This window comes from Agromyces protaetiae, assembly GCF_004135405.1.
Lineage (GTDB): Bacteria > Actinomycetota > Actinomycetes > Actinomycetales > Microbacteriaceae > Agromyces > Agromyces protaetiae.
The window spans coordinates 170,217-227,887 of sequence record NZ_CP035491.1 but is presented as its reverse complement, the minus strand read 5'-3'; the positions used below and the strand labels follow the sequence as shown (position 1 = coordinate 227,887).

Here is a 57,671-nt window from a genome sequence, read left to right as displayed (position 1 = left end):
CGCCCGAACCGGGCGAGTACGCGGTCACCTACACCGTCGTCGACACACTCTCGCAGGCCGAGAAATCGGCGACGATCCGCCTCACGGTCGTCGACCGGGCCGCTCCGCTCGCGGTCGCTCCGCTCACGGCCTTCGTCCGCCCCGGCGAGGACACGACTCTCGACGTGCTGCACGCGGTGCAGAACCCCACCGGGCGCGTGCTCCTGCTCAGCGAGGCGACGAGCTCCAGCGGCGATCTCAACGTCGGCATCGTCGGCGCCTCACAACTCCGCATCGCGATCGCGGGCGGGCGCGCACCCGGCGACGCCCGTGCGCTCATCGGCCGGGTGAGGGTCGCCATCACCGACGGCAACGGAGCTTCGGTCGTCGGCGCCGTCGACGTCTTCCTGTCCGGCGATGCGGGCGACGAATCGCCGATCGCGCTCCCCGACACGGCCACGGCACGCGCCGGTTCGCTCACCGACATTCCGGTCCTCGCCAACGACGTGAGCCCGCGCGGCGCGCGGCTCGTCGTCGGTCAGGAGATCGTCGGATCCGGCACCGACGGGGAGCTCGTCTTCGCGACCGGCGACACCGTGCGCTACCTCGCACCGAAGACTCCCGGCGTCTACCGGGTCACCTACGGAGTCGCACTCGAGAGCGACCCGTCGCGCACCGACCATGCGATCGTCACGGTGACGGTGCTTCCGGCGGGTGCGAACCGCCCGCCCAAGCCGTCCGCGTTGTCCGCCCGAGTGCTGAGCGGACAGACGATCGAGATCCCCGTCCCGGTGCACGGCGTCGATCCCGACGGCGACCGTGTGGTCCTCACCGCCGTCGCCCAGCCGCAGGTCGGCTCCGGGACGGCATCGATCGGCGCCGAGGGCGACACCGTGCTCTACCGCGCTCCGGCACAGGGCGTGCCCGGCGGACAGGTCGCATTCGAGTACTCGGTGCGCGACGCCGAAGGCGAGAGCGCGAGCGCACTCGTCCGCATAGGCGTGCTGAACGCGGAACTCTCCGACGCGGCCCCGGTCACGTTCAGCGACTACGTGCGCGTGACTCGCGGCGCGGCGACCCCCCTCACCATCGCTCCGCTCGCGAACGACCGCGACCCGGCGCTCGCCGCCCTCGAACTCGTCTCCGTCGTGCCCAACGCACCCGTCGGCACACCCGAGTTCGAGCGGCTGGACGCGCTCATCGATCCCGACACCTCTCTCGCCGACGGCAGGGTGCTGCTCCGAGCCGGCGACGTGACCGGCACGAACTCCTACGTGTACACCGCTCGCTCCCTTGCGACGTCGTCGACGGCGCAAGGCCTCATCGTGGTGAGCGTCGCCGAAGAGGTCGGCGTGGACCATCCCACCGTCTCCGACACCGTCGTCACCGCTCGCAATCGCAGCGACTTCCAGTCGACCGGGCTCGACGTCGTCACGGGCCGCGTCGAGTGGGTGACCGGCGATCTCGGGTCGCTCAAGCTCGAATTGTGGGGCGCCGCTGCGTCCCGCTACCGCGTCGACGGATGGCGCGTCTCGGGCAAGCTCCCGTCGCAGGGAGAGGTCGTCCCGTTCCGGGTCCACACCGCGGACGACTCCGTCTCGGCGTACGGCATCCTGCGCATCCCCGCCTTCGACGACCTTCCCATCCAGCTCAGCGGCGATGCCGAGCCGGTCTCGGTCGGCGAAGAGAAGTCGAAGACGTTCGACGTGCGCGAACTCCTCGACCTTTCGCCTGACGACCGCATCCAGGTCGGCGACGGCCCCTACACGGTCCAGCGCCAGAACTCGTCGTGCAAGACCGCAGGCGCTGGCAAGGGCGAGTACCAGGCCGGCCGCGAAGCGCCCTGGACCGACACGTGCCTCGTGCCCGTGCGTCTCCAGGGCCAGGACCGCTGGTCGTCGATCGCGGTGCCGATCGCCGTCGAGCCGAAGGATCCGCAGGCGCAGTTCACCGCGATCTCCCGCACGATCGCACCCGGTACGGCCGAGCAGGTCGCGCTCTACGACGACATGACGACGTGGGAGGGCGGCCGGGTCGGCGACCGGTCCAAGCTCGACTATCGCGTCTCCTACGGCGGCTCGTCGTTCCTCATGACCCAGAACGGCGATCACGTGTCGTTCGAGGCGCGCGCCGACGCCGTCCCGGGCACGCGTGAGACCGCTGCGGTCTCGGTCTCCTCGTTCGGCGGGATCACCGCGACGATCACGCTCGTCGTCGGCGTCGCCGCACCCGACGCGCCGCGCGGCGCCGTGTTCACGAGCGAGTGCAAGGTGACGGCGGGCGACTGCACGATCTCCGTCGTCGGGCTGTCGGGTGAGTACGACCCCTTCGCGGGCAAGACGGGCTCCGGGCTCAAGCTCGTGTCGGTCGGCGCGGGCGGCGGCGGAGTGCGCTGCGACGTGGCATCCGTGTCGGCCGCCGGAGAGCGCGCGATCACCGCGCGCTTCGCCGGCGGGCAAGAGGCCTTCGGCGGCACGTGCGTCGTGCCGTACACCGTCAAGGACGCTCAAGGACGCACGGGCGGCGGCACGGTCACGATCGACGTGCAGGGCTACCCGCAGCGCCCCGCGAGCATCTCCACCTTCGGGTACACCGGCGACAGCGTGACGCTCGAGGTTTCGCTCGGTGAAGCCTCGAAGGCGCATCCTGCCGTCACGGGCGTCGTGATCGCGCGAGACGGGCGCCCCGCCGACGCCGCCTGCTCCCTCGCGCTGAGCGGCGTGTACCGCTGCGTCGTGGGCGGTCTCGAGAACGGCGCCAAGTCGCAGTTCACCGCCCGTGCGGTGAACTCGATCGGCGAGTCCCTCGAGACGAGCGCGGTGACGTCGTGGGCGTATCGGGCACCCGAGGTCGTCTCCGCCGCCGCGAAGCCGATCTACCTCCCCGGTCGCACGACCGACCGCAATGCCGTCGTCGAGCTGACGGTCAAGACCTCGGGCGACACGCAGAGCGTCAGAGTGCTCGAGCTCGGTCGCTCCGAGAGCAGCGGCGGCGGCGAGACGACCTTCACGGTCGATCTGAGCCCCGGCTCGCAGAACCTGACGATCGTGCCCGAGAGCAAGTTCAAGCCGCCGCTGGCAGGTTCGATCGACGGCTCGTCGAAGATCGTGCCGGTGCAAGCGGCCGGCGCGCCGCGGGTGGGAGCGATCACCGTCACCGCGTCGTCGGATTCGACGGTCGTCGTGAGCGGGGGCGTCGTCGACGTGAACAGCAGCGCGGCCGCCACCGAGGTGAAGTACGTCGCCTGGAAGAAGGGCACCTCCGAACCGCGGTGCAGCGTCGGGTCGTCGGGCGGCGGGATGACCGTCGACGGCGGCAAGGTGAGCGACACGACGACGATCACGGGCCTCGAGCGCAAGCGGTTCGACGTCAAGGTCTGCGCGAGCAACGGCTACGGCGTCGCGACGTCGAACACCGTCCGGCTGCTCGTCGCGGGCGGTCAGCTCGTGCTCAAGGAACCTTCGACGTACAGCGTCAACGTCGCACCCGTCAAGCGCGGCGCCGTCTACACGTACGACCAGCAGGGCGGCATCACGGTCCCCACCGATCTCCCGGCGGACTTCGAGACGCGTGAGTTCAGCACCGACGGCTGGAACTGGCGGCCGCTCGAGCAGTTCACCCTCGGCTACGACAACGCGCCAGGAGCCCTGTACTTCCGTGGGTGCGACAGTGAAGCCGAGGACTGCACGGCGACGGTGACGGTGACCGCCGCGACCGCTCCGACCATCGTCTCGGTCGCGTTCCCCGAAGGCTGCGTGCTCACGCCGACGAAGGACTCGGTCACGGTGTCGAGGGCCGCGCGTCAGTCTGCGGTCATCGAGGTGACGAGCGATCTCGCGACGCTGAAGGCGCACTTCACCGTCTCGTGGAGCGCGTCGAGCGCGTACGCCTCACTGCAGCCGATCACGCACGACGTCGACATCTGCTTCGTCGAGCCGCCCGACGAGCCCGATCCCGAGGACCCGGATCCGGAGGATCCGGGCACCGTCGTGCCACCGCCCACCACCCCCTGATCCGCTCCTCGCCCCGAGACATCCGCCCGAGAGGACCCCCTATGCCGATCGCACAAGTCCAGACCAACTGGTTCGCCGAGACGTTCGGCCTCCTCGCCGACAACATCGAGCAGGCCATCCTCGGCAAGCGCCACATCGTCGAACTCGTGCTCGCGACCGCGATCTCGGGTGGCCATGTGCTGCTCGAGGACTACCCCGGCACGGGAAAGACGGCGCTCGCGCGATCGATCGCACAGACCTTCGCGGGCACGAACTCGCGTATCCAGTTCACGCCCGACCTGCTCCCGGGCGATGTCACCGGCGTCACGGTGTTCGACCAGAAGCGCGGCGAGTTCGAGTTCCACGCGGGTCCCGTGTTCTCGAACATCGTGCTCGCCGACGAGATCAACCGTGCGAGCCCGAAGACGCAGTCCGCTCTCCTCGAGGTCATGGAGGAGGGTCAGGTGACCGTCGACGGCGTCACCCGCGCGGTCGGCGACCCGTTCCTCGTCATCGCGACGCAGAACCCCATCGAGCAGGGCGGCACCTACCGCCTGCCCGAGGCCCAGCTCGACCGCTTCATGATCAAAACCTCGGTCGGCTACCCCGACGACGCCTCGACGCTCCGCATCCTCCAGGGCGTCTCCCAGCCTCGCCGCGACCTCGCCGCGGTCGCGGACACCGACACGATCATCGCCCTCACCGACCTGTCGCGCGCCGTGTACGTGAACCCGCTCATCTCCGACTACATCATGCGGATCGTCGACGCGACGCGCCGTGCGACCGAGGTGCGCCTCGGCGTCAGCGTCCGCGGCGCGATCGCCCTGTCGCGCCTCGTCATGACGTGGGCCGCCGCCCACGGACGCAGCTTCGCGACGCCCGACGACGTGCGCGTGCTCGCGGTGCCCGCGCTCAGCCACCGCCTCGTCCTCGAGCCCGAGGCCGAGTTCGACGGCGTCACGGCCGTCGCCGTGATCAACCAGATCCTGCTCGACGTCGCAGCGCCGCGGGAGAACGGCACCCAGTGACCTTCCACACCGAATCGCGGCTCACGCGCACCGCCGCCGGCACCGGGACCCGTACCCGCGGCGGCACCGTCACGCGTGTCTCCGGCATGCGCCGCGGTCCGGTCGCGGGGTTCGTTCGAGGCATCCGGATGTCTCTGCTGCGCACCCGCCTCGCGCTTCGCGCCGCTGTCCGCTGGTACCGGGAGACGGTCTCGTCGGCGGGCACCCTGCTCGTGTGCGTGGCCGTCGTCGGCGTCGTCGCGGGCCTCTCGTTCGGGTGGATGGAGGCGTGGGCGGCCGCCGCGGTCGCCGTCGCGCTGCTCGTCGTGTGCGTGCCCTTCCTGCTCGGGACCCACGACTACGCGCTCGGGCTCGCGATCGACCGCGACCGGGTCGTCGCGGGCACCGAGGTCGGCGCACGGCTCGATCTCGCGAACTCGGGTCGACGCACCGCGCTCCCGGGCGTCGTCGACATCCCCGTGGGCGCCGGACTCGTCGAAGTGCATGTGCCCCTCCTCAGGCCAGGCGCGCAGCACGGGCAGCAGCTCGCGATCGGAGCTGAGCGCCGCGGGGTCATCGACATCGGCCCCATGACGATCTCGCGCGGCGACCCCATCGGCATCCTGCGTCGAGAGCAGCGCTGGCCCGAGGTGCGCCGCATCCACGTGCACCCGGTGACGGTCGCGATCCCGCCGACGAGCGCCGGGCTCGTGCGCGACCTCGAAGGCGCCCCGACGGGCACGCTCGTCGTCGACGACCTGTCGTTCCACGGTGTGCGCGAGTATCTCCGCGGCGACTCGCAGCGCCACGTCCACTGGAAGGCCACGGCTCGGACCGGGAAGATGATGGTCCGCCAGTACGAGGAGTCGCGCCACGCGCGCATCGCCGTCCTCCTCGACGTCGATCGCGCCGAGTTCGAGCACGACGACGAGTTCGAGACGGCCGTGAGCGCTGCGGCGTCGCTCGGCGTGCAGGGCGTGCGCGAAGGGCGCGACGTCTACGTCGGCGTCGGCGGTACTCTACCCGAGTTCAGCGGCAGCGAGCGGGTCGAGTCGTTGCGGACGCTTCCGTCGCTCACGCCGCGCGTGCTCCTCGATTCCATGTCGGGCGTCGAGTCCGACGAGCGGGTCACGCGGCTCGAGACGGCCGCATCGCTCGCCGCGCAGACTTTCGATCAGCTCTCCGTGGTGTTCCTCGTGACCGGCTCGAAGCTTCCGTTGCAGCGGCTTCGGCAGGCCGCGGTCGCGCTGCCGCCGGGCGTCGCCGCGGTGGCGGTGCGCTGCGAACTCGGCGCCGAGCCGTCGCTGCGCTCGACGCGCGAACTCACCGTGCTCACGATCGGCGTGCTCGGCGACCTGACTCGGATGCTCGCGAGAGGGGTGCTCTCGTGACACGCATCGACCCGGCCCGCCGTGGGCGTGCCGTTCGAACCGGCTCCGAAGAGGCGGGGCTCGTCTGGTGGGGCCTCGCCTACCTCGCGGCGGCGGCGGCCCTCGCGGCGTTCGCGGCGTGGCCCATCCACGAGAGTTGGCGGGTCTGGCTCGTCGCCGCGGTCGGGGCGGCCGTCGGCATCGGCTCCGCCGCGCTCGCCCGTCGCATCGCGCCCGGTGCGCTCGGCGGCGCGCTCGTCACCGCCGCGTTCACCGCGCTCGGCTACCTGCTCGTCGTCGTCCCGGTCGCGGTACCGTCCGCGCTCCTGCCGCTGAGCGGAGTCGCCCGCGGTCTGCGCGACGGCATCACCGGGGTCGTGCTCGGGTGGAAGCAGGTGCTCACCCTCGAACCGCCGCTCGGCGAGTACCAGGCCGTGCTCGTGCCTTGGCTCGTCGTCGTGACGGTGTGCTCCGCGGTCGCAGCCTCGCTCATCGTGCGCGGCGGACGCGTCGCGCCGGTCGCCGCAGCGCCCGCGATCGCGATGTCGGTCTACGGCATCGCGTTCGGCGTGGGCCGGGTGAGCGCGCCCATCCGTTTCGGAGAACTCGAGCTGCCCGCCGCACGCGAGGTCGTGATCGGCGTGGCGAGTCTCGCGCTCGCCGCCGGGTGGCTCATCGGCCGCAGTCGCATGCTGCGCGCTCGCGCGCTCGCGCGGGCCCGCGCCGGCACGGTCACGCGGAGCGGCGAGTCGGTGTGGATGACGCTTCGGCGCAACGCGCTCGCCGTCGTGCTGCTCGTGGTGGCACTCGTCGCGGGCGTCGCGGCGTCGCCCGCGGTCGCCTCGTTCGGAGACCGGAGCACGCTGCGCGACGAGATCGAGCCGTCGATCGTCGTGCAGCGGCAGCAGAGCCCGCTCGCGAAGTACCGGTCGTGGTTCGCGGGTGACGCGTACGACACCACGGTCGTGAAGGTGTCGGGAGACGTGGGGTCGTTCGATCGGCTCCCGTTCGCGACGCTCGACACGTTCGACGGCGAGGTCTTCGGCGTCGACCCCGCGACGCGGTACTCGCGACTTCCCGGGTCGGCCGATCGCGGTGCCGGGACGGCCGAGATCTCGGTCGAGATCGGCGAGGGGTACTCGGGCGTCTGGGTGCCCGCACCGTCGGGGCTCGCTGCGTCGCCGGTGTTCGTGGGCGCCCGCGCCGAACGGCTCGCCGACGGGTTCCACGCGGCATCGACCGGCGGGGCGATCGAGGTCGCCGAGGGATCGGCGACCGATTCGGCGGCGGGTTCCGCGGGGGCCGTCGGCCTCATGCCCGGTGACCGGTACTCCGTCGTCGCGAGGATTCCGGATGCCTCGGCCGACGCCGCACGCGAGGCGTTCGCCTCGGCGGCCGGGGCCGACGGCGGTCTCGACCCCGAGGAGTTCCCGTCGCTCGCGGCGTGGGTGGAGCTGCAGGAGGTTCCGCGCACCGGGGCCGGCTACCTCGATCTCGTCGACCGGCTCCGCGATCGCGGCTACCTCAGCCATGCGCTGCTCGACGACGAGCCCGCGGTCCGATGGATCACAGCCCTCGCGAGCGATGGGGGCTACTCGTTCCTCCCGAGCTACGCGGGTCATTCCCGGGCTCGCATCGAGTCGCTCTTCGCCGAACTCGGCGACCAGCAGCGACGCGCCGGCGCGAATGCCGACGAGTCGATGCTCATCGCGGGCGAGGGCGACGACGAGCAGTTCGCCGTCGCGGCGGCGCTCGTCGCTCGCGACCTCGGATTCGAGTCCCGCGTCGTGCTCGGCATGCGTCTTCCGGGCGCGGAGCCGGTTCCCGGCATCGCGGTGTGCGAGTCCGATTGCACCGGTGCCGCGATGACCGCATGGGTCGAGGTGCGCGCGGGCGGCGGCGGGTGGGTCGCGGTCGATACGACGCCGCAGTCCAAGCTCCTGCCGACCCGGATCACCGAAGGAGAGCAGCCGCCGAAGCATCCGACCGTTCCCGACGACGCGCGCACGGAGCCGATCGAGCCGCCGAGGGGCGAGAGCGCCTCGACGGATTCCGCGCCGCCGCCCGTGATCGATCCCGTCGGCCCGACGCCCGTCACCGGGACGATCGTCCGATCGATCGTGCTCGGCGTCGGGGCGCTCGCGCTCCTCGCCCTGCCGATCCTCGCGATGCTCGCGGCGAAGTCGACCCGTCGTCGCAGCCGACGGCATCCGGGGGATCCCGAGCTCGGGATCGTCGGCGCCTGGGAGGAACTGCTCGATCTGTATGCCGACGCCGGCATCGAGGTCGACCTCGACCCTGGTGTCAGCAGGGCGACCGCGGCGCTCTCGACCGGACGTGCGGCAGCCGTCGCGCTCGCCGTCTCCGTCGACCACGCCGTCTTCGCCCCGTATCCGCCCGAGCCGGAAGCGGCCGTGCATGCGTGGGAGCTCGTCGACGCGGAGCGTGAGGCGCTCCGTGGCGAGGAGCGCGCGTTCGAGCGGCTTCGCGCCGCGCTCACCCCGCGGTCGTTCCTCGCCCGGTTGCGCCGCCGACCCCGACTTCCCCTCGTCCGTTCGAAGGAGATCACCCAGTGACCGACCCCACCGCCGTGTCCGTCGTGCCCGCATGGCTCTATATCGTCCTCGTGCTCGTCTACCTGCTGATCATCGCCGGGGCGTACGTCTGGATGGGCTTCGCGTTCTCGAGGCTGTTCCGCAGGCTCTCCGTCGAGCCGTGGCGCGGCTGGGTGCCCCTGCTGAACCTCTCCGAGGTCTTCGGCCTGGCGGGGATGTCGCGCTGGTTCGCCGTCCTCTTCCTCGTGCCGCTCGCGAACGTCGCGGCGGTCGTGCTCTTCGCGCTCGCCGCGCACCGCGTCGGGGCGCTCTTCCGCGCGAAGTCGTGGTGGACCGTGTTCGCCGTCGTGTGCCAGCCGCTCTGGGCCACGCTGCTCGCCTTCTCGAAGACGGCGCCCGATCTGGAGTTCGATCGTCTCGGCGCGGTGCAGGGCTTCCAGCCGCGCGCCGCGACGCCGACCGGTCCGCTCGGTGCCGGTCCGCTCGGTGCCGCGCCGTACGGGGCCGCGCCGTACGGGGCCGGGGCGTTCGCGCCTGGGGCCGTCGCCTTCGGCGACCCGGCGATCGCGCAGGCCCAGGGAGCGCAGCCTCAGGTGGCGCAGCCCCAGTTCGCACAGACTCCGAGGGCGGAGGTTCCGGGCGCACAGGTTCCCGCGCCGGCCGCGCCCGCCGCCTTCGAGGCCGGTGCGCCCGCTCCGCTGGACTGGCCGTTCGGCGCTGCGCCTGCGTTCGACGCGCTCGTCCCCGAAGCGCCCGCGCCCGCCATGCAGGTTCCCGTCGCGCCTGCGGTTCCTGCGGCATTCGAACCGTTCGCGCCCGCCCCTGCGGTGCCCGTGGCGGCACCCCAGGCCGCCCCGCCGGCGCCTGCGCCGATCCCGGTCCTCGATGCGGCGGTCCCGCCGGCCGCCCCGAACCCGTGGGAAGGTCCGCGAACCGAGCCCGAGCCCTTCCGGCAGGCAGCGCAGGCACCCGTCCCCGCGCCCGCACCCGTCCCGGCACCCGCCCCGATCGTGGCCGAGGTCCCGACGGCCGAGGACTTCGCGGTCGCAGCGACGCTCATCTCCGAGACCGGGTTCGGTCTCGGAGAGCCCGAGCCCGAGCTCGAGGACGAGGGCGACTACGAACGCACGATCGTCGTCGACCGTCGTCCGCGGATCGACTGGCAACTGGTGCTCGACGACGGCACGGCGCTCGAGCTCTCGGCGCCACGCGTGGTGCTGGGCCGCAACCCCGCTTCGGCCGATCCATCCGAGCAGGCGCTTCCGGTACCCGACACGACCCGCACGCTCTCGAAGACCCACGCGCGTCTCGTGCTCGACGACGGTCGCTGGCAGATCACCGACCTCGGCTCGACGAACGGCGTGCTCATCGATGTCGCGGGAGAAGAGGTCCTCGTGGACTCGGGCGCCCCCGTCGCGGCCGACGGGCGGTTCGTGCTCGGACGGGTCGGTATGCACGTCGAAGTGCGGAACCGGTCGTGAACGGGGTCTACGGTCCGCTCGTGCTCCGGGTGGGCGCGGTGAGCGATACGGGCCGCAAGCGCGAGGTGAACGAGGACTCCTACCTCGCGGAGTCCCCGGTGTTCGTCGTCGCCGACGGGATGGGCGGGCATGAGGCCGGCGATCGAGCGAGCCGTGCCGTCGTCGATGCGTTCCGCGATCACGCCCTCGTCGGCGACATCGCGACGATCGAGGGGGTCCGGGACTCCCTCATCGCCGCTGACGAGGCGGTCGCCGTGATCGCCTCGAAGACCTCGCGCGGCGCCGGCAGCACCGTGACGGGCGTCGCGCTCGTCGACGACGGCGGCGTGCCGAGTTGGCTCGTGTTCAACGTGGGCGATTCGCGCGTGTATCGGCATCTCGGCACCGACCTGCAGCAGATCACGATCGACCACTCGCTCGCGCAGGAACTCATCGACGGCGGTGCGCTGAGCCGTGACGACGTCGCGGGGTTCGCGCAGCGAAACGTCATCACGCGTGCGATCGGCGCACCTGACAGCGCTGCCGACAGCTGGCTGCTTCCGGTCACGAACGGAGAGCGCCTCCTGCTGTGCTCCGACGGACTGACGGGCGAGGTCTCCGACGAGGCGATCCGCGCGACGCTCACGATGGCGGGCGGCCCCGAGTCGGCGGCGGAAGCGCTCGTGGGCCGTGCGAACTCGGTCGGCGGACGCGACAACATCACGGTCGTCGTGGTCGATGTCGTCTCGGGTGGCGGTTCGATCAACTTCGACGATCTCACGAGCGGTTCCGAGTCGGTCGGCGCGTCCGAGTCGGAACTCGACGGGACGACGATCCCGGTGCGGGCCGCGGCGACCTCATGACCGAGCATCAGACGTTCACGGGCTACGACTCGGCTGAACTCGATGCGATCGACCGCGAGCGCGCCGACGCCGTCGAGCGCACCGTCGTCGTCGTGCGGAACGACGCGACGGCGGCGGATGACCCGGAGTCCGACGTCGACCGCACGGTGATCGTGGGCCGTCCCGCGGCCCTCGGGCTCGAGGACGACGTCGACCGCACGGTCGTCGTCGGCCGTCCGCAAGACGCGACGTTCGCAGACGCGGTCGGCGAGGACGAGGTGGATCGCACCGTCGTCGTGGGCCGTCCGACGCAGGCGGCGCAGGGCGCGCCCGCAACGGACGAGGACGAGGCCGACCGGACGGTCGTCGTCGGTCGTGCCGGGGCCGTCTCGGCCCACTCCGACGCCGACGAGGTGGATCGCACGGTCGTCACGGGCCGAGGCCGACCGAGCGGGGGCGCGGCGGAGTCCGATGCGGCGACGCCATCCGCGGCTGCGGCCGCAGGGGCCGCGCCCCGGGCGCTCGTCCCGACCGCGCTGCGTCGTCGTGGCGGGCGCCGCGAGCTCAGCCCGGCGCCGCTCGACCCGGCGACGCTGCGCGCGGCGGTACCGGGTCGTGGTGCCGGAGCGACCGAGCGGTACGCTCCTCGCGCCGAGCCGAAGCGCGTGACGCCGCCGCCCGCCATCGCGGTCGACGACCGGCCGACGCGCGACCTTCGGGGCGCGCTGCCGAACCTCGCGCGACGGTCGCGGCAGGGCGCGCTCGCACGCCTCGTCATCGTCGGAGGAACGACGGTCGTGTCGGCCGCCGGCCTCGTCACGCTCGTCCTGCTGGCCCTCGCGGGGCTCTGAGACATCCGTTCGCTCACGCGAGGACGGGCGCCGGGACGTCCGCCGTCGATTCCGCCGTGCGCGATGCCGCACGGCGCGCGATCCACCACGTGCCGAGCCCTGATGCGAGGAAGATCGCGCCGAGCGCAACCCACCCGGCGAAGCCGTGCGAGAGCGCGGTGGCGTTGATGACGAGCGGTGCGCTGAGGGCGCCGACCGAGTAGCCCATGCCGTAGACGCCCTGGTAGGCGCCGGCGCGTGCGGGGTCGGCGAGTTCGAAGCTCAGCCCCCACCCGCCGGCCTGCGAGAGCACTTCGGCGAACGCATGGGCGAGGGCTGCGACGACGAGGACGGCGACGGCGAAGCCGACGGGCAGGCCGGCTGCGGCGGCGTACACGACGCAGGCGGCGGCCATGAGCCAAGCGGCGACGGCCGCGGCGCGCGCGGCGACGCGGAGGTCGTGCGTGCCGCGTGAGAGCGGCACCTGGAAGAGCACGACGACGAGGGTGTTGATGACGAGGAGGACTGCGACGAGCACATTCGGCGCGTCGGTCTCGTGGGTGATCCAGAGCGGGACCGCGAGTTCGCCGACGCCGAACTGCATGCCGAACACGGCGCTGCAGAGGGTGAGCAGCAGGTAGCGGGGGTCGCGCCAGGGAGAGCGGCGGCGCCAGTCGCGTCGTTCGGCGGCCAGGGCGTCGGCGGTCGCTTGCGCGTCGAGCGATCCGGTCTCGGTGACGACGGGCTCGCGCACGCGGCGTGCGCCGAACGAGGGGGCGTCGACGCGCGCCGGCAGGCGAACGAGCAGGACGAGTCCGAGGAGGTCGAGGATGCCTGCGCCCACGATGAGGGTGCGGTAGGCGTCGGCGGTGCCGATCGCGAGGGCGAGGGCGCCGAGGCCCGATCCGGCGGCGATCGACACGTTGGTGACGGTGCGGAGCACTGCGCGGGCCTGCACTCGGCTCTCGCCGTCGAACCCGCGGGCGATGATGGCCGAACGGGTCGAGTTCGCGGCCTGGTCGAAGAAGCCGAAGAGCGTCGCGAGGACGAGCGCCGACCAGAAGTCGTGCGCGAAGACGTAGGCGACGAGGTTCGTGCCGCCGATCGCGGTGAACGTCACGATGAGCTTCTTGGCGCTCCAGCGGTCGGCGAGCCAGCCGCCGACGAATGCGGCGACGACGCCTGCGCCGCTCGCGGCGGCGAGGATGACGGCGAGGTCGGCCGGGGAGAGCCCCACGATGAGCGAGAAGTAGAGCACCGTGACGGTGAGGAAGATGCCGCGGCCGACGCGCGAGATGAGGGTCGCGCCGACGAGGATGCGGAGCACGGGGTCTGCGACCGAGTTCGCGAGGCGCGCGCGCCAGGTCGGCTTCGGGTCGGATGTCTCGAGGGCGGTGCTCACCCGTACAGTTCTGCCAGAGGCATCCGGTCTTCTGTAATGATGTAGCGTTTTCCTACATGTTGCGGTACGTGCTCAATGAGGCGGATGTCGCGGCCGTCCGGTTCGGCATCTCCCCGTTGTGCGAGCTCGGCCTCTCGCTCCGAGGCATCCGCGACCCTTCCCGCTACCCGCTCCAACTCGGGTGGCTGCGGCGCACCGAGGAGGCGCGCTCGCACCTCGACCTCGCGGCGCTCACGGCGCTCATCGACGATCGCCTCTGGACGCCCGACTTCCTGAACCCGCGCCCCGAGTCGCCGCTCACGCGCCTGGGAGACGAACTCGCCGCCCTCGCCGACATCACGCCCGCCGAGTTCGAACGCGACCTCGTCGCCGTGCACGGGAACGTGCCCGAGCCGTTCCGGGGGCCGCATCGCGCCGCGGTGCGCCGACTCGTCGCCGCGCTCGACGAGCTGTGGGAGGCGACCTTCGAGCCGCACTGGCCGCGCATGCGCGCCGTGCTCGAGGCCGACATCGTGCACCGCGGGCGGCTCATCGCTCAGAGCGGCCTGTCGACGATGCTCAACGGGCTCGCGTCGACCGTCGACTACGCCGACGGCGTCGTCTCGATCCGGCTCCGCGACCCGTCGGATCGCACGAAGGCGATCGGCGGGTCGGGGCTCACACTCGTGCCGACGATGTTCACGACGCGCGGCTCGGCGCCCGTCGGCGACGGCCCGCCCATGCTCATGTACGCCGCTCGCGGGCAGGGGGCGCTGTGGGAGACCGAGCGCGTCGCGAACCCCGCCGCCGTCGCGGCGATCCTCGGCGAAACGCGCGCGAGGCTCCTCGCAGCCCTCGGCGACCCCGCGTCGTCGACCGAACTCGGCGTGCGGTTCGACGTCACCGCGTCGGCCGTCAACCAGCACTTGCGGGCACTGCACGACGCCGGGCTCCTCACGCGCACACGGTACGGACGAAGCGTGCTCTACCTGCGGAGCGAACTCGGGTCGGCGCTCCTCGCGGGCGCCGCCTGAGCGAGCGGACGCCTCGACTACGCCGGGTCGTCGGCGACGCGCAGCACGAGCTTGCCGCGCACGTGCCCCGCCTCGAGCACGCGGTGCGCCTCGGCGCCGTCTTCGAGCGCGAACTCGCGGTCGACGTGCACGCGCACGGCGCCGTCGTCGATGAGCCGCGTGATCACGGCGAGCGTGCGGGCGTCGGCCGACACGACGTACCCCGTCGCACGCATGCCGGACGCCGCAGCATCCTCGCGCATCGTCGGCCATGCGCCCGTCGGCACCGACACGACGAGCCCGCCCGGGCGGAGGGCCGCGAGCGAACGCGTGCCCGTGTCATCCGCGACATTGCCGATGAGGTCGATGACGACGTCCTGCCCGCCCGCGACCTCTTCGAACCGCTCGGCGCGGTAGTCGACGACGTGCCGGGCACCGAGCGACCGCAGCAGCTCGGCGTTCGCGGCCGAGCCCGTCGCCGTCACGACCGCGCCGAAGTACGCCGCGAACTGCACGGCGAACTGGCCGACACCGCCCGCGCCGGCGTGCACGAGCACGCGCTGGCCGTCGTGCACGCGCGCCGTCTCGACGACCGCGCCCCACGCCGTGAGCGCCGCGAGCGGCACCGCCGCCGCGTGCGCGAAGTCGAGCGACGCGGGCATCTTCGCGACGCTCATCGACGTCACGGCCGCGTACTCGGCGTACGTGCCGCCCACTCGCGGCGTTCGCCCCATGCCGTACACGCGGTCGCCGGGCTGCAGCGGATGCGCCGCGTACGGCGTCTGCTCGACGACGCCCGCGAAGTCGTAGCCGAGGATCGTCGGGAACGAGGGGATCGCCGCCGACGTTCCCCGGCCCGCGCGCGTCTTCGCGTCGACGGGGTTCACGCCCGCCGCGATCACGCGCACGAGCACCTCGTCGAGGATGCGGACGGGTCTCGGCACCGACGCGACGTGCAGTTCGTCGGGACCGCCGAGCCGGTCGATCACGAGGGCGCGCATGAGGTCGGGCGTGGAGCCGGGCGTGGGGTCGGGCATCGGGGCACCTCCGCCGTCCATTCTGCGTCACGCGGCGGCTGTGGACCATCGCGGGCTCCGGATGCCTCCCGCCGAGAGTGTTCGCTCGTGCCGCCGTCGCGCGGCCGGAGAGGAACCCCCGTGCGCAAAGCCGCCGGAGTCGCCCGCGTCGTCGTCGCAGCCTCGTCATCGGCCTCGCCGCGACGGCAGCCTGACGGGCTACGCCGTCGCGTCGAGCCAGCGACCGACGGCGTCGCGCACGACCGCGGTCTGTGCGGCGAGCCCGTCGTCGCGCGCGGGTGCGGTCTCGAGGGTCGCGCCGAGCCCGCCCGCCCAGCGCTCGGCGAGCGCGAACGGGTGCACGGGGTCGCGTCGCGCGCCGACGACGAGCGAGCGGGTGCCTCGGGCGGACACCCCGGCGAGCTCCGCGTCGTCGCGGAACGCGCGGTTGCGCGGGATCTCGACGAGACGCATCGCACGCTCCTCGGCGAACGGCGCGGCGAACTGGGCGAGCAGCCCCCGCCCGCCCGCCGGCGACTCGTGCTCGATGAGCCGGTAGAGCGAGGTCTCGACGAACTCGGCGACGCCCTCGGGGCCGGACTCGAGAAGGCGCTGACCGATGACGGGGAACGCGCGGAGGTTGTCGGGCAGCGATCGGTCGCCGAACGCCGGGCGGACGAACACGGCGCGCTCGACGGGCAGCAGCCCGTCGAGGGCGATGCGGAGGCCGATCGCGGCACCCATCGAGATGCCGATGACGGTGAACGGGGCGAGTTCGGCGGCTTCGGCGAACCCGGAGGCCTCGGTCACTTCGTCGCGAGCGGCGGCGGCGACCTCGGCGGCGAGCCGGGCGAGTGCGAAGTCGCCGGGCTCGCCGACGATCGGGGACGAGCCGTGGGCGCGCACGTCGATCGCGACGATGGGGCCGGCGCCGCCGCCGGCGCCCGCGCGCTCGCCGAGGGCCGCGAGCACGGGGCTGAACAGTTCGAGCGGCTGGTTGCGGTCGTTGCCGAGCCCGTGCAGGAGGAGGACCGTCATGCGAGCGGGCCGGGCCGGTAGAAGGCGCGGTCGCCGCGGCCGGGCGGCGGTGCGACGGGGGCGCGGTCGGCGCGATGAGCGCGAGGAGCTCGTCGGCGAAGCCGACGAGGATGGCGATCTGGTCGTCGTCGCGGTCGACCCACCGGCACTGCGGCTCGCCGCGCGGCACGAAGTCGTCGTGCTCCTCCCAGACGACGAGGGTGCGCTCGGCGCCGAGCACGTACTGCTGCCACCACACCTGGCGGAGGTAGCCGCGGGGGATGCCGCGCCACGGCTTCACGGTCGTCTTGATCTCGCACAGCTCGAGCGCGCCGCCGTCGGCGACGCGGAGGCCGTCGGGGGTGGCGAGGTGCCGACGCTCGGTCTCGGCGTGGAAGAGGAGCGTCGATGGCGTGATGCCGTGCTCGCGCTTCGCCCAGGTCGCGATCACGGGCTCGCGTTCGCGGCCGTGGTCGGTGAAGCGACTGCCGCCGAACGAGCGGCCGCCCGAGCCGTTGACCTTCTCCCAGGCCGTCGACCGCACGGCGTTGTGCGACGAGAGCTTGGCGGCGTCGGTCGCGGTGACGCCCTGTGCTCGGGCGCGCAACCAGGCGACGCGGTCGCCCGAGTCGGCGACGATGCGCTCCTCGTGCGGAAGCTTCGCCGGTGCGAGGAGCGCCGCGACGCGAGGGGCGGCCTCTTCGAGGTCGAAGAGGGCGTACGGATCGGTCACCCTCCGAGCGTACCGTCGGGCGCTGACGGCGGATGTCTCGTGGCGGTTCGGCGCGCGGTGACGAAATGTCTCGGCGTCGAGACATCCGGTCTTGTCAGTGAGCTTAGGCTTACCTAAGCTCGTGATGTGCTCTGCTTCCCGCCGACCCGACGCCCTGCCGCCGACGACGACCTCCCGCCCCGCCGTCACCTCGTGATCGCGGCCGACCTCGGCGACCTGCATGAGATCCGGCGCATCCTCGCGGCCGCGCCCGACGACGTCTCCGGACTCGTCGCGATCGAAACCGACCGGTGGATGCCGGCGCCCTCGATCGCCGCGCCCGAGGGCGTCGCGATCCGCTGGTTCTTCCACGGACGCGCGGCGGGACCGCACGGGTCGTCGGTCGTGCGCGCCGCCGACGCCTGGCTCGACGAGTGGATGCGCGCCGATTGCGACGAGCACGCCGAGTACGCCATCTGGATCGGGTGCGAGGGCAGTGCGCTCGCCGCGGGGTTCGCGCGCACGATCGGCCTCGAGCTCGCCGCGAGCGCCGCGGGCGCCGCGGGCACGACCGGCGTGCTCGGCGAAGGGTAGGGCGGGGCGATGGCGAGCCGGATGCGCAAGCCCGACCCCGAAGGGCCGCGCGTGCTCCTCGCGGGCGATGCGGCCGACCTCCCCGCGATGCGGCAGCGCCTCGGCGAGTGCGACCCGCGTACGGCGGGCATCGTGTTCGTCGAGGTGCTGAGCCCGCTGCAGATCGTGCGTCTCGACGGGCCGGCGGGCGTCGCCGTGCACTGGCTGTTCCGCGAGCGGAGGCGGGGGCCGATCGCGCTCCGCGGCGAAGTGCTCGTGGGCGCCGTCGACGCCTGGCTCGACGAGTGGATGCGCGCCGACGGCGGCACCCGCATCGAGATCTGGCTCGGCGCCCGCACGTCGAGCATCGTCAACGCCTACGCGCGCGACCTCGAACACGAGCTCGCCGCGACATCCTGAGCCGACGCGACGGGATGCGCTCGCCGCTCAGCCCTGGATGCTCCAGTAGTACGCGACGCCGCCGGGGTGGACCTCGGTGATCGCGTAGTCGACCGAGCGGTCCCACGTGGCGTCGGTGTGTCCCGCGTAGGAGACGCGCACGGTGCCGTCGGGGTCGCGGTCGACGGCCGTCACGATGCCCGTGTGGTCGCGGTCGCCCGAGTCGTCCCAGTCGAACTGGACGATGTCGCCGGGCTTCACCTGGTCTCGCTGGGCGTCGGTGAGGGCGGTCGCGCGCTCGGGGTGCGCCTCGAGGTAGTCGCGGAACGCCGTCGAGCTCACCCACGCGTCGGACGATGCGTAGGGGTCGCCGTCGGCGTCGAACCACCAGTCGTCGTCTTCGGTCCAGCCCCGCGCCAGCAGCGTCTGGCTCGCGAAGTTCACGCAGTCGTTGTCGTCGAGGTATCCGAACCGGTCGTTCGACGTCGACCGCCAGTTCGCTCGCGCGTACTCGAGCTGGGCGACGACGTCGGCGGGCAGCGACTCGTCGATCGCGAGCTGCGCTTTCGACGGCGAGGTGCCGTCGGCCGAGCGGGAGGCGCCTGACGTCGAGTCGGCCGGTTCGTCGGCGCCGGATACCTCGCGCGACTCGCTGCTGCGGCGGTCGTCGTGGCCGGCGCCGACCGCGAGCGCGGCCCACGTCGCGCCGCCTCCGACGACGATCGCGCCCGCGACGCCCGCGGCGAGGAGCCGCCGGCGACGGCGGACGGCGGGGGAGAGCGAAGGGAGGCGGTGCTCGGGAGACATCCGCTCCACCGTAAGGATGGAGTCTGGACGTCCCCCGAGCACGCGCATTCCAGCTTCGCGACTGCCGCGTCAGCGCTCGGTGACGACGCCGTTCTTGATGTGCAGGCGCCGCTCGGCGCGGCGCGCGACCGCGCTGTCGTGGGTCACGATGACGAGCGTGATCCCGCGGTCGCGGCGGATGCCCTCGAGCAGGTCGAGGATCTCGTCGCGGGTCTCCTCGTCGAGGGCGCCCGTCGGCTCGTCGGCGAGGAGCACGTGCGGCTCCTTGACGAGCGCGCGGGCGATCGCGACGCGCTGCTGCTGGCCGCCCGAGAGCTCGCCCGGCACGTGGCCGGCGCGGTCGGCGAGTCCGACCGACGCGAGGGCGTCGGCCGCGCGCCGCTTGCGCTCGGCGCCCGGGATGCCGAGCGGCTCGAGGGCCGTCTCGACGTTCTCCTGCGCTGTGAGCGTCGGGATGAGGTTGAACCCCTGGAAGACGAATCCGATCTCCTTCGCACGGATGCCCGCGAGCTTCCCGTCGGCGAGGTGCGACAGCTCGTGGTCGCCGAGCGTGATCCTCCCCGTCGTCGGCCGGTCGAGCGCACCGAGCATCTGCAGGAGCGTCGACTTGCCGCCGCCCGTCGGGCCCTGGATCGCGACGAGTTGGCCCGCCGGGATCTCGAGGGTCACGTTCTTCAGTGCGGTCACGGTGCGCTTGCCCGTGTACTGCTTGCCCACGTTCTCGAGTCGGTACATGGCGGCGCCCCTTTCAGGTCGGGCGTTTCGAGGTTCGGATGTCTCGGCGGCGACGTGCTCCGTCGCTGCCGCGTCGACGGCTGGGCCCACGCTCCAGGAGGCTCCGGACAGCGCGTTAGCGCTGTTCGGAGAGGGAGTGGGGATCATGCGACGCTCCGCAGCGCTTCGGCCGGGCGGAGCCGGGAGGCCCGCCAGCCGCCGATCGAGCCGGCGATCAGTCCGCCGAGCACGGCGAGGCCGATGGCGATCAGGATGACGCTCACGGTCACGGGCGCGTTGAGCACGACCTCGGTCGTGGAGCTCGCGGCCTCGCGGAGGGCGCCGAACGGGCCGCCGCCTCCGCCGGGTCCGCCGCCGGTGAACGCGCCGCCGCCGTCGCCCGCGCCGCCGGGACCGCCCGCGAACCCGCCGCGGCCGCCGAAGCCGCCGCTCGTCGCGCTGCCGCCGAGGGTCGGGCCGATGAGGTTGATGGCCCAGATCCCTGCGAGGCCCACGACGAGACCGATCGCGCCGCCGATGAGACCCTGCACGAGCGACTCGCCCGCGACCTGACCGACGATGCGGCCGTTCGACCAGCCGATCGCCTTCAGGGTGCCGAACTCGCGCGTGCGGCGCGTGACGCCCTGGATCGTGAAGAGGATCGCGATGAGGAACGCTGCGGCGAGCACGGCGATCGAGAGCCACAGGCCGAGGTTCGCGACGAGGCTCGACGCGCTCGCGAGGGAGCCCGAGACGTTGGCGGCGAGATCCGACTGCGAAGAGACCGTCGCGTCGGGCAGTGCCGCTTCGAGGTCGGCCTGCACGGCGGCGATCCGGTCGCTCGACGTGGCCTGCACGTACACGCTCGAGATCATGCCCGCCTGGTCGCTGAGCTCTTGCGCGAGGTCGAGGGGGATGTAGGCGTTCGACGCGGTCGCGGCGTCGGCCGAGGTCGAGGTCACGGTGCCGACGATCTCGAAGTCGGTGCCGCCGATGTTCAGGGTGTCGCCGACGGCGAGTTCGGCGCTCGTCGCGTAGGAGGCGTCGAGCACCGCCACGGCCTGACCGGCGTCGGATGCCTCGAGCCCGCGCCCGTCGGCGAGTTCGACCGCCGAGAGGGGGCCGACGGCGTCGCCGGCCGGGTCGATGCCGAGCACGCTGAAGCTGTCGACGTCGAACGCGCTGCCGCCCTGTCCGTCGAAGCCGCCCTGGGGCTGGTCGCCGCCGTCGCCGGGTGCGGGCTGCAGCGCGTCGCCGCCTTCGCCGCCGCCGCGCGTCGCGAAGTCGGGCAGTTCGCCCGAGAACGAGATGTTGTTGAGCGAGAGGGTCGCAGCGGCCGCGGCGACGCCGTCGACGCCTTGCACGGTCGCGAGGGCCGATTCGTCGAAGGTCGGCGAGCCGAAGCCCGACACGAGCCGGGACTGCGCGATCGAGGTCGACCCGTCGGTGGTCTGGCCGTCGCCCGAGCCGAACTCGAAGCGTTGCGGGCGGGCGCCGCCGGTGCCGCCTTCGCCCGGGACGGTCGGAGCCTGACTGACGGTGAGGTCGGTGCCGACGCCGTACACGGACTCGAGCACGGAGGCCTGCGCGTCGCGCACCCCCGCCGAGACGGAGTTGACGATCATGACGAGCGCGATCGCGAGCGCCATCCCGATCGCGATGATCGCGGTCTGTCTGCGTCTGCCGGCGAGTTCGCGGCGGAGATAGGTGATGAACATGGCCCCGACGGTAGGGACGCGGGCTATGCATCCTCGTTCCCGTTCCTATGGATGGCCCATGAAAGCGGAGAGTGATGCACGCCCTCGCCGAACGTCCAGCCGCCCCATAGGAAACGCATAGCGGCGTGAGGATACTGGTGCCATGAGCACCGAGGAGACCGCCCGCCGCGTCCAGCCCCTGTTCAAGCCCGACGGCTCGATGGTGCGCGTGCTCGTGGTCGACGACGAGGCATCCCTCGCCGACCTTCTGCGCATGGCGTTCCGCTACGAAGGCTGGGACGTCCGCACTGCGGGCGACGGCCTCGCGGCCGTCAAGGCCGCACGCGAGTTCCGCCCCGACGCGATCGTGCTCGACATCATGCTGCCCGACATCGACGGGCTCGACGTGCTCGCGCGCGTGCGCGCCGACGGCTCCGAGGTGCCCGTCCTCTTCCTCACCGCGAAGGACTCCCTCGACGACCGCATCGCGGGCCTCACCGCGGGCGGCGACGACTACGTCACGAAGCCGTTCAGCCTCGAGGAGGTCGTCGCGCGCGTGCGCGGACTCATCCGCCGCTCGACGCTCACGCTCGCGCAGGAGCGCGACCCCGTGCTGCGCGTCGGCGACCTCACCCTCGACGAGGACTCCTACGAGGTGACGCGCGGCGGCGTGCCCATCGAGCTCACGGCGACCGAGTTCGAGCTGCTGCGATTCCTCATGCGGAACCCGCGGCGCGTGCTCTCGAAGGCCCAGATCCTCGACCGCGTGTGGTCGTACGACTTCGGCGGCAAGGAGTCGGTCGTCGAGCTCTACATCTCCTACCTGCGCAAGAAGATCGACCAGGGCCGGGCGCCCATGATCCACACGGTGCGCGGCGCCGGGTACGTGCTCAAAGCGGTGAGCGGATGACCCGGCCGGGCGATCCCGGGCACGCGGCGGCCGCGCGCGCGAGCGCGACGGCGGCCACGGAACATCCGGATGTCTCGAGCGACACCCCTTCGACCGGTTCTGCGCGTCGACGCCCGCCCTGGTCGCTCCGGCGACGGATCATCCTGCTCGTCGCGGGACTCCTCGTCGCGACCAGCGCCGTCGTCGGCATCGCGACCGTCGTCCTCTTCCACGCGTCGTCGGTCGCACGGCTCGACGCGAGCCTGCGTGCCACGGCGTCGCGCGCCGACATCGCGACCGGCCCGGGCATCCCGAGCGATCCGCGGGCGACCGTGCGCGGGTTCCTCGGCGTGCCCGGTCAGCCCGACGGCACGCTCGGCGGCATCTTCATCGCCGACCAGTCCGACGCGGCCTACATCGCGGGCGGCGAGCTCGTCGCGGCCGACGCCGACGCACGCCTCGCGCTCGGGCAGGTGCCCGCCGACCGGCTCGTGCACACCATCACCGCCGGCACGCTCGGCGAGTACCGCTCGCTCGCGTTCGAGACCGTGCCCGGGGTGCGCGTCGCGCTCGCGCTGCCGCTCGCCGACGTCGCCGCCCAGACCCGCCAGCTCGCGCTCACCGTCGCAGGCGTCGCCGCCGGAGGCATCCTCATCGCCCTCGGCGCCGGCTCGCTGCTCGCCCGACGCGCCCTCGAACCGCTCGAACGGGTCACCGCGACCGCACAGGCCGTGTCGGAGCTCCCGCTCGACCGCGGCGACGTCGACCTCGACGAACGCGTGCCCGTCGACGACCCGCGCACCGAAGTCGGGCAGCTCGGCACCGCGTTCAACCGCATGCTCGGCCACGTGGCATCCGCCCTGTCGGCGCGCGAGCAGTCCGAGCGCAAGGTTCGCCGCTTCGTCGCCGACGCCTCGCACGAGCTCCGCACGCCGCTCGCGTCGATCCGCGGCTACGCCGAGCTCACGCGACTCCATGGCGGCAAGCTGCCCGCCGACGTCGTCCACGCGATCTCGCGCATCGAGTCGGAGTCGGTGCGCATGACCGAGCTCGTCGAAGACCTCCTCCTCCTCGCCCGCCTCGACGAAGGGCGCGAGATCGTCCACGCGCCCGTCGACCTCGGCGCGCTCGCCGCGGACGCCGTCGCCGATGCCCAGGCCGCAGGCCCCGATCACGACTGGTCGGTCGTGCTGCCCGCCGACCCCGTGATCGTCGACGGCGACGAGCCGCGCCTGCGGCAGGTGCTCGCGAACCTCCTCGCGAACGCGCGCGTGCACACGCCCGAGGGCACGCGAGTCGTCCTCGGCCTCACGGTCGAAACCGGCTCGACCGGTGACGTCGCCCGCCTCACCGTGAGCGACGACGGCCCCGGCATCGACCCGGCGGTCCGCGACCGGCTCTTCGAGCGCTTCGCGCGCGGGGATGCCTCGCGCTCGCGCCGAGCGGGGAGCACGGGCCTCGGCCTCGCGATCGTGCGCGCCGTCGTCGAAGCCCACGACGGCACGGTCGACATCGAGAGCGAACCGGGCGAGACGGTCTTCACCGTGACGCTGCGGCTCGCGTAGGCGCCTTGCCCCTACAAGCGAGAGTCGTGGTCGATCACCGGCGCGGCACCGCTGCGACCGCTTCGACCTCGATGAGTGCGTCGGGCCGCGCGAGACCGGCGACGAACGCCCCGACGATCGCCGTCGGGTGCGCACCCCACACGGGCACGACACCCGCATAGGCGGTCTCGAGCGACTCGCCCGCGACGATCGCGATCGAGAGCCGCACGACGGCGGACTGGTCGACGCCGGCTTCGGCGAGCACCGCGAGCACATTGCGCACCGCTTGGGCGGATTGCGCGGCGACCCCGCCCGGCACCATGGCGCCCGTCGAGTCGGTGCCGTTCTGGCCTCCGACGTACAAGATGTCGTGGTCGCCCTTCACGAGCACGCCCTGGCTGAACGCCGGGTTCGTGTGGAGCGACGGCGGATTGACGTGAACGATCTCCATGCGATGGAGCCTCTCGCCGACCACCGACATCGACACCGACGACGGCGGGCCGGGCCTTCCGAAGAAGACCCGGCCCGAAGCATCCGGCCGCCCGAGCGTCACACGCTCGTCGTACGCCTCACGCGGTGCCGATCGCCCGCAGGATCTCGGCGAAGCTCGCGAGCTCGGCGACCGAGCGGTCGCGGAGCGCCCCGCGGAGCCGCTCCTGGTTGCGGTCGCGCACCGCGTTGATGCGCTCGATCGCGACCGCCGTCGGCACGAGCACCCGCACTCGCCGGTCGTGCTCGTCGGCCAGGCTCTCGACGAGCCCCGCGTCTTCGAGCAGGCGCACCTGTCGGCTCACCGCGCTCTTGTCCATCATGAGCTGGTCGGCGAGCACGTGTGCGTTCGCCCGGCCCGCCCGCACGATCATGCCGAGCAGCTTGTAGCCCGCGGGCTGCAGCTCGGGGTGGATCTGCTTCGCCGACTCCGACCACAGCGCACGCGCGCGGTTGAAGACGATGCTGAACTGCTCCTCGACGGCGGCGATGCCTTCGTCGACGGTCGTCGGCGCGGCGACGGCTGCAGGGGCGGACTCGGTCACGGCGGTCATGTTAGCGGCCCTGCTCCGAGGAGGGTACGGCGTCGCCGCGGCGGCCCGTCGAGGCATCCGGCCGGTCGCCCTCGATGACGGCGACCGACGACGTGGACGTCGTGACCCCGAGCTCGGCCTCGGCGTACTCGATGACCGACTCCTCGGCCTCCGCGGCGAGCGTCTCGGCCGCGGTCTTCGTGGAGAGGCTCTTGTTGGGCAGGAAGATGATCGCGATGAGGCCGATCACCGCGAGCGGGACGGCGATCCAGAACACGTCGGCGATGCCGTGCCCGTACGCGCCCTCGACGACCACGCGGATCGCGTGCGGGAGCGCCGACGGCTGCGGGACGTTGCCGCTGCCGAGCGCCTGCAGCGCCTCGAGCTCGGCGGGCGAGCCCGGCTGGAAGTTCGCGAGGCCGCCCTTCATGTAGTCGCCGACCTGCGTCGCGAGCAGCGAACCCATGATCGTCACGCCGATCGTGCCGGCGATGGTGCGGAAGAAGTTGACGTTCGAGGACGCGGCGCCGAGCTGCGCGGCGGGCGAGTCGTTCTGCACGACGAGCGTCAGGTTCTGCATGACCATGCCGAGGCCCGCGCCGAGCACGATCATGTAGACCGAGACGAGGCCGAACGGGGTGTCGTAGCGCAGCTGCGTCATGAGGGAGACGCCCGCGATGATGAGCACCGCGCCCGTGAGCATCCAGACCTTCCACTTGCCGAAGCGGCTCACGAGCTGGCCGATGATGATCGACGCGCCCATCTGGCCGACGATCATGGGGATCGTCATGAGGCCCGACTCGGTCGGCGTGGCGCCGCGCGCGAGCTGGAAGTACTGGGCGAGGAACACCGACGTCGCGAACATCGAGACGCCCACGGCGATCGAGGCGATGACCGCGAGGGTGAAGGTGCGGTTCTTGAAGAGCGTCATCGGGATGATGGGCTCTTTCACGAAGAACTCGGTGACGACGAACGCGACGAGCGCGACCGCGGCGACGCCGACGAGCAGGTAGCTCGTCGTGGAGTCCCACTCGAACTGCGAGCCGCCCATCGAGACCCAGATGAGGAGGAGCGAGACGCCGACCGCCATGAGCACGATGCCGAAGTAGTCGATCGACACCTTGCGGGCGCTGTCGGGCTTGGGCAGGTGCAGCGTGAACTGCAGGAGGATGAGCGCGACGATCGCGAACGGCACGCCGACGAAGAAGTTGGACTGCCAACCCCAGTGGTCGGTCATGAAGCCGCCGAGCAGCGGGCCGCCGATCGTGCCGAGGGCCATGATGCCGCCGACGACGCCCATGTACTTGCCGCGTTCGCGCGGCGAGATGATGAGCGCGACCGCGATCATGACGAGCGACATGAGGCCGCCCGTGCCGATGCCCTGGATGACGCGGGTCACGATGAGCATGTTCGTGTCGGTCGAGAAGCCGGCGATGACGCTGCCCACGGTGAAGAGCGTGAGCGAGAGCTGGATGAGGACCTTGCGGTCGACGAGGTCGGCGAGCTTGCCCCAGATGGGCGTGGAGACGGCCGTCGCGAGCAGGCTGCCCGTGATGACCCACGTGTACTGGGACTGGGTGCCCCCGAGGTCGTGGATGATCACGGGCATCGAGGTGGAGACGACCGTGCCTGAGAGCACGGCGACGAACATGCCGACGATGAGGCCGGACATGGCGGTGAAGACTTCGCGCGCGGACCGGGACGTACCGGGTTCGGCGGCGGCGGTGACTGCAGACAAGTTGGGATGCTCCTACGAAAAAGTTGATCTGTGTCAACGATATGCCTTTCGTTGCAGAAAGTCAACTATCGATAGATGTCAACCATTGAGGATGCCTCGTGGCGGGCGCCTGCACTGTGGAATCGGCCTGATCCGACCGGATTTGGCGGGCGGCGAGGCATCCATTAGTCTGTACGGAGCCGAAGACCGCTGGTCGTCGTGCGTGCCGCAAGGCGCGAACGACCGAAGCTCTGCGAATGCAGGGGCCCGCGCAGGTGTGTCGAAGACGTTCTGGGTTTCCCGAATCAGGCTCCGCGCGCTTGCGCCGGAGCCTTTCTTGTTTCCGCACGACCACAGACCATCGCCAGCGCTCCGAAGCCGTGCATCGCTCCCGCGATGCACGTTGAGTACACAAGGAGTGGCCATGGCGAACAAGGAAGCCGCGGTTGCCGAACTCACGAACCTGTTCGAGAGCTCGTCCGCCGTTCTGCTGACCGAATACCGCGGCCTGACCGTTGCCCAGCTGAAGACGCTGCGCAACACCATCCGTCAGGACGCGAACTACGCCGTCGTGAAGAACACGCTCACCAAGATCGCGGCGAACGCCGCCGGGATCACGGCGCTGGACGAAGACCTCACCGGTCCGTCCGCCGTCGCCTTCGTGCACGGCGACTTCGTCGCCACCGCAAAGGCAGTGCGTGACTTCGCCAAGGCGAACCCGAACCTGGTGATCAAGGCCGGCATCTTCGAGGGCAAGACCCTCGACGCCGCCGAGGTCGACAAGTACGCCTCGCTCGAGAGCCGCGAGGTTCTGCTTGCGAAGGCTGCGGGCATGATGAAGGCGACGATGGGCAAGGCTGCCGCCACCATCGACGCGCTTCGCGAAAAGCTGGAGACCGCCGCGGCCGCGTAAGCGCCCGACGATCTCGTGATCTACAACCCCATCAAATAGGAGAAACATCATGGCGAAGCTCACCACCGAAGAGCTGCTCGAGCAGTTCGCGGGCCTGACGCTTGTCGAGCTCAGCGAGTTCGTGAAGGCGTTCGAGGAGAAGTTCGAAGTCACCGCTGCTGCCCCCGTCGCCGTTGCCGGCGCCGGCGGTGCCGGTGCGGCCGAAGAGGTCGAGGAGAAGGACTCGTTCGACGTCGTCCTCGAGGCTGCCGGCGACAAGAAGATCCAGGTCATCAAGGTCGTCCGCGAGCTCACCTCGCTCGGCCTCGGCGAGGCCAAGGCCGTCGTCGACGGTGCTCCCAAGGCCGTCCTCGAGGGCGTCAACAAGGAGACCGCCGAGAAGGCCCAGGCCGCGCTCGTCGAGGCCGGCGCGACCGTCACCCTCAAGTAATCCGGCGCGCTCGCTCGAGCGCGCCCTCGCTTGAGGTGACTCGCGTCACTTGAACACACGGATGCCCCGTGCCGATTCGTTTCGGCACGGGGCATCCGTCGTCTCCGCCCGCGCCCCCTCACGCCCGCCCCCGCCCCGCTTCGTCGTTTCGCGAGTGGGCGGTTCGGCATGGTCCGCGCCGCTTCGCACCGTGCCGAAGTGCCCCTTCGTGGGCACCTCCTCGTGGGCCGGGCAAGATGCATAGCCAGGCTATGTATAATCGAAGGATGCTCCGCTCGACAGACCCGTCCGACGAGCTCGCCGCCCTGATCGGCGAACTCGTCTCCGTCAACCACCGCCTCACCCGGCTCGCCGCGACCGCGCTCGAGCAGACCGAGTCGCCCGCCATCTGGCGCACGCTCAGCGTGCTGCGCGACCTCGGCCCCATGCGCCTCGGCGCGCTCGCCAAGGCGAGCCGCGTCGCCCAGCCGACCATGACCAAGCTCGTCAACACGCTCGACGAGCGCGGCTGGATCCGGCGCATCGCCGACGCCGGCGACGCCCGCGCCTGGCTCATCTCGGCCGACCCGCACGGCCTCGCGGCCCTCGAGGCGTGGCGCATCGAGCTCTCGCGCGAGCTCGCGCCGCGCTTCGCCGACCTCGATTCCGACGAGCTCGTGACGCTCGAGCATGCGCTCGGCATCCTCCGCTCGCGCCTCGACCGCGCCGACGCCGACGTGCGCGCCGGAGCCGTCGCATGAGCGGCGCGAAGACCGCGCACGGCGCCGGCCACGAGGCATCCGCCGGTTCGATCCTGAAGCAGCCGAAGGCCGTCTGGGCCGTCGCGTTCGCGAGCGTCGTCGCCTTCATGGGGATCGGCCTCGTCGACCCCATCCTCCCCGCGATCGCGAGCGACCTGAAGGCGACGCCGACCGAGACCGAGCTGCTCTTCACGAGCTACCTCGTCATCACGGGCGTCGCGATGTTCTTCACGAGTTGGGTGTCTGGCCGGATCGGCGCGAAGAAGACCCTGCTCATCGGTCTCGCCGTCATCGTCGTGTTCGCGACGGCGGCGGGCCTGTCGGGCAGCGTCGAGGAGATCATCGGCTTCCGCGCGGGCTGGGGCCTCGGCAACGCGCTCTTCATCTCGACGGCGCTCGCGACCATCGTGGGAGCCGCCTCCGGCGGCACCGCGTCGGCGATCATCCTCTACGAGGCGGCCCTCGGCCTCGGCCTCGCGGTCGGCCCGCTCCTCGGCGGCGCGCTCGGCAGCTGGAGCTGGCAGGGCCCGTTCTTCGGCACGGCCGTGCTCATGGCGATCGGCTTCATTGCGATCATCACGCTCCTGAAGACGCCCGCGCAGAAGCCCGTGCCGACGAAGCTCTCGGCGCCGTTCCGCGCGCTCGGGCGCCCGGCGCTCGCGATCCTCGCCGTCACGGCCGTGTTCTACAACTTCGGCTTCTTCGTGCTGCTCGCCTACACGCCGTTCGCCCTCGTGCCGCTCGGCGTCTCGAGCGCGATCTCGCTCGGGTTCGTGTTCTTCGGCTGGGGCGTCGCGGTCGCGCTGTCGTCGGTGTGGATCGCGCCGATCCTCACGGCGCGCATGCGTCGCACGAGCGTCATCACGACGATCCTGCCGCTCCTCGCGATCGACCTCGTGCTCATCGCGGTGTTCATCCACTCGGTCGTCGCGGTCATCGCGGGCGTGGTCGTCGGCGGACTCCTCCTCGGCATCATGAACACCGTGCTCACCGAGGCCGTCATGGAGGCCACCGACCTGCCCCGCTCGGTCGCGTCGAGTGCGTACTCGGGCGTGCGCTTCCTCGGCGGCGCGGTCGCTCCGCCGGTCGCGTCGCTCCTCGCGGCGAACATCGCAGAGCCCGCGCCGTTCATCGCGGGCGCCATCGCTTTCGTCGTCGCGACGGTGATCGTCGTCGTCGGGCGCGCGCGCCTCGCGGCAGTGGACGGCGTCGTCGAGACCGAGCTCGGCGAGGCCGAGGCGATCGCGGTGGGCGACGCCGCGTAAGCGCTTCGCGCGATTCCGGATGCCCCGGGCCGCGTGCCGTTCGTTCGGCTCGCCGCCCGGGGCATCCGTGCCACCGGGACGGTCGCATGATGCGGCGGCGCCGCTCAGCGGGCCGCGCTCGTCGTGCTCGACCGCACGACGAGGCGCGTCGCGAGCGGGGCGCCCGAGTCGGGGAGCGGATCGGCGACGTCGCCTTCGCCGAGGAGTCGGAGCACGACCTCGACGGCGAGCCGTCCCTGCTCCTCGGGCTGCTGCTCGATCGTCGTGAGGCCCATCATCTCGGCGTACTCGTGCCCGTCGATGCCGACGATCGAGAGGTCCCCGGGCACGGCGATGCCGAGCCGGTCGGCGGCGCGCATGAGTCCGAACGCGACCTCGTCGGTCGCCGCGAACACGGCCGACGGGCGCTGCCCCGGGTGTCCGAGGAGTTGGCGCCCGGCGTCGTAGCCGCCCGGGAAGGTCATCTCGCACTCGACGATCCAGTCGTCGTCGACGGGCGCGAGACCGGCGGCCGACATCGCCTCGAGGTAGCCGAGGCGGCGCTGACCCTGCACGCTGTTCGGCAGTGCGCCCGCGTTCGGTCCCGCGAGGTGCGCGATGCGCGTGTGACCGAGGTGCAGGAGGTGCTCGGTCGCGAGTTGCCCGACCGCGAGGTCGTCGAGGGCGATGCGGGCGGCACCGACGGCCGTGCCGCCGAGGCACACGACGGGCTTGTCGCGGCGGTCGAGGGAGGAGATCTCGTGCGGCGCGAGGTCGACGCCGACGGCGATGACGGCATCGACGCGCTTCCGCGCGAGGAAGAAGTCGAACACGCGGTCGCGCGCGGGGCCGTGAGGGGAGAGGTTGTAGAGGGTGAGGTCGTAGCCCGCGGTGAGGAGCGCGCGCTCGATGCCCTCGAGGACTTCGCCGAAGAACCAGCGGTTGACGAAGGGGATGACGACGCCGATGTTCTTCGTGCGGCCCGTCACGAGGCTCGCGGCGTCGGGCGAGGCGATGTAGCCGATCTCGGCGGCGGCCGCTTCGACTCGTCGGCGGGTCTCGGCGGCGACGTGGCCGCGGCCCGTCAGCGCGCGCGACGCCGTCGCCTTCGAGACACCCGCGAGCCGGGCGACATCGCTGATCGCCGGGGTCGCCTTCGGGGCGCCCCCACGACCTGCGTCGTCGCCGATCGCCGCCATGCGGCGCTCCCTTCCTCGGGTCGTTCCGGTGCCGAGCATAGCGGGGGAGGTCGCAGTCTGGAACCGATTGCAGACCGTCCGCTTCGCGGCCCCGTGGCATCCGCTCGACCGTTGTGCGCGCTCTCAGCCCGCCGTTGCCGCGGGTGCCCACGGTATCCCGATCGTGACCCTGAGTGTCTTGTGCGTCATCTGCCGTCTGTCCTAGCGTTGGGCCTGGAACCGATTCCGGTGGCCTGCACCACATCTCGACGAGGAGAGAAGACATGAGAATCACACGGCATCGCCGTTGGATGCTCCCGATCGTCGCGGCGGCCGCGACCGGGTTGGCGCTCACCGCGTGCACGGGCGACATCGCCGATCAAGAGGCGGGCGACGTCGACTGCACCGACTACGAGCAGTACGGCACGTTCGACGGAGCGCGCGTCACGATCGGCGGCACGATCCTCGACCTCGAGGCCGACCGGCTCGTCGAGTCGTGGAGCGACTTCTCGACCTGCACGGGCATCACGATCAGCTACCAGGGCACGAGCGAGTTCGAGGCCCAGATCGCGGTGCTCGCCGAAGGACGCAACGCTCCCGACATCGGCATCGTCCCGCAGCCCGGCCTCCTGCAGCGCCTCGCGGCCGGCGGATGGCTCATCCCCGCGTCGCAGGCGGTCGAAGACAACGTCGACGAGTTCTGGAGCCCCGACTGGAAGCAGTACGGCACGGTCGACGGCACCTTCTACGCGGCGCCGCTCATGGCGAGCATCAAGGGGTACATCTGGTACTCGCCGGCCGAGTTCGAAGAGAACGGCTACGAGATCCCGAAGTCCCTCGACGAGCTCAAGACGCTGTCCGAGACCATCGCCGCGACCGGCGCCAAGCCGTGGTGCGCGGGCTTCGAATCAGGCGACGCGACCGGTTGGCCGGGCACGGACTGGATCGAGGACTACATGCTGCGCCTGCACGGCCCCGAGGTCTACGACGAGTGGGTCACGCACGGCATCCCGTTCAACGACCCGCAGGTGGCCGAGGCGTTCGACGCCGTCGGCGAGTACCTGAAGAACGAGGACATGGTCAACGGCGGCATCGGCTCGGTCTCGACGATCGTGACCGAGGCGTTCCAGACGGCCGGTCTCCCGATCCTCGACGGCGAGTGCTCGCTGCACCACCAGGCCTCGTTCTACGAGACGTTCTGGAACCCCGACGGCGGCGACGCCAACACCGTGGCTCCCGACGGCACCGTGTGGGCCTTCCTCCTTCCGCCCGCGGAAGAGGGCGGACCGCAGGCGGTCACGGGCGGCGGCGAGTTCCCCGTGGCCTTCCGCGACGCGGAAGAGGTCGAGGCGGTGCGCGCGTACCTCTCGAGCGACACGTGGGCGAACAACCGCGTCGGCCTCGGCGGCGTCATCAGCGCCAACAAGGGCCTCGACCCGAACGTCGCGTCGAGCGAGCTGCTGAAGCAGTCGATCGAGATCCTGCAGGATCCCAACACGACCTTCCGCTTCGACGGCTCCGACCTCATGCCGGGCGCCGTGGGCGCCGACTCGTTCTGGCGGGGCATGGTCAGCTGGATCACCGGTCAGTCGACATCTCAGGTGCTCGACACGATCGAGGCGAGCTGGCCCACCTCCTGATCCGCGCGCCTCGGCCGTCGTTCGCGTCGGCCGAGGCAGGATGAGGGGCGGGGATCCGGTTCCCCGCCCCTCGCCACACCGCTCCAGTTCCGACGACGTATCTTGGAGGCACGATGAGGACCGCCGATCTGCTCGGCAAGTTCCTGCAAATAGGGTTGGGTCTCGCGGTGTTCGCCGCGATCATCGGTCTCATCCTCTTCTTCATCGACAAGGCGCCCAAACGGGGCCGCGACTACTGGCAGCTCGTGGGCTTCCTCGCGCCGGCGATGATCTTCCTCGTCATCGGGCTCGTCTATCCGGCGCTCCGCACCTCGGTGCTCGCCTTCCAGACCAACAACGGCGACTGGACGTTCGACAACTTCGTGTGGGCGTTCACGCAGCCCGCGGCGTTGCGGACCCTGCTCAACACGGTCATCTGGGTGGCGATCGTGCCGTTGTTCTCGACCGCGGTCGGGCTCGCGTACGCGGTCTTCATCGACAAGTCCCGCGGTGAGCGGTACTACAAGGTCATCCTCTTCATGCCCATCGCCATCTCGTTCGTCGGCGCGGGCATCATCTGGCGTTTCGTGTACGAGTACCGGTCGGCCGGGCGCGACCAGATCGGCCTCCTCAACGCGCTCGTCGTCGCCGCGGGCGGCGATCCAGTGCAGTGGCTGCAGACCGATCCGCTCAACACGTTCCTGCTCATCGTCGTCATGATCTGGATTCAGACCGGTTTCGCGATGGTCCTCTTGAGCGCTGCGATCAAGGGCGTGCCGACCGAGCAGCTCGAGGCGGCCCAGCTCGACGGCACGAACCCGTGGCAGCGGTTCTGGAACGTCACGGTGCCGGGCATCCGGGGCTCCCTCGTGGTGGTGTTGACGACGATCTCGATCGCGACGCTGAAAGTCTTCGACATCGTGAGAACGATGACGGCCGGCAACTTCAACACGTCGGTCGTCGCGAACGAGATGTTCACCCAGGCGTTCCGGGCGAGCGAGGTCGGTCGAGGGTCGGCGCTCGCGCTCATCCTGTTCCTCCTGGTGGCGCCCATCGTCATCTACAACGTCAACGTCCTCCGCAAGCAGAGGGAGATCCGATGAGCATCGCACCGGCCGACCTTCCGATCGGCAAAGACGGCGACTCCTTCCAGGAGGCGGCGGAGGGCGCCACCTCGGCGAGCCCCGAAGTCGTCGGCACGAAGGCGGCCCGCGTCAAGAAGCGGTTGACGTCGCGCACGGCGACGATCGTGTCGCTCATCATCGCGATCCTGTGGACGATCCCGACGTTCGGCCTGCTCGTGTCGTCGTTCCGCCCTGCCGAGCTCGTGCGCAACACCGGTTGGTGGACGATCTTCGAGAACCCCGGCTTCACGCTCGACAACTACGCCGACGTGCTCTTCTCGACGTCGTCGTCGGCGCCCCAGCTCGGCGCGTTCATCATCAACTCGATCGCCATCGCGCTCGTCGGCACGGTCATCCCGCTCGTGCTCGCGACGATGGCCGCCTACGCGTTCGCGTGGATCAAGTTCCCGGGTTCGAACGTGCTCTTCATCATCGTGTTCGCGTTGCAGATCGTGCCGCTGCAGATGGCGCTCGTGCCGCTCCTCCAGTTCTTCTCGACCTTCCTCCGGCCGATCCAAGTGTGGATCCACGACGTCATCCCGATCATCCCCGAGCAGAACTACCTGCCGGTGTGGCTGGCGCACTCCATGTTCGCGTTGCCGCTCGCGATCTTCCTGCTGCACAACTTCATCTCGGAGATCCCGAACGACATCATCGAGGCGGCCAGGGTCGACGGTGCGACGCACAGTCAGATCTTCCTCCGGGTCATCCTGCCGCTCGCGACGCCCGCGATCGCGTCGTTCGCGATCTTCCAGTTCATCTGGGTGTGGAACGACCTGCTCGTCGCCCTCATCTTCTCGGGCGGCACGGCCGACGTCGCGCCGCTCACCCAGCGATTGGCCGAGATGGTCGGGTCGAGAGGCCAGGAGTGGGAGCGCCTCACCGCGGGCGCGTTCATCTCCATGCTCATCCCGTTGGCGGTCTTCTTCGGCCTCCAGCGGTACTTCGTCCGAGGACTCCTCGCCGGCTCCACGAAGGGCTGACCCGGCGACTGGGGGAGGGGGCCGTGTGCGGGGGCGCACGGCCCCCCGTTTCGTGCACGGCCGCCCGTTTCGTGCGGGGGCCCCGGTGCGTACGCAGGCATAGGGTGAAGCGCATGAGCATGATGGGTGGACGCGGCGGCGGCGGCGGGGGCGGTCGCGGCGGGGGCATGGGTCGGAGCCGCATCGGCGCGGCCGACGAGGAGGCGCAGCGCGCCGAGAACGCACAGGCGCCGAAGATCCAGCATCTCGTCTCGCGCATCGGCGGGTTGTTCGCCCCGCACAAGGCGGCGCTCGTGACGACGGTCGTGCTCGTCCTGGCGGGGGCGGCGCTCGCGGTCGTGCCTCCGCTCCTGACGCAGCGCGCGTTCGACGACGGTCTCTTCCCGACCGACGCCGACGGCCAGACGGTCGCCCCGAACCTGCCTGTTCTGACGTGGATCGTCATCGCGATGATCGTCGTCTTCGTCGTGTCGTCGCTTCTCGGCGTGTGGCAGACGTGGCTCACGGCGACGGTCGGCAACAAGGTCATGGGCGCTCTGCGCGTGAAGCTCTTCCGGCACCTGCAGGCGATGGAGTTGAGCTTCTTCACGCGCACGAAGACGGGCGTCATCCAGTCGCGTCTGCAGAACGACGTCGGCGGCGTGTCGAGCGTGCTCACCAACACGATCTCGAGCGTGCTCGGCAACACCGTCAACGTCATCGCGGCGTTCGTCGCGATGGTGATCCTGAACTGGCAGTTGACGGTCATCGCGCTCGTGCTGCTGCCGTTCATGGTCGTCGCGCAGCGACGCGTGGGGCAGGTGCGGGCGAAGATCGCCGCGAAGACGCAGGAGTCGCTGTCGGAGATGACGGCGATCACGCAGGAGACGCTGAGCGTATCTGGCATCCTGCTCGCGAAGTCGTTCAGCCGGCAGCAGAGCGAGGTCGACCGGTACGCGGCCGAGAACGGGCGGCAGATCAAGCTGCAGGTCAAGCAGCAGATGACGGGCCAGTGGTTTTTCCTGATGGTCAACATCTTCATGTCGTCGATCCCCGCGATCGTCTATCTGGTGGCGGGCTGGCTCATCACGGGAGGGCTGGCGGATGTCACGGCCGGCACCATCGTCGCATTCACGACCGTGCAGGCGCGGCTCCTGTTCCCGCTCATGGGGCTCATGCGCGTCGCGCTCGATCTGCAGACCTCGAGCGCCCTGTTCGCGCGGATCTTCGAGTACCTCGACTTGAAGCCCGCGATCTCGGATGCCGCGGACGCGCGTGCGGTGCCCGCGGGCGAGGCGGTCGGCCGTGTCGAGTTCCGGGATGTCTCGTTCCGCTACCCCGACCAGGCGGCGGATTCCCGTCCGACGCTCGACGACGTGTCGTTCACGATCGAGCCGGGGCAGTTCGCAGCGTTCGTGGGGCCGTCGGGCGCGGGCAAGACGACGGTGTCGTACCTCGTGCCGCGTCTGTACGAGGCATCCGGCGGCTCGGTGCGATTCGCGGGCGTCGACGTGCGCGACCTGAAGCAGGACGACCTGATCCGGCACATCGGCATCGTCAGTCAAGAGACGTATCTCTTCCACGCGACGATCGGCGACAACCTGCGCTACTCGAAGCCCGACGCGACCGATGCCGAGCTCGAGGCGGCCGCGCGCCAGGCGAACATCCACGACACGATCGCCTCCTTCCCCGACGGCTACGACACGGTCGTCGGCGAACGCGGGTACCGGCTGTCGGGCGGCGAGAAGCAGCGCATCGCGATCGCGCGCGTGCTCTTGAAGGACCCGCCCGTGCTCGTGCTCGACGAGGCGACGAGCGCGCTCGACACGATCTCGGAGCGAGTGGTGCAGGCGGCGATCGACGACGCGTCGAAGGGGCGCACGACGATCGCGATCGCGCACCGGCTGTCGACGGTGGTAGCCGCCGACGTCATCTTCGTCGTCGTGGCCGGTCGGATCGTCGAGCACGGCACGCACGCCGAGCTCGTCGCCGCGGGCGGCGTGTACGCGTCGCTCTTCCGCGAGCAGTCGGCCGCGAGGGAGGTCGCGCCTGCCTGACCGCTCACGATCGCACGAGGTGAGGATTCCTCGCAACCTGTGGCCTGGCTCCGCTTCCGTCGATAAGGTGTGGATGATCGCGGTCGGAGGGGGAACGGCGCGACATGGGGGATCGGCGGACGGTGGATGCCTCGCCCGGCCAAACCGGGCCGGCGCGACGGAGCACGGGCGCGCCTGAGACATCCGGACCGTCCGAGACCGCGCTCCCACCCGAGACATCCGTCTCGCCCGAACCCGCCCCGACGCCGCGACGCCGGCGGCGCCCCGGCCTCAGCATCCAATCCCGCCTCCTCGTCATCCTGCTCGTGACGACCCTGCTGTCGGCCCTCGTCGTCGGCGTCATCGGATGGATCAGCGGCCGCGACTCGCTGCGCGCCGCCGCCTACTCCGAGCTCACGACCATTCGCGAACTCCGGAGCGACGACCTCACTCGCACCCTCGGCGAGTTCGTCGCGGGGGTGCGCGTCGCATCGGCGAACGCGAGCGCCGAGCTCGCGTCGGTCGAGTTCAACGCGGCCTTCGCGGCACTCGACGAGCAGCCCGTGAGCGCCGAAGACGATGCCCGGCTCATCGACTGGTACGAGACGTCGTTCCTGCCGAAGCTCGCCGAACACTCCGACGACGTGTTCGACGCTCGCTCGCTCCTGCCGCCCGGCAACGCCGGCCGGCACCTGCAACTCGCCTACACCGTGCCGACCGACCCCTACGAAGACCAGGACGCCGCCTCGGCCGTCGAAGACGCGGGCGACGGCACAGCCTGGTCGGCCGTGCACGCGCGCTTCCACGACTACTTCACCAGGCTCGTCGACAACTTCGGCTACGTCGACGTGCTGCTCGTCGACGACCGGGGCAACGTCGTCTACACGGCCGACAAGGGCATCGACCTCGGCGCGGACCTGCTGAGAGGGCCGTACGAGCGCACCGCGCTCGCCGACGCGTACCGTGAGGCGATGGCATCGGGCAGCGCCTCCACCGTCGCGACGACCGACTTCGAACCGTACGTGCCCTCGCTCGAAGAGCCGACCGCGTGGGCGGTCGCACCCGTCGGCGACGCGGGCGACCTGACGGGCGCACTCGCCGTGCAAGTGCCCATCTCGACGATCGATGCCGTGCTGACGGGCGGCGGAGGCTGGAAGGAGCAGGGCCTCGGCGAGACGGGCGAGGTGTACCTCGTCGGCGCCGACGGGCTCATGCGGTCGAACTCGCGCCCGCTCATCGAAGACCCGAGCGGCTACGCCGATCGCGTCGTCGCCCACGGCACGCCCCGCAGCGTCGCCGACGAGGTCGTCGCGCGGGGGAGCACCGTGCTGCTCCAGCCGGCCTCGTCGCCCGCCGTCGACGCCGCGCGCGGCGGCGGCACAGGGGTCATGGTGAGCCGCGAGTACATCGGCGCCGAGAGCCTCACGGCGTTCGCGCCGTTCGAGACGGGCGGCCTCGACTGGGTCGTCGTCGCACGGATGGACACCGCCGAGGCGTTCGCACCCGTCGACGCGTTCACGCGAACGCTCGTGCTCGCGACGCTCGGCATCATGCTCCTCGCGAGCCTCGCGGCGCTCGTCATCGCGCAGGCGTTCACGCGACCCATCCGGAAGCTCGGCGACGCCGTCGGCCAGGTGGCCGCGGGCGACCTCGACGTGCGCGTCGCGACGCCCCGGCGCGACGAGTTCGGCGACCTCGGCACGGCGTTCAACGACATGGCGAAGAGCCTGCGCGTGAAGCAGGACCTGATCGACGAGCAGAAGGCCGAGTACGACCGGCTCCTCCTCACCCTCATGCCCGCGTCGGTCGCGAAGCGCTACCGCAAAGGCGAGGACGGCATCGCCGAGGAGCATCAGGATGTCTCGGTCGTCTACGCCGACCTCCTCGGCTTCGACGAGTTCGCCGACGCGCTCGGCGGCCAGGAGTCCGTCATGCAGCTCGGCCAGCTCGTGAAGAGCTTCGACGACGCCGCCGAGCGCATCGGCGTCGAGAAGGTGCGGCCGCTCCGCGAGGGGTACCTCGCGAGTTCGGGGCTGATGGTGCCCCGCATCGACAACGTGCGGCGTGCCGTCGACTTCGCGCTCGAGCTGCGCGATGTCGTCGAGCGGTTCAACGCCCAGCACGACTCGCGCCTGGCGATGCGGATCGGCGTCGCGACGGGCACTGTGACGGCCGGCGTCGTGGGGCGCACGAGCCTCGCATTCGACCTGTGGGGCGAGGCCGTGAACCTCGCCCACCTCGTGCGGACCGTCACGGGCGACGCCGGCATCTTCGTGAGCGAGGGCGTGCGAGACGGCGTCGGCGAGGCGATCGCGTTCGAAGAGGTGGGCTCGGTCGAGGCGAAGGACGGCCGGCAGACCGTGTGGAAGGTCGTGTGAGGGTGCCGCTCGAGGCGGGGTGGATCGTCTGGGCCGTCGTGCTGGCGGTCGGCATCCCGCTCGTGCTCGTCGTGCTCACGGAGGTGCTCACGTCGCTCGTGCGGCGCAAGAGCCCCGCCGCGAAGCCGGTGCGGTTCCTGCGCAACTGGGTCGTGCCCGTCGCGGCCGTCCTCGCCTTCCTGCTGTTCGCCGTGCAGCAGCCCGCCGAGCAGGTCGGCGTGCGGCTCGTCGCGACGCTCCTCGGGTTCCTCGTCATCCTGCTCGTGCTCGCCGTCTTCAACGTCGCGCTCTTCGAGCAGGCGAAGACGGGCACCTGGCGGGAGCGCATCCCCGCGATCTTCGTCTCGATCGTGCGGGTGCTCCTCATCCTCGTGGGGCTCGCGCTCATCTTCTCGTGGGTGTGGGGCGCCGACGTCGGCGGGTTCTTCACGGCCCTCGGCGTGACCTCGATCGTCATCGGCCTCGCGCTGCAGAACGCTGTCGGCGGGGTGATCTCGGGGCTCCTCCTGCTGTTCGAGCAGCCGTTCAAGATCGGCGACTGGCTCGCGACGGGCGACATCCGCGGTCGGGTCGTCGACGTCAACTGGCGGGCCGTGCACATCGAGACGCCGTCGGGCACGCGCATCGTGCCGAACGCGTCGCTCGCCGGCACGGCCTTCACGAACCTCAGCCGGCCCGCGGCGGGATTCCATGCCACCGTCGAGGCATCCTTCGGGCCCGACGATCCGCCGTTCGACGTGCTCGCCCTCCTCGCGGAGGTCGCGGGCGACCTGCCCATGCTCGCCACGGGCGGCCGCGCCGCGCCGCGCTATGCCGGATCGGGCTCGTACACCGTCGACCTGCCGCTCCGCGGGCCGGCCGTCGAGGCCGAGGCGCGCGGACTGTTCCTCGCGTGGCTCTGGTATGCCGCGAGGCGACGCGGGCTCGCGTTCGCGGGCGATGCGGTCGACCCGCTCGCGGCGCCCGCACAGCTCGAAGCCGCGGTCCTGAAGGTCGCGCCCATCCTGCACCTCGACGAGGAGGCCCGCGCCGACGTGCTCGCCCACGCGCGCCTCGAGGGGTACGCGCCCGGCGAAATCGTGCAGCGCGTGGGCGTCGCCCCTCGGCACATGCGTGTCGTCGTCGACGGACGCATGCAGCTCTGGGTCGAAGCGGGCGGTTCCCGCATCGAGCTCGCCGTCGCCGAGACGGGCGAGTACGTCGGCCACACGACGCTCACTCGCGAGGCGGCGTTCGTCGGCGCGACCGCACTCACCGTCACGACGGTGCTGTCGATCCCGCAGGCGACGCTCGACGGGCTCGTGCGCACGCGCCCCGCGCTCGCGCGGAGCATCGGGCGCGTCGTCGACAAGAAGCGGCGCCTCGCCGAAGCGGCGGTCGCGACGGCGGGCGTCGCGCGCGGCACGCTCCTCGGGTGAGCAGGGCGAGGGCGGATGCCTCGTGGTGCGCCCCTGCGACCGCGCCGCTCGCGCGGGTGCTACGACCGCGCCGCGAGCATCTCCTCCATGAGGGCGATCTCTCCGTTCTGGCTCGCGATGATCGCGTCGGCGAGGGTCAGCACGACCCGCGACTGCGCCCGTGCGGCGGCGGCCTCGGCCATCTCGACCCCGCCCCGGTGGTGGGCGATCATGAGCTCGAGGAACATCCGCTCGGCCTCGACGCCCGTCGCGGCGCGGAGCGCGTCGATCTGCGTCGGGGTCGCGTAGCCCGGCATCGCGGTGGGGTCGCCGGGTGCGGCGCCGCCGTCGGCAGGTGCGCCCTCCGAGGCATCCGCCGAATGCTCGTGCTCGTGCGTGCCCGACGGCGCGCCCTCGGCGGGCTTCGCCGTCCACGCCATCGACGGCTCGGTGCCGAGTTGCGAGAGCCCCCACTCCTCGAGCCACGCGTACATCTGGCCCGCCTGCTGCGCCTGCGTCGTCGCCATGTCGTAGGCGAGGCGGCGCACCTCTTCGTCGTCGGTCAGGTCGCGCACGATCATCGCGAGCTCGACGCCCTGCATGTGGTGCACCTGCATGTCGCGTGCGAAGCCCGCGTCGGCGCTCGTGTCGGTCGGGATCGGCTCGATCGCGGACGTCGCGGCGTGGCCGCCCGCCGTGAACGCGACGAGTGCGACGACGGCGAGGAGCACGAGGGCTGCGACGCCCGCGGCGAAGCGCGCGGCGGACGAGCGGCCCCGCGGCTCGCGGGCGTCGTCGGCCGGGGCGTCGAGGTCGGCGTCGTCTTCGGATGCCTCGGGGGCGGTCGGGAGCGCGTCGAGGTCGCCGGATGCCTCGTCCGAGACATCCGGCGTCGTCGAGACCCCGCCCGGCACGACTACGCGACCTTGCCGGGCGCGTCGACGCCGCCCGTGCACGCGGCGCCGGGCTCGGGCACCTGGCCGCCCTGCCAGTACTCCTCGAGGAACTGCGCGATGCGCGGGTCGTTCGCGTCGTCGACCTCGAGCTGCACGTTCCAGCCCGAGAGCACGATGGGTGACGGCAGACCCTCGTAGGGGGAGAGGACGACGTAGGTCTTGGGCAGCTTCTGCTCGAGCGCGGCGAGGTCCTCCGCTGAGAGCGACGGGTCGTAGGTCACCCAGACGGCACCGTGCTCTTGCGAGTGGACGGCGTTCTCGGCGGGCACCGGCTCGGTGTACACGCCGCAGTTGAGCCATGCGGGGCTGTGCGCGCCGCCGGCCGGCGGCGTCTGCGGGTAGTCGACCGCGCCCTGGACGTGCGCCGACTCGTTCTCGAACGTCTGCACGCCCTCGATCTCGGCGCCCGCACTGCCCGCCGTGTAGGTCGCCGGCTTCGGCGCGAACACGAACGCGAGCACGAGCCCGGTGACGAGCACCGCGACGCCCGCGATCGACGCGATCGTGATGATGACGCCGTTGCGCTTGCGACGAGCCTCTTTCGCGCGGAACTCGGCGAGCTTTCGCTCGCGCTCGGCGGCGCGCTGCTGCTTGGTCGAGGGGGACGGGGACGTGCCGGCGCTCATGCGGGGGCCTTCCGGGTCGGCGGTCGGGACTGCGATGCAGGGTTCATCCGATCGTAGATGCCTGCGAGAACGCCGAGGGAGGCTCCTCCGATATGGTGGACAACGTGAATGCTTCCCTGCTGTGTTGCTGTCGCTAGAAGGCGACCCCTTTTCGACGCGCGCAGCAGCCCATCGCTGTTCGCCGCACTCCACCTGAGGAAAGAACAACACAGCATGAAGTACGCCGAGAACATCGTCGATCTCGTGGGCAACACCCCGCTCGTGAAGCTCAACCGCGTCACTCAGGGCGTCACCGAAGCAACGGTGCTCGTGAAGCTCGAGTATCTGAACCCGGGCGGGTCGGTGAAAGACCGTATCGCGTCGCGCATGATCGACGCGGCCGAGCGCGACGGGCTCTTGAAGCCCGGCGGCACGATCGTCGAGCCGACGTCGGGCAACACGGGCGTCGGCCTCGCGCTCGTCGCGCAGGAGCGCGGCTACGACTGCATCTTCGTCGTGCCCGACAAGTTCGGCGAGGAGAAGCGCAACGTCCTCACGGCCTACGGCGCCGAGGTCGTCGTCACACCGACGTCGGTCGCGCCCGACAGCCCCGAGTCGTACTACTCGGTGAGCGACCGCATCGTGCGCGAGACGCCCGGCGCGTTCAAGCCCAACCAGTTCGCGAACCCCAACGGCCCCCGCGCGCACTACGAGACGACCGGCCCCGAGATCTGGCGCGACACCGAGGGCAAGGTGACGCACTTCGTCGCCGGCATCGGCACCGGCGGCACCATCACGGGCACGGGCCGCTACCTCCGCGACGTCTCCGAAGACCGCGTGCGCATCGTCGGCGCCGACCCCGACGGGTCGGTGTACTCGGGCGGCACCGGCCGCCCGTACTTCGTCGAGGGCGTCGGCGAGGACATGTGGCCCGACACGTACGACCCCGCGGTGCCGCACGAGGTGCTCGCGATCAGCGACGCCGACGCGTTCGCGATGACGCGGCGCCTCGCGCGCGAAGAGGGCCTCCTCGTCGGCGGCTCGAGCGGCATGGCGGTCGTCGCGGCGCTCCAGGCGGCTGCGCGACCGGATGTCACGGCCGACGACGTGTTCGTCGTGCTCCTGCCCGACGGCGGGCGGGGCTACCTCAACAAGATCTTCAACGACAAGTGGATGCGCGCGTACGGCTTCGGCAACGCGCCCTCGGGCCACACGGTCGCCGACCTCCTCGCCGTGAAGTCCGACCGCACGGCGCCGCTCGTCTACGTGCACCCGCAAGACTCGGTGCGCGAGGCGATCGACCTCATGACTGAGACGGGCGTCTCGCAGGTGCTCGTGCTCTCGGCCGAGCCGCCCGTCGTGATCGGCGAGGTGCGCGGGTCGCTGAACGAAGAGACCCTCCTCGAGCTCGTGTTCTCTGGCGGGGTGAAGCTGACCGACGACGTCGCGACGGTCGTCGGCCCGCCGCTGCCGCTCATCGGCGTGACCGAGCCGGTCGCGGCCGCGCGTGCGGCGTTCGCCGAGCACCCCGCGATGCTCGTGACCGACGGCGGCAAGGCGCTCGGCGTCGTGACGCGCGCCGACCTGCTCACCTACCTCTCCCACTGACCTCTCGCACGAAAGCGACCTCCGCATGCTTCACGACGACGCCCGTTTCGACACCCGCGCGATCCACGCGGGCCAGGCCTTCGACCCCACGACGGGCGCGGTCATCCCGCCCATTTACCAGACCTCGACCTATGTGCAAGACGGCATCGGCGGGCTCCGCAACGGGTACGAGTACTCGCGCGGCACGAACCCGACCCGCACGGCGCTCGAGACCCAGCTCGCGGCGCTCGAGGGCGGCATCCGCGGCCTGTCGTTCGCGTCGGGCCTCGCCGCCGAAGACGCGCTGCTCCGCACGGTGCTGACGCCGGGCGACCACGTCGTCGTCGGCAACGACGTGTACGGCGGCACGCACCGGCTCGTGCGCCGGATCTTCGGCGCGTGGGGCGTGACGCACTCGACGGTCGACACGAGCGACCTCGACGCCGTGCGCGGCGCGATCGAGCTCGGCACGACGAAGGTGCTGTGGGTCGAGACGCCGTCGAACCCGCTCATGAAAATCAGCGACATCGCGGCGCTCGCCGAGATCGCGAACGAGGCGGGCGTCGTGACGGTCGTCGACAACACGTTCGCGAGCCCGGCGCTGCAGCAGCCGATCGCGCTCGGCGCCGACGTGGTCGTGCACTCGACGACGAAGTACCTCGGCGGCCACTCCGACGTGGTCGGCGGCGGACTCGTGTTCGCGGCCGGCCAGGAGGAGCTGGCCGACCAGGTGCAGTTCACGCAGTTCGCGGCGGGTGCCGTCTCGGGTCCGTTCGATGCGTTCCTGACCTCGCGCGGCATCAAGACCCTCGGCATCCGCATGGAGCGGCACTCGTCGAACGCGCAGGCGATCGCCGAGCGGCTCGCCGAGCACGCGGGCGTCGCGCGCGTCTTCTACCCGGGGCTCGCGTCGCACCCGGGGCACGAACTCGCGGCGCGGCAGATGTCGGGCTTCGGCGGAATGCTCTCGATCGAGCTCGCGGGCGGCGGCGAGGCCGCGCGCCGGTTCGCGGAGTCGACCGAGCTCATCCAGCTCGCCGAGTCGCTCGGCGGGGTCGAGTCGCTCGTGAACCACCCGTGGTCGATGACGCACGCGTCGGTGCGCGGCACCGAGGCCGAGGTGCCCGAGTCGATCGTGCGCATCTCGGTCGGCATCGAGGACGTGAACGACCTGTTGGCCGACATCGACGGCGCGCTCGCACGACTGTGAGTCGTCGACCGGCAGATTGGCAGGATTTCAATTCGCATAGGCAGGACTGCCAGCACTTCGCGTCGGCGGGATGTCCCAGACTGAACGGGTGACCCAAGAGCGAACGGATGCCTCGAGCCCCACGCGTGCGGCCGAGACATCCGGCTCGTCCGAGACATACGGAGCGCCCGCCCACCGCGGCACCCTCGGTCTCGGCCAGGGCACGGCGCTCTACATCGCGAGTGTGCTGGGCACCGGCATCCTCGCGCTGCCGGGTCTCGCGGCTGCCGCCGCGGGCCCCGCGTCGATCCTCGCCGTCGCGGCCGTTCTCGTGCTGTCGATCCCGCTCGCGGGCACGTTCGCCGCGCTCGCCGCGCGCTACCCCGACCCGGGCGGCGTCGCGAGCTACGTGCGCACGGCGCTCGGCGGCACGGCCGCTCGCATGACGGGCTACTGGTTCTACTTCGGCGTGTGCGTGGGAGCGCCCGTCGTCGCGGTGCTCGGCGGCGAGTACGTGGTCGCCGTGCTCGGCGTCGAGCGGGCGGCGGTGCCGTTCGTCGGCGCGGTCATCCTCGTGCTGCCGTACATCGTCAACTGGTTCGGCGTGCGGGTCGCGGGCTGGGTGCAGTTCGTGCTCACGGGGCTCCTGCTCGCGGTCGTCGTGGGCGTCGTCGCCGTGACGTTCCCGGCCGTCGACGCGCGACACTTCGAGCCGTTCCTGCCGAACGGCTGGGCGGGCGTCGGCACGGCCGTGAGTCTCTTCGTGTGGGCCTTCGCGGGGTGGGAGGTCGGCACCCACATCGCGGGCGAGTTCAAGAACCCGCGTCGGGTCATCCCGATCGCCACCGCCATCGCGATCGTCGTCGTGGGCGTCGGCTACCTCGCCCTCCAGATCGTGACGGTCGGCGTCCTCGGCGAAGACGCCGGCGCGGGCGTCGTGCCGCTCCTCGACCTGGTCGAGGGCACCGCCCCCGGGGTCGGCCCGGTCTTCGTCGCGGTCGTCGCGGCGATCGTCACGACGGGTGTGCTGAACGCCTACCTCGCGGCGTTCGGCAAGCTCGGCGCCGCCCTCGGCCGCGACGGCGATCTGCCGCGCTTTCTCGCGAAGGGCGCAGAAGACGGCGAGATCCCGCGCCGCGCGCTCGTCGTGACGGGCGCGCTCACGGTCGTCTACTTCGCGCTCATGCTGCTGAACGGCCTCGACCTCGCGAGCTTCATCCTCATCCACACGTCGAACATGGTCGCGATCTACGCGGCCGGCATGCTCGCGGCGACGCTGCTCCTGAAGCGCTGGAGCATCGGGTGGTGGCTCGCCGTCGTCGCGACTGTGCTCACCGCGGGGCTTCTCGTGCTCGCGTGGCAGAACCTCGCCGTGCCGCTCGTGCTCGCCGCGGCATCCGTCGTCGTCACGATCGTCCGCCGGCTCCGCCGCCCCGTCCCCGAGGAGACTCCATGACCGAGTATCGCGCCGTGTTCGACGCCGAGGTGTCGTTCGTCAACGGCGGAGGGCTCAGCGCGCAGGGCTTCCGTCTGGACGTGCCGCGCGCCGACGTCTCCGAGGGGGAGGTCGCCGAACTCCTCGTGCGTCACCTCGGGCTCGCGCTCGTCGGCGGCGTCGAGTTCGCGGGGTTCGAGGTCGTCGAAGAGGCGCACAAGGGGTCGCGGGGTGTTGATCGCCATCAGGATGTCTCGAAGCCGACGGATGCCTCGGGGCGCGGCCCGCTCGTCGATCTCAGCCACACGATCCGCGCCGGGCTCGTGACCTACCCGGGCATCCCCGCGCCGACGATCCGCCCGCACCTGACGCGCGAGGCATCGCGCAAGACGTACGCTCCGGGCACCGAGTTCGAGATCGACGTCATCGATCTGCCGGGCAACACGGGCACCTACCTCGACAGTCCGTTCCACCGCTACGAAGACGGCGGCGACCTCTCGACGCTGCCGCTCGAGACGCTCGTCGGGCTGCGTGCCGAGGTGTTCCATCTGCAGGATGCCTCGGAGCGGGGCATCCCGGCGGCCGTCTTCTTCGAACGCCCGCGCGAGGCGCTCGCGGGCGCCGCCGTGCTCCTCCACACGGGCTGGAGCAGGCGCTTCGGCACGCCCGCGTACGCGACGGGCTCGCCGTTCCTCACCGAGGAGGGCACGCGGTTCCTCGTCGACGCGGGCGTCGCGCTCGTCGGCATCGATGCCCTCAACATCGACGACACCGAGTCGGGCGGCACGCGGCCGGCGCACACGCTCCTCCTCGAAGCGGGCATCCACGTCGTCGAGCATCTCACCGCCCTCGACCGCCTGCCCGCGCGCGGCGCGCGGTTCACGGCCGTGCCACCGCGAGTCGAAGGGTTCGGCACATTCCCCGTTCGCGCGTTCGCGGAGCTGCCCGCGGGGGAGTGACGTGCAGGCCGGCTCGGTTGGCGCGAGACATCCGAGTGCGTGAGACTGGACAGATGACCGCCCCCACCTACGCCCTCCGTGACGGCAACCGCATCCCGGCCATCGGCCTCGGCACGTACAAGCTCGACGACGGGTCGGGCGTGGAGGGCATCGTCTCGGCGATCGACGACGGCTACCGCCTGCTCGACACGGCCTACAACTACGGCAACGAGGCGGCCGTCGGCGAGGCGATCAGCCGCACGACCGTCGACCGCAGCGACCTCTACGTGCAGACCAAGCTCCCCGGCCGCCACCACGGATTCGATGCGACGCTCGCGAGCTTCGAGGAGTCGCGCCGCGCGCTCGGCCTCGAATGGGTCGACCTCTACCTCATCCACTGGCCCAACCCGAGCGTCGACAAGTACGTCGAGTCGTGGCGTGCGATGATCACGCTCCGCGAGAAGGGCCTCGTCCGCTCGATCGGCGTCTCGAACTTCACCGAAGCGATGCTCACGCGCCTCGGCGAGGAGACCGGGCTCCTGCCCGTCGTGAACCAGGTCGAGATGCACCCGTACTTCCCGCAAGGCGCGCTCCGCGCGTTCCACGAGGAGCACGGGATCCGCACGCAGAGCTGGAGCCCCCTCGGCCGCAAGTCCGACCTGCTCGACGAACCCGTCATCGTCGAACTCGCCGACGCCTACGGCGTCTCGGTCGCGCAGCTCGTGCTGCGCTGGCACATCGAGCTCGGGTCGATCCCCATTCCGAAGTCGTCGAGCGCCGAACGCCGCAGGGCCAACTTCGACGTCTTCGGGTTCGAGCTCGCGCCCGAGCACGTCGAGGCGATCTCCGCGCTCGAACGCGGGCGCATCTGGGGCGCCGACCCGAACACGCACGAGGAGCAGTGACCGACGCGCCGGGCACGATCGGCGCAGGTGAGGCGCCCGGCATCCTCCAGCAGCCCTACCGCTGGCTCAGTCTCGGGATGTTCGCGCTCATCTTCCTCGCCGCGTTCGAGACGCTCGCCGTCACGACCGTCATGCCGCTCGTCGCCGACGAGCTCGACGGGTGGTCGCTCTACGCGGTCGCGTTCGCGATGCCGCTCGCGGCGGGCATCGTCGGGATGGTCGTCGCGGGCAACTGGTCCGATCGCTCAGGACCGGTCCGACCCCTCGTCGCGGCGTCGATCGTGTGGCTCGTGGGCGTGCTCATCGCGGGCACCGCGACGACCATGGAGACCCTCGTCGCAGGCCGCTTCGTGCACGGCATCGGGGGCGCGGCGGTCATCGTGCCGCTCTACGTCATCGTCGCACGCGTGTATCCCGAGCGCTTGCGCGCGAAGGTGTTCGCGGGGTTCGCGGCGGCGTGGGTCATCCCGTCGATCGTGGGGCCCGCGCTCGCCGGCGTGATCGCCGAGGCGACGAGCTGGCACTGGGTCTTCCTCGGCGTGCTCCTGCTCATCGTGCCGGTCGCTCCGCTCGTGCTGAGGCCGCTGCGACGCGAGCGCGCGCACCTCGGCGGCGACCCGTCCGTCGCGTGGAGCGCCAGCCGCATCGCGTGGTCGGTGCTGACGGCGGTCGCGGCGCTCGGGTTCGGGCTCGCGAAGGAGCTGCCGACGCCGTGGGCGGCGATCACGGCGATCGCAGCCCTTGTCGTCGTCGCCGTGTCGGTGCGGGCGCTCGTGCCCGCAGGCACGCTCGTCGCGCGGCGCGGCATGCCCGCGGTCGTCCTCGTCCGCACGATCGTCGCGGCGGCGTTCTTCGCGACCGAGGTCTATCTGCCGGCGCTCTTCCGCCAGGAGTACGGCATGGCGCCCGCGCTCGCGGGGGCGGTGCTCACGGGGGCCGGCGTGAGCTGGGCGATCGCGTCGTGGCTGCAGGGCAGACTGCCGCACGTGTCGAACGCGAGCATCGTCCGCATCGGGTCGGCGACGCTTGCGGTCGCGCTCGTCATCGTGTTCACGGTCGCGTTCTTCGCGTGGCATCCGGCCGTCGCGTTCGTCGCGTGGTCGGTCGCCGGGTTCGGGATGGGTCTCATGTATCCGCGATTCTCGGTGGCCGTGCTCGAGCTCTCGCCGAAGGCGGCGCAGGGGTTCAACACGTCGGCGCTGACGATCGGCGAGTCGCTCGGGGCATCCGCCGCGATCGCGGGCACGGCGCTCGCCGCGAGCGCCGTCTCGGCCCGGGCGTTCACGCCCGAGTTCGCCGTGACGGTCGTCCTCGCGGTCGTCGCGGTCGTGCTCGCTCCGCGCGTGCGGCCCGTCGCGAGCGACTGAGCGAGGCATCCGTTCGTCGTATGCCGCACGCGGCACATAGCTGACACAGCCTCGATACCCGCCATGTGACTGTCACACGGGCGATCTCGGCCGCGCGGCCGGGAGGGTTTCGCGCGGCCGGAGGAGATGCATAATGGATGTCGCCGATGTGAACGTGCACATCGCAGAGACGAAATCCGATGGCTGAACCAACCGTGTCCGACCCGGGACGCACGCCGAGCATCCGCGATGTCGCGCGCGTCGCCGAGGTGTCCCATCAGACCGTCTCCCGGGTGCTCAACAACCACCCGAGCATCCGGCCCGAGACCAAGCAACGCGTGCTCGAGGCGATGGAGCAGCTCCAGTACCGGCCGAACCGGGCCGCGCGGGCGCTCGTCACGAGCCGATCGCGCACGATCGGCGTGCTCCTCAAGACCGACGGCGAGTACGGGCCGACGTCGTCGGTCGCCGCGATCGAGAACGTCGCCCGCGAGCAGGGCTACTGGGTGCACACCGCGAACCTCGCCGGGAGCACGCCCGACGCGATCACGGAAGCGGTCGAGCACCTCATGGAGCAGGCCGTCGAGGGCATCATCGTGATCGCGCCCCAGGTGCGGGTCTTCGACGTGCTCACGGAGATGGCGATCAGCCTGCCGTGCGTGAGCCTGCAAACGGCGTCGGGAGCCGAGCGCACGGGTCTCGCGGCAGACCAGGTGCGCGGGGCGCGCATCGCGACCGAGCACCTCATCGCGCTCGGGCACCACGAGATCCTGCACCTTGCGGGTCCGCAGGACTGGATCGAGGCCGAGAGCCGCATGCGCGGGTTCCTCGATGCGATCTCCGACGCCGATCTGCCGACGTTCCCGCCGATCCTCGGCGACTGGACGGCGGAGTTCGGCTATTTCGCCGGGCGCGAGCTCGCCCGGCGGCGTGACTTCACGGCGGTGTTCGCGGCCAACGACCTCATGGCGATCGGCCTGATGCACGGGTTCCGCGACGCGGGGCTCGACGTGCCGCGGGCGGTGAGCGTCGTCGGGTTCGACGACATCCCGGTCGCGCCGCACGTGTGGCCGCCGCTCACGACTGTGCATCAGGACTTCCGCGAACTCGGCATCCGTGCGGTGGAACTGCTCCTCCGCCGCATGCGCGGCGAAGACCTCGAGCTGGGGCCGGTCGTCGAGCCCGCGCTCGTCGCCCGGGATTCGACGGCTGCCCCACTCGTCGCGAGACCGCGGTAGTTTTGCGCCGTAACGGGCCGCACACTCGATCGTTGCCGAGCTGTAATACGAGGGATTTGACACAAGGAGGGACGAGATGCACGATTATCTGCGATGTGAACGGTCACACGACCGGAAAACCCCTGCTCCAACCCGATTGACGACAGCGAGGTCAGCGTGAACGACGAGGCGCGTATGCAGCCGCCCATCCTCGAGATGCGGTCGATCACGAAGGAGTTCCCGGGCGTCAAGGCGCTCTCGGACGTCTCCATCACGGTTCGGGCCGCCGAGATCCACGCGATCTGTGGGGAGAACGGCGCCGGCAAGTCGACGCTCATGAAGGTCCTCTCGGGCGTCTACCCCGCGGGCACCTACACGGGTGAGATCTGGTTCCGCGGCGAACTCGTCGAGTTCAAGGACATTCGGGCCTCCGAGAAGGCGGGCATCGCGATCATCCACCAGGAGCTCGCGCTCATCCCCGAGCTCTCGATCACCGAGAACATCTTCCTCGGCAACGAGATGACCCGCGGCGTCCGCATCGACTGGATCAAGGCCAAGCAGGACGCCGTCGACCTGCTCGCCCGCGTCGGCCTCGACGAGAACCCCGACACGCAGGTCAAGCACCTCGGCGTCGGCAAGCAGCAGCTCGTCGAGATCGCCAAGGCGCTCGCGAAGAACGTCAAGCTGCTCATCCTCGACGAGCCCACGGCGGCCCTCAACGAGGACGACTCGCAGCACCTGCTCGACCTCATCCTCGGCCTCAAGGCCAAGGGCATCGCATCGATCATCATCAGCCACAAGCTCAACGAGATCGAGCAGATCGCCGACGAGATCACGATCATCCGCGACGGCCGCTCGATCGAGACGCTCGACGTCGCGGGCGGCGGCGTCGACGAGGACCGCATCATCCGCGGCATGGTCGGCCGCTCGCTCGAGAGCCGCTTCCCCGACCGCACGCCCAAGATCGGCGACGTGTTCTTCCAGGTCAAGGACTGGACGATCCAGCACCCGCAGATCCCCGAACGCCTCGTCGCCAAGGGCTCGAACATCGAAGTGCGCCGCGGTGAGATCGTCGGCCTCGCGGGACTCATGGGCGCAGGCCGCACCGAGCTCGCGATGAGCATCTTCGGCCGCTCCTACGGCAACTACATCTCGGGCACGATCGTCAAGGACGGCCAGGAGATCGAGCTCAAGAACGTCGAGGCGGCGATCGACCACGGCCTCGCCTACGTGAGCGAAGACCGCAAGGTGCTCGGCCTCAACCTCCTCGACACGATCAAGCGCTCGATCGTCTCGGCCAAGCTCTCGAAGATCTCCAAGCGCGGCGTCATCGACGGCTCGCAGGAGCACGGCATCGCCGAGGACTACCGCAAGCGCCTGCGCATCAAGACCCCCGACGTCGAGGTCGGCGTCTCCAAGCTCTCGGGCGGCAACCAGCAGAAGGTCGTCCTCGCGAAGTGGATGTTCACCGACCCCGACCTGCTGATCCTCGACGAGCCCACTCGCGGCATCGACGTCGGCGCGAAGTACGAGATCTACACGATCATCCAGGACCTCGCCGCGCAGGGGAAGGGCGTCATCCTCATCTCGAGCGAGCTGCCCGAACTCCTCGGCATCGCCGACCGCATCTACACGGTCTTCGAGGGCCAGATCACCGACGACATCCCCGCATCCGAAGCGACCCCGGAGAACCTCATGCGCAGCATGACCTCCGCAAAGAAGAAGGCGAACGCATGAGCACCCAGAGCGTCTCCACCGAGAAGAAGCGCGGCGGCCTCTCCGACATCAAGAAGGTGTTCGGCAGCGGCCAGTCGAGCGCGCACCAGTTCGGCATCCTCGGCAGCCTGATCGTCATCATCGCGCTGTTCCAGCTGCTGACCTTCATCTACAAGGGCCAGGGCCTCACCCTCTCGTCGACGAACCTCATCAACGTCGTCAACCAGTACTCCTACATCCTGATCCTCGCGATCGGCATGGTGATGGTCATCATCATGGGCCACATCGACCTGTCGGTCGGTTCGGTCGCGGCGTTCACGGGCATCGTCGTCGCGAAGGCGATGGCGGACTGGAACCTCCCCTGGCCGCTCGCGATCGTCCTCGGCCTCGTCGTCGGCGCGCTCATCGGCGCTTGGCAGGGTTTCTGGGTGGCGTACGTCGGGGTGCCCGCGTTCATCGTGACATTGGCCGGCATGCTCATCTTCCGCGGCGGCAACCAGTGGATCGGCCAGTCGACCACGACCCCCGTGCCGCAGGACTTCACCTACATCGGCGCCGGCTACCTGCCCGAACTGCCGATCCCGCTGAACTTCAACGTGCTCACGATGCTCCTCGGCCTCCTCGGCGTCGCGTGGATCATCTGGCACGAGTTCCGCCTCCGGGCGCAGCAGAAGCGCACGGGTTCGGACATGGCGCCGGCATGGGTCAGCATCGTCAAGGTCGTCGTCCTCTCGGGTGTCATCCTCTGGGCCGCCTACCTGTTCGCGACGGGCCGCCCCGGCACGAGCTTCCCGGTCTCGGGCGTCATCCTCGTCGTGCTCGTCATCATCTACTCGTTCGTCACGAACAACACGGTCTTCGGCCGCCACATCTACGCCGTCGGCGGCAACCGCCTCGCGGCGAGCCTCTCGGGCGTCAAGGACCGCCGCGTCGACTTCTTCGTCATGATGAACATGTCGGTGCTGGCCTCGCTCGCGGGCATGATCTTCGTCGCCCGTTCGACGGCCTCCGGCCCGCAGGACGGCAACGGCTGGGAGCTCGACGCCATCGCGGCCGTGTTCATCGGCGGCGCGGCCGTCTCGGGCGGCATCGGCACCGTGATCGGCTCGATCATCGGTGGTCTCGTGATGGCGTTCCTGAACAACGGCCTCCAGCTCCTCGGCGTCGGCGCCGACCTCGTGCAGATCATCAAGGGCCTCGTGCTCCTGCTCGCGGTCGCGGTCGACGTCCTCAGCCGCCGCGGCGGCGGAGCATCCATCCTCGGCATCTGGTCGCGCCGACGCGCCGCCCGAGTCGAGTCCCCCGAACCTCCCGCCGTCGTGCCGTCGGCCGGGACCAATGAGACGAGCATTCCGGCCGACCTCGTGCAGAAGTAGCACGTGGCCGGGACATCCGGATTCGCCTCACCCAACCAAGAGAAGAAAGTGACACATCAATGAAGAGACTCGCTTTGGCGGCGACCGCCCTCGCGGCGGCGACTGCACTCGCCCTCACCGGATGCTCGTCGGAACGCGGCGGCACCTCGGCCGGTGACGAGACCGCCGCTGCCGGCGGCTTCGCGGCCGACGCCACCATCGGCGTCGCACTGCCCGACAAGACCTCGGAGAACTGGGTGCTCGCGGGCGACCTGTTCACGCAGGGCCTCAAGGACGCCGGCTTCAACCCCGACGTGCAGTACGCCCCCGCCTCGAACACCGTCGCGGAGCAGCAGAACCAGATCTCGGCCATGGTCACCAACGGCGCGAAGGTCATCGTCATCGGCGCCAAGGACGGCAAGCAGCTCGGTACGCAGCTCCAGCAGGCGGCCGACGCGGGCGTCAAGATCATCGCCTACGACCGGCTCATCGAGAACACGCCGAACGTCGACTTCTACGTCGCGTTCGACAACTTCAAGGTCGGCCAGCTCCAGGGCCAGGCGCTCCTCGACGGCCTCGAGCAGCGCTCGGGCCACGCCGCTCCGTGGAACATCGAGCTGTTCTCGGGCTCGCCCGACGACGCGAACTCGGGTGTCTTCTTCAACGGCGCGATGGACGTCCTCCAGCCGAAGATCGACGACGGCACGCTCGTCGTCGTGTCGGGCCAGACCGACATCCAGCAGACCGCGACCCAGGGCTGGGAGGCCGAGAACGCCCAGAGCCGCATGGACTCGCTCCTCGCTGCGAACTACGGCACGGCCGCCATCGACGGCGTCCTCTCGCCCAACGACACGCTCGCCCGCGCGATCATCACCTCGATCAACCAGGCCGGCAAGGACATCACGAAGATCACGGTGACCGGTCAGGACTCCGAGGTCGAGTCGGTCAAGTCGATCATGGCGGGTGAGCAGTTCTCGACGATCAACAAGGACACCACGCTCCTCGTCGAGCAGACGATCAAGATGATCGGCCAGCTCCAGCGCGGCGAAGAGGTCGACGTCAACGACACCGAGCAGTACGACAACGGTGTGAAGGTCGTTCCGGCGTACCTCCTCGCTCCGGTCATCGTCACCAAGGAGAACGCGCTCGAGGCGTACGCGAACGTGCCGTCGCTCCTCGAGATCGTGAAGGCCGCTTCCTAAGCAGCGTTCGCCTCTGCTCCGCTTTGCGAAGCGCGGCCCCCGTCCCGGTTCCCGGGGCGGGGGCCGCTTCGCGTGTTCGGATGCCTCGGGGTGCGCGCCGCTCGTTCGGCGCGTGCCGTGGCATCCGCCCTCTTCGCGCGACCGACCCCGTCTGATCCGACGGCACAGGCTTCTCCTCGCGCCCTCGGATCACGAGCGGTCCCTCGGCGCGATGGAGGTCTGCTCCTCCACAGCGCGAGGAGCACGCGGGGTGTTCGAGGAGCGGGGGCTCCGAGGCATCCGACGATCGCGCGGCGCGACGATGGCCCGCATGGACCCCTACGACCTCGCCGAGACCCAGGGTCGCGGCATCATGCGAGCGGCCGTGCTCCGAGAGCTCGGGGTGCACCCGCGCGAGCTCGCGAAACGCGTCCAGCGCGGCGACCTCGTGCGCGTGCGCAGCGGTGCGTACGTGCGCCGTGCACTGTGGGACGCGGCTGGCCCCGACGAGCGATATCGACTGCGTATCGGGGGTGCTGTGCTCGCCGCGCGGCATCCCGTCACACTGTCTCATGTGTCGGCCGCGGCCTGGCATGGGCTCCCGATCATCGGACGCAGGCCCGACGCCGTGCACCTCGTCGACACCGACCGCTCGGGAGGGCGGCGCACTCCGCAAGTCGTCGTGCACCGCGCGGGCCCCGAGCCCGAACCCGTGGTGATCGACGGCGTGCGGTGCACGTCGCTCGTGCGGACCCTCGTCGACGTCGCCGCGACCGAACCGTTCGCACGCGCGGTGGCGATGATCGATGCGGCGCTCGCCCGGGGGATCACGGTCGAGTCGCTCCTCGCCGAACTCGACCTCATCGCGCCCGCGCGCGGGCATCGCATGGCGCAGGCGGCCATCGAGTTCGGCGACGGCCGGTCGGGTAGCGCCGGCGAGTCGCTGAGCCGTGCACAGATCCACCTGCTGGGATTCGTGGCTCCCGAACTCCAGGTGCGGTTCGACGGCATTCTCGGCTCGTACGCGCTCGTCGACTTCTACTGGCGGGCGCTCCGGCTCATCGGCGAGTTCGACGGCCGCATCAAGTACTCACGCAGCCTCGACTTGAGCGGCCGGGATACGGCGGCCGTGCTCTTCGACGAGAAGCGCCGCGAAGACGCGCTGCGCCGGCTGGGGGAGCGGGTTGCGCGGTGGGACTGGACGGTCGCGAACACTCCTCGTGAGCTGTTCGCGCTGCTGAGCGAGTTCGGCGTGCCGAGGCGCTGAGGCGGTCGGGCTGGTGCGACTCGATCGGGCGCCGCGAGGGACCATGCATGATCCGAGGGCGCGCGGATGTCCGGGGTCCGGTGGATCAGGGTAGGTCCCGCACTCTGCAAGAGAGACGGATGTCTCGGGGTGGAAGGATAGTTCGCATGGCACACGCACTCCACATCACGGGCGACGCCGCCGCCGACGAACTGTTGTCGGGCGATGCGTTCGCGCTCCTCGTCGGCATGCTCCTCGACCAGCAGGTCGCGATGGAGACGGCGTTCGCCGGGCCTGAGAAGATCCGTGAGCGGCTCGGCTCGATCGACCCGCGCGAGATCGCGGCGACCGACCCCGAGAAGCTCGTCGACGTGTTCAAGCAGACGCCCGCGGTGCACCGTTACCCGGGGTCGATGGCCGGTCGCGTGCAGGCGCTCGCGGTCGCCGTGCGCGACGAGTGGGGCGACGAGGCATCCGCCATCTGGACGCACGGCGACCCGTCGGGCGCCGAGGTGCTCAAGCGACTGAAGGCCTTGCCCGGCTTCGGCGACCAGAAGGCGCGCATCTTCCTCGCGCTCCTCGGCAAGCAGTGCGGGCTCGCCGCTCCGGGCTGGCGCGAGGCGGCCGGCGCGTACGGCGAGGACGGCTCGTTCCGCTCGGTCGCCGACATCGTGAGCCCCGAGTCGCTCGCGAAGGTGCGGGCGACGAAGCAGGCCGCGAAGGCGGCCGCGAAGTCCGCGAAGGGCTGAGCGGCGACGGGCGGATGTCTCCCGCCGACGATGTCGGTGGGGAGTGGCATCGTTGTGGGTGCAACACCAGATGTAGTGGTCGGCGTGTGTGAAAGGCCCAATCGGTCGGAATCGCGACACGCCCGGCATCCATTCACAGGTCGAGATTTTCGCGACGTGATGGGCTGTGGAGAATCTCGGGCGAGAGCCCGAGAATCCGCGGGTCACGGGGGGATCCGGCTGGGGATGGACTGTGGATGACTCGGTGGAAAACTACACGAATGTAACTACATCATCTTGGGGTCGTACCCGGCGGCGAACACAAGATGTAGTATTGAAGAGCTTCACCACACACCAGCATTTTCGGGGGAAAACGACTCCTCCAGGAGTCAGAAACGACGAGGGGAACTCATGACGGTCACGGTCTACACCAAGCCTTCCTGCGTGCAGTGCAACGCCACCTACCGCGCCCTCGACAGCAAGGGCATCGAGTACGAAGTGCTCGACCTCTCTGTCGACGAGGCAGCCCTCGCGCAGGTGAAGGAACTGGGGTACCTCCAGGCTCCCGTCGTCATCACCGACGAAGACCACTGGTCGGGCTTCCGCCCCGACAAGATCGACGAGCTGGCCTCGCGTCTCGCGTAACCCGCGACGGTCGGCAGAGACCGTGAGCGCATCATGACGAACCTGGTCTACTTCTCGAGCGTCTC

The 57,671-nt window shown here is 70.8% G+C and carries 48 protein-coding genes and 1 pseudogene (2 of these 49 cut by a window edge); 36 read left to right on the top strand and 13 right to left on the bottom strand.

What is annotated here, in order from left to right:
- The 7 genes in view from ET445_RS01060 to ET445_RS01030 are tightly spaced (at most 41 nt apart) and all read left to right on the top strand, a layout consistent with a single transcriptional unit that may run on beyond the window.
- On the top strand, positions 1 to 3,992 hold the 3' portion of the coding sequence (locus ET445_RS01060; RefSeq protein WP_129188039.1) for an Ig-like domain-containing protein. The gene continues 2,047 nt to the left of window position 1, outside the view; 3,992 of the gene's 6,039 nt are visible here — the last part of the coding sequence; its start codon lies off the left edge, out of view; its stop codon occupies positions 3,990 to 3,992.
- Positions 3,993 to 4,033: 41 nt separating this feature from the next.
- Entirely contained in the window at positions 4,034 to 4,999 is a 966-nt protein-coding gene (locus ET445_RS01055; protein ID WP_129188037.1) for an AAA family ATPase, read from the top strand.
- Positions 4,996 to 6,369, top strand: coding sequence for a DUF58 domain-containing protein (locus ET445_RS01050; protein WP_129188035.1), 1,374 nt, complete (start codon positions 4,996 to 4,998; stop codon positions 6,367 to 6,369). The genes ET445_RS01055 and ET445_RS01050 overlap by 4 nt, the downstream gene beginning before the upstream one ends.
- On the top strand, positions 6,366 to 8,924 hold the full coding sequence (locus ET445_RS01045; protein WP_129188033.1) for a transglutaminase-like domain-containing protein: 2,559 nt from the start codon (positions 6,366 to 6,368) through the stop codon (positions 8,922 to 8,924). The genes ET445_RS01050 and ET445_RS01045 overlap by 4 nt, the downstream gene beginning before the upstream one ends.
- Complete coding sequence (locus tag ET445_RS18220; RefSeq protein ID WP_129188031.1) at positions 8,921 to 10,384, top strand: DUF5684 domain-containing protein; 1,464 nt, start codon at positions 8,921 to 8,923, stop codon at positions 10,382 to 10,384. Before ET445_RS01045 ends, ET445_RS18220 begins: the two co-directional genes overlap by 4 nt.
- Positions 10,381 to 11,226, top strand: coding sequence for a PP2C family protein-serine/threonine phosphatase (locus ET445_RS01035; protein ID WP_129188029.1), 846 nt, complete (start codon positions 10,381 to 10,383; stop codon positions 11,224 to 11,226). Before ET445_RS18220 ends, ET445_RS01035 begins: the two co-directional genes overlap by 4 nt.
- Positions 11,223 to 12,056 (top strand): hypothetical protein, encoded by an 834-nt coding sequence (locus ET445_RS01030; protein ID WP_129188027.1) that lies wholly within the window; start codon positions 11,223 to 11,225, stop codon positions 12,054 to 12,056. The genes ET445_RS01035 and ET445_RS01030 overlap by 4 nt, the downstream gene beginning before the upstream one ends.
- Positions 12,057 to 12,069: 13 nt before the next feature.
- On the opposite strand, the gene ET445_RS01025 is transcribed toward ET445_RS01030, so the two are convergent.
- The gene (locus tag ET445_RS01025; protein ID WP_129188025.1) at positions 12,070 to 13,437 is read right to left on the bottom strand and encodes an MFS transporter; all 1,368 of its coding nucleotides are present in this window, start codon (positions 13,435 to 13,437) and stop codon (positions 12,070 to 12,072) included.
- Between the two features lie 56 nt (positions 13,438 to 13,493).
- Between ET445_RS01025 and ET445_RS01020 the strand changes: the two genes are divergently transcribed.
- On the top strand, positions 13,494 to 14,450 hold the full coding sequence (locus ET445_RS01020) for an ArsR/SmtB family transcription factor (protein ID WP_129188023.1): 957 nt from the start codon (positions 13,494 to 13,496) through the stop codon (positions 14,448 to 14,450).
- Between the two features lie 17 nt (positions 14,451 to 14,467).
- Here ET445_RS01020 and ET445_RS01015 read toward each other — a convergent pair whose 3' ends face one another.
- The 3 genes and pseudogenes from ET445_RS01015 to ET445_RS18545 form a co-directional block, all read right to left on the bottom strand.
- Positions 14,468 to 15,466, bottom strand: a complete 999-nt coding sequence (locus ET445_RS01015; RefSeq protein ID WP_243695275.1) for an NADP-dependent oxidoreductase — start codon at positions 15,464 to 15,466, stop codon at positions 14,468 to 14,470.
- 198 nt (positions 15,467 to 15,664) lie between these two features.
- Entirely contained in the window at positions 15,665 to 16,483 is an 819-nt protein-coding gene (locus ET445_RS01010) for an alpha/beta fold hydrolase (RefSeq protein WP_129188021.1), read from the bottom strand.
- 271 nt (positions 16,484 to 16,754) lie between these two features.
- A pseudogene (locus ET445_RS18545) lies at positions 16,755 to 17,417 on the bottom strand (YqaJ viral recombinase family protein); the annotation flags it as partial.
- Between ET445_RS18545 and ET445_RS01000 the strand changes: the two are divergent.
- Positions 17,322 to 17,768 (top strand): SIP domain-containing protein, encoded by a 447-nt coding sequence (locus ET445_RS01000; RefSeq protein WP_129188019.1) that lies wholly within the window; start codon positions 17,322 to 17,324, stop codon positions 17,766 to 17,768. The pseudogene ET445_RS18545 and the gene ET445_RS01000 overlap by 96 nt on opposite strands.
- Before the next feature lie 21 nt (positions 17,769 to 17,789).
- Positions 17,790 to 18,167 carry an SIP domain-containing protein gene (locus ET445_RS00995; protein ID WP_165314254.1) on the top strand — a complete coding sequence of 126 codons (378 nt, stop codon included), beginning with the start codon at positions 17,790 to 17,792 and terminating at the stop codon, positions 18,165 to 18,167.
- Between the two features lie 27 nt (positions 18,168 to 18,194).
- On the opposite strand, the gene ET445_RS00990 is transcribed toward ET445_RS00995, so the two are convergent.
- From ET445_RS00990 to ET445_RS00980, 3 genes are all read right to left on the bottom strand, one after another.
- The gene (locus ET445_RS00990; RefSeq protein WP_165314253.1) at positions 18,195 to 18,953 is read right to left on the bottom strand and encodes an amidase domain-containing protein; all 759 of its coding nucleotides are present in this window, start codon (positions 18,951 to 18,953) and stop codon (positions 18,195 to 18,197) included.
- 69 nt (positions 18,954 to 19,022) lie between these two features.
- Positions 19,023 to 19,688: an ABC transporter ATP-binding protein gene (locus tag ET445_RS00985; RefSeq protein ID WP_129188013.1), complete on the bottom strand. Its 666-nt coding sequence runs from the start codon at positions 19,686 to 19,688 to the stop codon at positions 19,023 to 19,025.
- A gap of 143 nt (positions 19,689 to 19,831) precedes the next feature.
- Positions 19,832 to 21,385, bottom strand: coding sequence for an ABC transporter permease (locus ET445_RS00980; protein ID WP_129188011.1), 1,554 nt, complete (start codon positions 21,383 to 21,385; stop codon positions 19,832 to 19,834).
- 142 nt (positions 21,386 to 21,527) lie between these two features.
- Here ET445_RS00980 and ET445_RS00975 point away from each other — a divergent pair, with 142 nt between their 5' ends.
- Positions 21,528 to 22,274 (top strand): response regulator transcription factor, encoded by a 747-nt coding sequence (locus ET445_RS00975; RefSeq protein ID WP_129188009.1) that lies wholly within the window; start codon positions 21,528 to 21,530, stop codon positions 22,272 to 22,274.
- Positions 22,271 to 23,818, top strand: coding sequence for a sensor histidine kinase (locus ET445_RS00970; RefSeq protein WP_129188008.1), 1,548 nt, complete (start codon positions 22,271 to 22,273; stop codon positions 23,816 to 23,818). The genes ET445_RS00975 and ET445_RS00970 overlap by 4 nt, the downstream gene beginning before the upstream one ends.
- Positions 23,819 to 23,852: 34 nt before the next feature.
- On the opposite strand, the gene ET445_RS00965 is transcribed toward ET445_RS00970, so the two are convergent.
- The 3 genes from ET445_RS00965 to ET445_RS00955 all read right to left on the bottom strand — a co-directional run bounded on the left by ET445_RS00965 (position 23,853) and on the right by ET445_RS00955 (position 26,491).
- Complete coding sequence (locus ET445_RS00965) at positions 23,853 to 24,248, bottom strand: RidA family protein (protein WP_165314252.1); 396 nt, start codon at positions 24,246 to 24,248, stop codon at positions 23,853 to 23,855.
- Positions 24,249 to 24,366: 118 nt separating this feature from the next.
- On the bottom strand, positions 24,367 to 24,831 hold the full coding sequence (locus ET445_RS00960) for a MarR family winged helix-turn-helix transcriptional regulator (protein WP_243695274.1): 465 nt from the start codon (positions 24,829 to 24,831) through the stop codon (positions 24,367 to 24,369).
- 10 nt (positions 24,832 to 24,841) lie between these two features.
- Entirely contained in the window at positions 24,842 to 26,491 is a 1,650-nt protein-coding gene (locus ET445_RS00955) for an MDR family MFS transporter (protein WP_129192346.1), read from the bottom strand.
- A gap of 469 nt (positions 26,492 to 26,960) precedes the next feature.
- Between ET445_RS00955 and rplJ the strand changes: the two genes are divergently transcribed.
- The 4 genes from rplJ to ET445_RS00935 all read left to right on the top strand — a co-directional run bounded on the left by rplJ (position 26,961) and on the right by ET445_RS00935 (position 29,884).
- Entirely contained in the window at positions 26,961 to 27,449 is a 489-nt protein-coding gene (gene rplJ, locus ET445_RS00950; protein ID WP_129188002.1) for a 50S ribosomal protein L10, read from the top strand.
- A 49-nt stretch (positions 27,450 to 27,498) separates the two neighbouring features.
- Entirely contained in the window at positions 27,499 to 27,879 is a 381-nt protein-coding gene (gene rplL, locus ET445_RS00945) for a 50S ribosomal protein L7/L12 (protein ID WP_129188000.1), read from the top strand.
- Positions 27,880 to 28,145: 266 nt separating this feature from the next.
- Positions 28,146 to 28,619 carry a MarR family winged helix-turn-helix transcriptional regulator gene (locus ET445_RS00940; RefSeq protein ID WP_129187998.1) on the top strand — a complete coding sequence of 158 codons (474 nt, stop codon included), beginning with the start codon at positions 28,146 to 28,148 and terminating at the stop codon, positions 28,617 to 28,619.
- Positions 28,616 to 29,884, top strand: a complete 1,269-nt coding sequence (locus ET445_RS00935; protein WP_129187996.1) for an MFS transporter — start codon at positions 28,616 to 28,618, stop codon at positions 29,882 to 29,884. Before ET445_RS00940 ends, ET445_RS00935 begins: the two co-directional genes overlap by 4 nt.
- A gap of 104 nt (positions 29,885 to 29,988) precedes the next feature.
- Here the strand turns inward: ET445_RS00935 and ET445_RS00930 are convergent, their stop codons facing one another.
- Positions 29,989 to 31,062: a LacI family DNA-binding transcriptional regulator gene (locus tag ET445_RS00930; RefSeq protein ID WP_129187994.1), complete on the bottom strand. Its 1,074-nt coding sequence runs from the start codon at positions 31,060 to 31,062 to the stop codon at positions 29,989 to 29,991.
- Positions 31,063 to 31,325: 263 nt separating this feature from the next.
- On the opposite strand from ET445_RS00930, the gene ET445_RS00925 reads away from it, so the two are divergent.
- From ET445_RS00925 to ET445_RS00900, 6 genes are all read left to right on the top strand, one after another.
- Positions 31,326 to 32,681: an ABC transporter substrate-binding protein gene (locus ET445_RS00925; RefSeq protein ID WP_129187992.1), complete on the top strand. Its 1,356-nt coding sequence runs from the start codon at positions 31,326 to 31,328 to the stop codon at positions 32,679 to 32,681.
- Between the two features lie 113 nt (positions 32,682 to 32,794).
- Positions 32,795 to 33,763: a carbohydrate ABC transporter permease gene (locus ET445_RS00920; protein ID WP_129187990.1), complete on the top strand. Its 969-nt coding sequence runs from the start codon at positions 32,795 to 32,797 to the stop codon at positions 33,761 to 33,763.
- Positions 33,760 to 34,767 (top strand): carbohydrate ABC transporter permease, encoded by a 1,008-nt coding sequence (locus tag ET445_RS00915; protein ID WP_129187988.1) that lies wholly within the window; start codon positions 33,760 to 33,762, stop codon positions 34,765 to 34,767. Before ET445_RS00920 ends, ET445_RS00915 begins: the two co-directional genes overlap by 4 nt.
- A gap of 113 nt (positions 34,768 to 34,880) precedes the next feature.
- Positions 34,881 to 36,803 carry an ABC transporter ATP-binding protein gene (locus tag ET445_RS00910; protein ID WP_129187986.1) on the top strand — a complete coding sequence of 641 codons (1,923 nt, stop codon included), beginning with the start codon at positions 34,881 to 34,883 and terminating at the stop codon, positions 36,801 to 36,803.
- Between the two features lie 104 nt (positions 36,804 to 36,907).
- Positions 36,908 to 39,160: an adenylate/guanylate cyclase domain-containing protein gene (locus ET445_RS00905; protein ID WP_129187984.1), complete on the top strand. Its 2,253-nt coding sequence runs from the start codon at positions 36,908 to 36,910 to the stop codon at positions 39,158 to 39,160.
- On the top strand, positions 39,157 to 40,578 hold the full coding sequence (locus ET445_RS00900) for a mechanosensitive ion channel domain-containing protein (RefSeq protein WP_129187982.1): 1,422 nt from the start codon (positions 39,157 to 39,159) through the stop codon (positions 40,576 to 40,578). Before ET445_RS00905 ends, ET445_RS00900 begins: the two co-directional genes overlap by 4 nt.
- 59 nt (positions 40,579 to 40,637) lie before the next feature.
- Here the strand turns inward: ET445_RS00900 and ET445_RS00895 are convergent, their stop codons facing one another.
- Together ET445_RS00895 and ET445_RS00890 are read right to left on the bottom strand one after the other, a co-directional pair.
- Entirely contained in the window at positions 40,638 to 41,471 is an 834-nt protein-coding gene (locus ET445_RS00895; protein WP_243695273.1) for a DUF305 domain-containing protein, read from the bottom strand.
- Between the two features lie 2 nt (positions 41,472 to 41,473).
- The gene (locus ET445_RS00890) at positions 41,474 to 42,139 is read right to left on the bottom strand and encodes a DUF3105 domain-containing protein (RefSeq protein ID WP_129187980.1); all 666 of its coding nucleotides are present in this window, start codon (positions 42,137 to 42,139) and stop codon (positions 41,474 to 41,476) included.
- A 213-nt stretch (positions 42,140 to 42,352) separates the two neighbouring features.
- On the opposite strand from ET445_RS00890, the gene ET445_RS00885 reads away from it, so the two are divergent.
- The 14 genes from ET445_RS00885 to nrdI all read left to right on the top strand — a co-directional run.
- Positions 42,353 to 43,726, top strand: coding sequence for a cystathionine beta-synthase (locus ET445_RS00885; protein ID WP_129187978.1), 1,374 nt, complete (start codon positions 42,353 to 42,355; stop codon positions 43,724 to 43,726).
- Between the two features lie 25 nt (positions 43,727 to 43,751).
- Entirely contained in the window at positions 43,752 to 44,915 is a 1,164-nt protein-coding gene (locus ET445_RS00880; protein WP_129187976.1) for a cystathionine gamma-synthase, read from the top strand.
- 88 nt (positions 44,916 to 45,003) lie between these two features.
- Positions 45,004 to 46,350 (top strand): APC family permease, encoded by a 1,347-nt coding sequence (locus ET445_RS00875; protein ID WP_243695272.1) that lies wholly within the window; start codon positions 45,004 to 45,006, stop codon positions 46,348 to 46,350.
- Positions 46,347 to 47,288 (top strand): cyclase family protein, encoded by a 942-nt coding sequence (locus ET445_RS00870; RefSeq protein ID WP_129187972.1) that lies wholly within the window; start codon positions 46,347 to 46,349, stop codon positions 47,286 to 47,288. The genes ET445_RS00875 and ET445_RS00870 overlap by 4 nt, the downstream gene beginning before the upstream one ends.
- A gap of 53 nt (positions 47,289 to 47,341) precedes the next feature.
- The gene (locus ET445_RS00865) at positions 47,342 to 48,172 is read left to right on the top strand and encodes an aldo/keto reductase (protein WP_129187970.1); all 831 of its coding nucleotides are present in this window, start codon (positions 47,342 to 47,344) and stop codon (positions 48,170 to 48,172) included.
- Positions 48,169 to 49,539, top strand: a complete 1,371-nt coding sequence (locus tag ET445_RS00860; protein WP_243695271.1) for an MFS transporter — start codon at positions 48,169 to 48,171, stop codon at positions 49,537 to 49,539. The genes ET445_RS00865 and ET445_RS00860 overlap by 4 nt, the downstream gene beginning before the upstream one ends.
- Before the next feature lie 179 nt (positions 49,540 to 49,718).
- Positions 49,719 to 50,756: a LacI family DNA-binding transcriptional regulator gene (locus ET445_RS00855; protein ID WP_129187968.1), complete on the top strand. Its 1,038-nt coding sequence runs from the start codon at positions 49,719 to 49,721 to the stop codon at positions 50,754 to 50,756.
- A 174-nt stretch (positions 50,757 to 50,930) separates the two neighbouring features.
- Positions 50,931 to 52,472, top strand: a complete 1,542-nt coding sequence (gene mmsA, locus ET445_RS00850; protein ID WP_129187966.1) for a multiple monosaccharide ABC transporter ATP-binding protein — start codon at positions 50,931 to 50,933, stop codon at positions 52,470 to 52,472.
- Positions 52,469 to 53,827 carry a multiple monosaccharide ABC transporter permease gene (gene mmsB / locus ET445_RS00845; RefSeq protein ID WP_129187964.1) on the top strand — a complete coding sequence of 453 codons (1,359 nt, stop codon included), beginning with the start codon at positions 52,469 to 52,471 and terminating at the stop codon, positions 53,825 to 53,827. Before mmsA ends, mmsB begins: the two co-directional genes overlap by 4 nt.
- Positions 53,828 to 53,886: 59 nt before the next feature.
- On the top strand, positions 53,887 to 55,008 hold the full coding sequence (locus tag ET445_RS00840; protein WP_129187962.1) for a substrate-binding domain-containing protein: 1,122 nt from the start codon (positions 53,887 to 53,889) through the stop codon (positions 55,006 to 55,008).
- A 250-nt stretch (positions 55,009 to 55,258) separates the two neighbouring features.
- Positions 55,259 to 56,254 carry a type IV toxin-antitoxin system AbiEi family antitoxin domain-containing protein gene (locus tag ET445_RS00835; protein WP_129187960.1) on the top strand — a complete coding sequence of 332 codons (996 nt, stop codon included), beginning with the start codon at positions 55,259 to 55,261 and terminating at the stop codon, positions 56,252 to 56,254.
- A 146-nt stretch (positions 56,255 to 56,400) separates the two neighbouring features.
- Positions 56,401 to 56,982, top strand: a complete 582-nt coding sequence (locus tag ET445_RS00830) for an HhH-GPD-type base excision DNA repair protein (protein WP_129187958.1) — start codon at positions 56,401 to 56,403, stop codon at positions 56,980 to 56,982.
- Positions 56,983 to 57,372: 390 nt separating this feature from the next.
- Complete coding sequence (gene nrdH, locus ET445_RS00825) at positions 57,373 to 57,606, top strand: glutaredoxin-like protein NrdH (RefSeq protein ID WP_129187956.1); 234 nt, start codon at positions 57,373 to 57,375, stop codon at positions 57,604 to 57,606.
- A 33-nt stretch (positions 57,607 to 57,639) separates the two neighbouring features.
- Positions 57,640 to 57,671, top strand: partial view of a class Ib ribonucleoside-diphosphate reductase assembly flavoprotein NrdI gene (nrdI, locus tag ET445_RS00820; RefSeq protein ID WP_129187954.1) — the beginning only. 385 nt of this gene lie beyond the right edge of the window; the window shows 32 of its 417 coding nt (coding positions 1-32); its start codon is at positions 57,640 to 57,642; its stop codon lies beyond the right edge, outside the window.

Coding starts and splice junctions, on each gene's coding strand:
- ET445_RS01055 (WP_129188037.1), top strand. CDS start 4,034: ATGCCGATCGCACAAGTCCAGACCAACTGGTTCGCCGAGACGTTCGGC.
- ET445_RS01030 (WP_129188027.1), top strand. CDS start 11,223: ATGACCGAGCATCAGACGTTCACGGGCTACGACTCGGCTGAACTCGAT.
- ET445_RS01020 (WP_129188023.1), top strand. CDS start 13,494: ATGTTGCGGTACGTGCTCAATGAGGCGGATGTCGCGGCCGTCCGGTTC.
- ET445_RS01015 (WP_243695275.1), bottom strand. CDS start 15,466: ATGCCCGACCCCACGCCCGGCTCCACGCCCGACCTCATGCGCGCCCTC.
- ET445_RS01010 (WP_129188021.1), bottom strand. CDS start 16,483: ATGACGGTCCTCCTCCTGCACGGGCTCGGCAACGACCGCAACCAGCCG.
- ET445_RS00995 (WP_165314254.1), top strand. CDS start 17,790: ATGCGCAAGCCCGACCCCGAAGGGCCGCGCGTGCTCCTCGCGGGCGAT.
- ET445_RS00990 (WP_165314253.1), bottom strand. CDS start 18,953: ATGTCTCCCGAGCACCGCCTCCCTTCGCTCTCCCCCGCCGTCCGCCGT.
- ET445_RS00985 (WP_129188013.1), bottom strand. CDS start 19,688: ATGTACCGACTCGAGAACGTGGGCAAGCAGTACACGGGCAAGCGCACC.
- ET445_RS00980 (WP_129188011.1), bottom strand. CDS start 21,385: ATGTTCATCACCTATCTCCGCCGCGAACTCGCCGGCAGACGCAGACAG.
- ET445_RS00975 (WP_129188009.1), top strand. CDS start 21,528: ATGAGCACCGAGGAGACCGCCCGCCGCGTCCAGCCCCTGTTCAAGCCC.
- ET445_RS00970 (WP_129188008.1), top strand. CDS start 22,271: ATGACCCGGCCGGGCGATCCCGGGCACGCGGCGGCCGCGCGCGCGAGC.
- ET445_RS00965 (WP_165314252.1), bottom strand. CDS start 24,248: ATGGAGATCGTTCACGTCAATCCGCCGTCGCTCCACACGAACCCGGCG.
- ET445_RS00955 (WP_129192346.1), bottom strand. CDS start 26,491: ATGTCCGGCCTCATCGTCGGCATGTTCGTCGCCGTGCTCTCAGGCACG.
- rplJ (WP_129188002.1), top strand. CDS start 26,961: ATGGCGAACAAGGAAGCCGCGGTTGCCGAACTCACGAACCTGTTCGAG.
- rplL (WP_129188000.1), top strand. CDS start 27,499: ATGGCGAAGCTCACCACCGAAGAGCTGCTCGAGCAGTTCGCGGGCCTG.
- ET445_RS00940 (WP_129187998.1), top strand. CDS start 28,146: ATGCTCCGCTCGACAGACCCGTCCGACGAGCTCGCCGCCCTGATCGGC.
- ET445_RS00935 (WP_129187996.1), top strand. CDS start 28,616: ATGAGCGGCGCGAAGACCGCGCACGGCGCCGGCCACGAGGCATCCGCC.
- ET445_RS00930 (WP_129187994.1), bottom strand. CDS start 31,062: ATGGCGGCGATCGGCGACGACGCAGGTCGTGGGGGCGCCCCGAAGGCG.
- ET445_RS00925 (WP_129187992.1), top strand. CDS start 31,326: ATGAGAATCACACGGCATCGCCGTTGGATGCTCCCGATCGTCGCGGCG.
- ET445_RS00920 (WP_129187990.1), top strand. CDS start 32,795: ATGAGGACCGCCGATCTGCTCGGCAAGTTCCTGCAAATAGGGTTGGGT.
- ET445_RS00915 (WP_129187988.1), top strand. CDS start 33,760: ATGAGCATCGCACCGGCCGACCTTCCGATCGGCAAAGACGGCGACTCC.
- ET445_RS00910 (WP_129187986.1), top strand. CDS start 34,881: ATGAGCATGATGGGTGGACGCGGCGGCGGCGGCGGGGGCGGTCGCGGC.
- ET445_RS00905 (WP_129187984.1), top strand. CDS start 36,908: ATGGGGGATCGGCGGACGGTGGATGCCTCGCCCGGCCAAACCGGGCCG.
- ET445_RS00890 (WP_129187980.1), bottom strand. CDS start 42,139: ATGAGCGCCGGCACGTCCCCGTCCCCCTCGACCAAGCAGCAGCGCGCC.
- ET445_RS00885 (WP_129187978.1), top strand. CDS start 42,353: ATGAAGTACGCCGAGAACATCGTCGATCTCGTGGGCAACACCCCGCTC.
- ET445_RS00880 (WP_129187976.1), top strand. CDS start 43,752: ATGCTTCACGACGACGCCCGTTTCGACACCCGCGCGATCCACGCGGGC.
- ET445_RS00870 (WP_129187972.1), top strand. CDS start 46,347: ATGACCGAGTATCGCGCCGTGTTCGACGCCGAGGTGTCGTTCGTCAAC.
- ET445_RS00865 (WP_129187970.1), top strand. CDS start 47,342: ATGACCGCCCCCACCTACGCCCTCCGTGACGGCAACCGCATCCCGGCC.
- ET445_RS00855 (WP_129187968.1), top strand. CDS start 49,719: ATGGCTGAACCAACCGTGTCCGACCCGGGACGCACGCCGAGCATCCGC.
- mmsA (WP_129187966.1), top strand. CDS start 50,931: ATGCAGCCGCCCATCCTCGAGATGCGGTCGATCACGAAGGAGTTCCCG.
- mmsB (WP_129187964.1), top strand. CDS start 52,469: ATGAGCACCCAGAGCGTCTCCACCGAGAAGAAGCGCGGCGGCCTCTCC.
- ET445_RS00840 (WP_129187962.1), top strand. CDS start 53,887: ATGAAGAGACTCGCTTTGGCGGCGACCGCCCTCGCGGCGGCGACTGCA.
- ET445_RS00830 (WP_129187958.1), top strand. CDS start 56,401: ATGGCACACGCACTCCACATCACGGGCGACGCCGCCGCCGACGAACTG.
- nrdH (WP_129187956.1), top strand. CDS start 57,373: ATGACGGTCACGGTCTACACCAAGCCTTCCTGCGTGCAGTGCAACGCC.